This is a genomic window from Streptomyces sp. NPDC048462, from assembly GCF_043200175.1.
Classification (GTDB): Bacteria; Actinomycetota; Actinomycetes; order Streptomycetales; family Streptomycetaceae; genus Streptomyces.
In genome coordinates, this window is sequence record NZ_JBICXG010000008.1 from 1 (window position 1) to 54,368 (window position 54,368).

Consider the following 54,368-nt stretch of genomic DNA (forward strand, 5'->3'; position numbering starts at 1 on the left):
GCGTGCTGCGCCTCGGTCGCCCGGTCACTCGGCCCACGCCGCGCCTGCTCACGCAGCGCCAGCAGTTCGGCCACACGGCCACGGGTATCGCTCGGCCGGCCCGGGGTTTCGTCCACAACGGTCATGTACCGACCCTACGAAGTCCGGCAAGAAAATCGTGCCGTCGACTCCGTACAGTCTCCCGCCCGGTTTCCTGGTGGAGCCTGACAGAAGCCGTGGACCATGCAGGCGAAGTGCCAGCCCACCCCCCTCGCCGCTTGTGGGAACTCCACAAAGGTATCCGTGAACGTTCACTGTGCCCTGCCACACACTCCGGTCAGCCGGGGGGTGGCGGACGGCTGGGCGTCCTGGACCTTCTGGATGTCCTCCAGCCGGGGCCGTACCGGTTCCTCCGGATGGGCGACGGTCAGCAGGACCGCCTCGTAGAACGCGTCCCGCACGGCGGCCGGCATGACGTCGGAGGCGTCCAGGCAGAGCGGGACCCGCTGATCGGTGAAGCGGGTGCTGATCTCCTTGTCGACCTTGCCCTTCTTGGCCGGGACCGCCGCGTTCGGTGAGAACACCCCGCCCTTGCGCCCCCAGTCCTCCTGCGCTTCCCGGGAGGCGAGCCGCCTGATCATGTCACGGGCCGGGCCGCCCCGGCCGAACAGCGCGGCGAAGTCGGCCGCCACCTCGTGGGCCTTGACCGTGTACGGGCCGCCGGGAAGCAGTGCCGCCGAGTCCGTGAAGCGGGCCTCCTCCTTGCGGTCCCCGTAGAAGGCGCGGGCGAAGGAGCCCTGGTGCTCCAGGTCGCAGCCGCCCCCGAAGAGCAGCCCGTGACCGCCGACCGGGCCCCGGTGGTCACCGAGCAGCGCGCTGCGGGCGGCGTCCCGGTCCTGGGCGAGCAGCCCGGCCCAGGTGGTCCAGGCGCTGCTCACGCGCTCGTCGGTCCACTTCAGGTCGCCGGTCGCCCAGGCCTCGTAGATGGTCGGGCCCGCCCGCTGGAGGATCAGGTCCTCGATCCAGTCGCTGCCGGGCCAGCCGGACGCGCCGTCGTCGCCCATGCCGATGCACCAGGAGCCCAGGGGCGCGGGGACCGGGTCCGGGCGCTCCTCCCCCCGGTACCAGACGATCGACTTGAGGTCCGCCTTGAGCGGCACCCACAGATCGTCGGCGATGCCGCGCGCCCCGGGCCGCCACGGGTCCCCGTACTCCTCGGGCTCGTACAGCCCGCTCAGCGGCTGCAGCCGCTCCTCCTCGGCGTACTCGACGAGTTCACCGACGCCCGGCAGGATCGCGATGTCGGGCGGATCGCCGGCCTGCACTGCGGCGAGCAGCACCTCGCGTGTCGCGGCGGTCCCCTGGTAGGTGTACGGGATGCCGAAGCCGTCCAGCACCTCCTTGAACTGCCTTTCCTGCTCGTCGGTCCACGGGCCGAGGATCGTCACCTTCGGCTCCTCGTCGCTGCCGCCGGGCGCCGAGAGCCCGCAGCCCCCGGCGGTCAGCAACAGCGTCAGGACGAGCAGCAGGGCGCGGGTCCGCCGGGTCATCCGGCCCTCCAGTAGTCGGCGTTGAGCCGCCGGCAGATGCCGACGGCGGGCAGCAGGACGATCAGCGCGCCGCCGCCGAGTACCCCGTAGTAGGTCCAGCTCTGCCAGCTCCGTGCGGCCAGCCCGCCGCGCAGGAGCGTGGACTCGTCGATGACGTCCCGCTGGGACTCGGCCAGGTGGTCCCGGTGGTCGTGGGCGCGCTCCTCGATGGCGACGAGCCGGTGGCGGGCGGTGTCCAGACGCTCCTGGGTGGCGGTGGTCGCCCACAGCGGGACGACGGCCAGGGCGACGGCCGCCAGCAGCGTCAGCAGCAGCCAGGGATCGTGGCTGCGCCCGCAGCGCACCCGAAGCACCCACAGCGCCGAGAGTGCGGTCAGGGCCAGTACCAGCAGGCCCAGTTCGGCCACCGCCCAGCCGGTGCGCTGGAGGGCGCCCATGGAGCTGACCCGGTCGACGCGCTGCATCTGGTGCCGCTGCAGGACGTCCAGGCGCGGCACCACTCCGGTGCCCGGCCGGCTGAGGATGCCCTTGGCCTCCGCGAACTTCTCCCGCTGCATCCAGTAGTCGTCCACGTACTTGACCGAGCCGGGCGTCATCGAGCTGCTGTACGAGGTCAGCAGGCCGCCGTTGACCGTATCGAGCACTCCGCGGCCGCGTTCGCCGTCGATCTGTACGTCCGAGAGCCGGGACAGCCCCTGGCTGGCGGCGGAGAGCTGGTTCTCGTAGCGCGCGCCGGCGCCGACCACGTTGTCGATGTGCTTGTCGACGGAGATCTGCGCCTCCTCGTGGGCGCGGAGCAGCGCGAGCTGGGTGGCGGCGACTCCCTGGACGGCGGGTGCGCCGCGGGTGCGCATCTCACCGGCGGAGTTCTGCACCTCGCGGTAGGAGGTGAGCAGGACGGTCATCGAGACGAGTGCGGTCACCACCAGCACCACCAGGTGCAGTTCGAGCAGCCGCCTGGTACGGGAGCCGCCGGTCCGGGTCCGTAAGGCGCGTGTCCAACGGGTCAGCCAGGGCATCCCAGCCCCCTTCCGCAGGCGATGCAGTACTGGGCGTGGGGCCCGGCGGGGTGGTCGCAGTCCGGGCATTTCACCGGCTTCCCGGCTGGCTGCTCGGGCAGGTCCAGCAGATGGCCGGCGGCGATGTTCAGCCGTCCGCGGCGCACGCTGCCAGGGTCCACGTCCGGGCCGATGCGGACCACGCCCCGGGAACCGTCCAGGATCTCGGCCACCTCGCGCACCCGGGCCACGACCCAGCTGGCGCCGATCTCGTTGGCCAGCCTGACCGCGAGGCCCAGCTGCTGCCCGGCCTCGTCCCGGCTCAGCGGGTCCAGGGCGAGGAATCCCCGGTCCAGGGCGGCCCGCATCCGGGTGGCGACGTCCATCGTCTGGAGGGTGCTGCCCCCGTCGCCGGCCGTCCCGGCCCCCACCGCGTCTCCGGGCGGCAGCCAGCGGACCAGGAGCGGGGCGGTGGAGTCACCGACGGAGACGGTGGCCAGTTGCAGCAGCACGCCCAGCGGGTCGGTGCTCGCGTCGACGCCCAGGGTGAGGAGGTAGTCGCGGGTGCCCGGCTCCCACTGGTGGGTGGGGAAGTCGAACCGGCGCGGCTCGCCGGCCGGGCGCACCGCCTGGAGCGCCTGCCGACGGGGGGCGGTCTCGGTCAGGGTCACCCCGTGCACCGCCGGGCGCACGGCCACCGAGACGGGCAGTTCGGGGCTGCGGACCCGGCGCAGCCGCCGCACGGCCTCGGCGACCGAGGGGTCGAACCTCTCCGGCGCGTCGACCGGGCTGCCGTGCAGCCGCTCGGCGACGGCGAGCAGCGGCGCGGGGTCCCAGTCGCCGCCGAGCGCGAGCACGTCCGCGGTGAACCACCCGGCGCAGCGGCTCAGTTCGGTGTTCAGCTCGCCGCCGTCCCGGCCGGGTTCGTCGAGGTCGGGGGCGGCCGCCCCGTCGTGGCTGCTCCCGTCGGTGATCAGCAGCAGGTGGCGTACGGGCAGCGGGCGCTGGGCGAACAGTTCGCGGGCTGCGGCGAGCCAGGCCCGGTACCCGACGGGCGGCCGGTCGCCGGCGGCCGGGAGGATCCGGCCCGCGCTGAACGCAGCCCGGCGCTTCTCCCCCGTGCCGGACAGCGCCCACCGGCCGCGCAGCGGGTAACAGGCGCTCAGAGCCCCGGTCTCGTCGGCACCGCCCAGGACGGTGAACGAGAGGCCGTCGGGCAGGGCGCGCAGGGCGGCGGCCAGCGCGCCGGCCGCGGCCTCCCGCCGCTCCGCCGCGACGTCCAGCGCGATGACGACGGCGAGTTCGACGGCGGGCAGCTCGTCGCTGGGTCCGATGCCGACCGCCTTGACCCGCACGTGGGCGTCGATCCGCGCGTCGCGGTGCGGCTGCTGATCGCGCCGGACGTCGACGGACACCTTGAGGCCGACGGGCAGCCGCGGGGCGGGCGACGGATCGGTAGCGCCCAAGGGGCTGCCTCCAGTTGAGTCGTTGCGGGCGGACACCGGGAACGGGTCTGCGGGCGGACACCAGGGCCGTTTCGGCGGGCGGGCGTCAGGAGCGGGTCTGCGGGCGGACCGCGTGCGAGAGGTCGATCAGCCGCTCGTACTCGGCCGGCGCCTGCCGCTGCCGGGCCAGCCAGCGGTAGCACTGCTCCAGCTCCATCCGCACGTCCCGTTCCCGGGGCACGGCCGGGGGCGGCAGGCCCGTCCGCGCCCAGCGCCCGCGTGGCTTCGGGCCGCCGGCCGCCGCCAGTACCGCGTCGAGCTTCCACTCGTACAGCTCGGTCCGCAGCAGCCAGGCGGGTTCGTCGCCCGCGACCACCGGGGGATGCGCACCCGGTGCGGGGGCGAGCAGGGCGAGGCAGGCGTCGATGTCCGCCTCGTCGGGCAGCGGCCGCTCCCCCGCCGCGAGCCGCGCCGCCCGGATGCGGAAGGCGGCAATCCGCGCGACGGTGTGGTCGCGCGACTCGTCGGGCACCTGGTCGAGGACCTCGATCGCGGCGGCCCGGTCACCGCGTGCCAGGGCGAGCCGGGCCAGCCCCAGGGCGGCGCCGACGTGCGAGGGGTTGCGGGCGTGCACGGCGCGGAACAGCTCGTACGCGGAGCGCCCGGCCGAGACCGCCCCCTCCTCACCGAGGTGTTCGACGCCGAGCTGTTCCGCGCCGTAGGCGAGCGCGAGCTTGGCCGCGTACTCGCCGGGCAGCGCCCGGTGCACGGCGGAGAACTGCTTCAGGGCCTTTTCGAGCATCGCCCGCCGGTCGTCCAGCACATCGGCGCCCCGCAGCGCGACGAGCCCCCGGTGCCAGCTGAGCCGCCATTCCCTGACCGGTCCGGGGCCCGGTATGCCGGCCGCCTCCTCGACCTGTTCCCGGGCGGCGGCGAGTGCCTCGTCGCCCTCCTGGCCGAGCAGCAGCCGGGCGTTGTGCAGGCAGATCTCCACGGACCGCTCACCGCGGGAGGGCTGGGCCAGCGGCTGCCCGGGGTCGTAGCTGCTGACGCCGAAGCGGGCCGCCTGCGGGTCGCCGGGGTAGGGCCTCGGCACCGGCAGCCGGCGGGCGATCTCGGTCGGGGTGGGCAGCCCGGAGTCGAGCGCGGGCGAGGGGGGTGTCTCCCGGCGGCCGTGCAGCGGGCGGCGCAGCCAGTGCGCGTAGTCGGGCACCGAACCCAGCCGGACGCCCAGGAGTTCGGTGGACGGGGTGAAGTAGTCGGAGGGTTCGGGCTGGTCGCGTTTGCCCCGCAGGGCCCGGATCTCGCGCAGTACTCCGCGCAGTTGGCCCGCCATGTCGTCGGCGGAGCCGAAGCGGCGCTCCGGGGCGTGTGCCGTGGCCCGCTCCACCACCAGCCGGAAGGAGCTGATGCCGAGCCCCGGCACGTCGTCCCCGACCGCCCAGCCGGCCAGTTCGCCCAGGGTGACGCCGACGGTGTGCAGGTCGTGCGCGACGGTCAGCGGTTTGCCGCCGTCCATCTCGGGTGCGGCGAACCAGGGGGTGATCACCGGGGGCGGGTCGGTGGCACCCGCCTTGCGGACCCCGCCGAGGTCGATGACCTTGATGCCGTCGCCGTGGTGGATGACGTTGGACGGCTTCATGTCGCCGTACAGGAAGCCCATGCCGTGCAGATGGGCGAGGGCCTCCAGGATCTGGCAGCCGTAGGTGATGACGTGCTCGATGTCGAGGACGAAGTCGCCCCGCCGGGTCAGTTCGACGACGGCCGACAGCGTGCGGTCGCCGACGTCCTCCATCACGATGTAACCGCCGGACACGGTGCCGTCGGCGTTGTGGGTGCTGACGAAGTCGCGGATCTGGACGATGCGTTCGTGCCGGATCGCGACCAGGCTGCGGCGCTCCTCACCGGCCTGGGCGGCGCCGCGCTCCGCGTAGCGGTTGAGGAGCCCCTTGACCGCGACGAGGTCCTCCAGGTGGGTGTCCTGCGCCAGGTAGACCCAGCCCTGGCCGCCGTGGGCGATGGGGCCCCGGATCCGGTACTGGTCCTGGAGCGGCGGCCCGCCCTTCGTCAGCTCGGGGCGGTAGGAGTACGGGGCGCCGCAGCGGGGGCAGTGGCCCTCCTGCGGCGGTGACGCCGCGGTGTACGGGGGGACGAACGCCACCCCGCAGGCCTTGGCCGAGCACGTCATCACGATGCGCACCGGCCGCTCGGCCGCGCTGAGCCGCTCGGCCGGGGTGCCCGGCTCCAGCAGCGGGAGTTCGAGGAGTCCGGCGGGTCCGTGCTCCTCGGGGGCCGCGGGCAGCGGCGGGAGTCCGGGGTCCGACTCGTCGCGGCCGCAGGTGTCGCAGTAGCCGGTGGGCTGGACGGCCCCCTCGCAGGGGCCTCCGGTGAAGCGGCGGTGCGGGCACCGGATCCTCATGCGCGCCCCGCCGGACCCTGGCCGGTGCGCTGCCCCGGCAGCTCCGGGGGCCTTTGCCGGGACCGCTCGTCGAGGTCGCCGCGCAGCTCGCGTAACAGCTGTTTCAGCGCGGCCAGTCGCTCCCCCGGGTCCTCGACCGACCGCAGGGCGTGCAGCTGGCGGCGGCGGGTGGCCGAGTCGACGGCGGGGCCGGGGACCAGGGACGCCGAGTCGAGCAGGCCGCTGAGCCTGACCCACTCGCGCTCCAAGCGCTCGGTCCTGCGCACCAGTACCTCGGCCCGTTCCTCCAGGGCCGGCACCAGCAGGTCCCGGCCCACCTCCTCCAGTGCCGCTCCCTCGCCGCTGCGGAAGATGACCAGCAGCCGGAAACCGAGTGCCCGCACGCGCGTCAGCAGGGAGACCAGTGCGCCCGGGTCCGGGTCCTCGTCCAGGCCGATCACGGCGAGCACCGGACCAGAGCCCACCGGCGAGCCGGCGAGCGAGCGTTCCGGCTCGTCGCCGCCCTCCAGGAGCCAGTCGCGGTAGGCGTTGCGCTGGTGGCGGGGCGGCCGCAGCTGCCTCACCAGTGTCTCGACCAGCTCCTCGGGGCGGGTGCGCCCGCCCCGGTGGACGAGGTGGGCCCGGTGGAGCTGGTGCTGCAGCGTGCGGTCCCGGCCGCCGCCGTACGGGACGACCCCGACCCGCACGGCGGGCTGGTCGACGCCCGCGAACCAGGCGCGCAGCCGCTCGGACAGCCCGTTGTCCCAGCCGTCGGGCCCGCTCAGTTCGGCCACCAGCGGCACGAGTTCGGCGATGCGGTCGACGGGGATCATGTACGAGAACGCCAGGTCGTTCTCGTCGGGCAGTTCCAGTTCCAGATCGCCGCGCCAGCTCACCACCAGACCGACGACCAGGTCGGTGCCGGCTCCCTCGCCCCGGGTCTGGACGGCCGCGCCGCTGAAGCCGGGGCGCACCACCTCGACGTTGCGGCCGGCGTCGAGCTGCACCCACGCGCCGTGCAGCCCGCTGATCCGGCCGGTCAGCCACATGCCCTCGTCGAAGGCCTGGGAGTAGCCGCCGATCCACACTTCCTGGCCGCGCTCCATCCGCCGGGCCAGCCGGGCGGGGGCCGCCTGCGGGCGTGGGCTGTCCAGCGCGAGTACGGCGATGTCCTCATGGGCGTGCCCGTCCCGGCCGGGCAGCCAGCCGTCCGGCGCGACCCGGGCGGCGACCGGCGGGATCGCGGGGTTCTCGGCGAACTCCACCCACATCCGGGCGTCGGCCTCACCGACGACGTGCGCGCAGGTCAGCATCCGGTCCTGGGTCAGCAGCACGCCTGCCCCGCACACCTCGCCGCCGGGACCGCCGCGGCGTAACCGCAGCCGCCAGTCCGCTCTCAACTCCCCCATGGCTCCTGAGCGTACGCGTGCGACGGTGGTCCTTCCCAGACTCCCGGCAGACTCCACCCGCCGGATCGCACCCGAGGGGCTACCGGAGGTCACACCTGAGGGTGGCCCCCGCCTTCCCCGGGTCGACGCCCAGCACCAGCCGCCGGCCGGTGGCGCGGACCTCGATGCCCGGGCCGGCCGGGACGGCCTCGCGCACCGGATGGTCCCAGACCACCTCGAAGGGGCTGCCGCTCCGGTCGGGGCCGCTGATCCGGATCGTGGCCGTGCCCCGGCGCTCGCGCAGGAGGACACTGGCCGGTCCGGTCGAGGAGAGCCGCCCCGCCCGGCCGGGCTGCCAGAAGTTGGCGGCGGTCAGCCCGAGCGAGCGCACGGCGACCGCCTGCACGGCCGAGGTGTTGGCGAGCACCCGCAGCCAGTGCCGGTCGGCGGCGCGGGCGGCGACGGTGCGCCGGGAGGCGCCCGGCATCAGGAGGTAGAGGTAGCCGGCGTCGGCCGGGTCGGTGCCGTGGTCGAGCCAGAGGGTCTGCCAGTGGCGGGTGCGCTGTTCGGCGGAGCTGGTGGTGTTGATGTCGGACCAGGCGCCGGTCCGGGCCTCGCGCAGGGTGCGCAGTTCGGCGCCGCCGGGCAGCACCCAGCCGCCGTGGCCGTCCAGATGGGCCCAGCGGGGTCGGCGGCCCTCCTCGACGGTGAGGGTCTGCCCGTCCTCGTCCGGGCCCAGGTTGCGGTTGTCGACGACGGTCTCGACGGGCACCCCGTCGGCGGCCGTGATGCCGGCGCCGAGGCAGATGACCGTGTCGGCGGCGCAGAACCAGGACTTGCGGGCCTCCAGGGTGGAGTCCAGGCCCTTCACGTGCTGGCCGATCGCGGCGAACTCGCCGTCGTGCGCGCCGCCGACCCAGCGCACGTCGGGCCGGGGCGCGCCCCACTCGCCGCCCGCCCGGTCGGCCAGCCGTTTGGTGGAGACGGTGGTGCCGGGCAGCCGGTACCAGTCGACGGTGGGCCAGAACCAGTCGGTGTACTGGTCGCCGCCGTCCCGGCCCTGCCACCAGTAGAGCATTCCGGCGCCGGTGTGCCAGCCGCGCGGGTTCTCGCCGTTGCCGCACTCGTAGGAGCTGATCCGCTCCGACGACATGGAGAGGTTCGCGACCCAGCCGGGACGCCGGTGCACCGCCCGGTCCATCGCGGCGAACAGGGTGTGGCCGACGGGTTCGGGCGCGGCGGGCACCGGGGCGCCGGCCGCCGCGTGCAGCCGGGCGAGGTCGGCGACCCCGAACTGCGGGGCGGTGAGGATCGGGCTGACGGTGTCGCGTTCGATCCAGCCCTTGATCATGCCGTTCCACCGGTCGCGCTCGGCGGCGGAGGCGCCGTTCGCCAGGAGCGCGACGGCGGCGATCAGCCCCTGTCCGTGGAAGTGGTCGCTGCGCATCACCTGGAGTTCGTCGCTCTTGAGGACTCCGCGGCTGATGGCCCGGCCGTTGACGCTGTCCATCATCAGACCGTCGTGGATGAGCGGCGCGTAGGCGTGCTCGACGCTGTCCAGGATGACCTGGCGGCCCGGGTCGGTGACCTCCCAGGTGGATCCGGCCAGCAGCGCGAAGAGGCGGCCCAGGCCGTCGAGCATGACCTGGCCGTACGTGCCGGAGTAGGCGATCCAGGTGTGCTGGATGAACGAGCCGTCGGCGTAGAGGCCGTCGCCCTCGTTCACGTACGGGAAGACGGGCGAGAGGGCGTCGCGGGCGAGCGCGGCCTTGGCGTCGTCGCGCCCCAGGATGCCGCGCAGGGCGACCGAGCGGCAGAGGTCGACCCGGTTGGCGCCGGTGGAGGTGCCGCTGTAGTCGGTGAGCGCGGTGTCGGGGATGAAGTGGTCGACGGCGGCGCAGGCGGCCTGTACGCGCTCCTCGCCCAGGTCGGGGCGGAGCACGGCGACGATGTCCATGAGCAGGCGCGGGCTGCCGATCTGCCATTCCCACCAGTTGCCGTACGGGGTGGTGGACGGGTTGTAGACGGTCGTGGAGAGGTGGTCGAGTCCGCGGACGATGTCGGCGAGCAGCCCGGCGTCCCCGGTGTGGCCCGTGCCCTGCTGGGCGTAGGCCTGGGTCATCGTCCACAGCCGGGTGTAGCTCCAGGTGATGCCGGACGGCGGGTCGAAGGTGTGCCCGGCCCAGAGCGAGTCGGCTGCGGGGGCCATGGTCGAGCGGAACCCGGCGGCGAGTTCGCCGGTCCCGGCGAGCCGGGAGGCGTAGGGCTCGGCGGCGGGGTCGTAGCCCGTGCCGAGCGAGAGCTCGTTCCAGCGCAGCCGCAGCGTCTCGAACTCGTCGTCGGCACCGGCCGCGCGGGCGGCGGGGGCGAGTGCGAGGCCCAGTGCGGTGGCGCTTGTGGTGGCGAGAAAGGCGCGGCGTGACCAGGCGGGCAGAAGTGACACGGGGCTACCTCCGGTGTGCAAGTGGTTTAGACCGGACGGGGGTTGGTCTAGCACGCGCTTACTACGACGGGGAAGGGGCGGGCCGAAGACGGCCCGCCCCTTCCCCTCCTGGAGCCGTTCAGCCTCCGCAGTGGAAGCGGGCGCTGCCCCAGTCGGCGTGGTCGTTGCCGTTGCTGTCGCCGCCGTCGCCGACGACGAGTTCGGCGTACTTGGCGCCGGTGACGTCCGCCGTCAGTGACCAGGCGCTGTCGGCGGCCTTGAGGACCGGCGACTTCACCTTCTCGGTGCCGTCGGCCGTCACGGAGAACTGCACGCTGCCGGCGCTCTTCTGCACGTCGTCCACGCCCACCTCGGCGGTGAACGAGGTGCACTTCCCGCCCAGGTAGTAGCGGACCTTCGCGGGTGCGTGGCTGCCGAGGCCCTTCTCGTAGACCGTTCCGCCGATGGTCAGCGGGGTGCCGTCACCGGTGCCGGTCTCGCCGTTGGAGAGGTCGCGCTCGACCGGTCCCCAGCCGTTCTCGGAGGCCGTCCAGTCCAGGTCACTGGCCCAGCTGTCGGTGGTGGGCGGCGGCGGCAGGGTCCGTACGGAGGTCCGTGCGCCGAGGGTGCGCCGGTCGCCGCCGACCGTGTACGCCGCCTTGGAACTCAGTTCGTACGTCTGGTACTTGGCATCCACCGGCGGGGTGACCTGCCAGCTCCCGGTGACCTTCGCACCGGCCGCGACCGAGTCGAAGGTGACCGGGCCCGCGGGCTCGGCCTGCCAGCCCTCGGGGACGGTCAGACCCACCGTGACGCCGGTGACGCCGGTGGCCTCGTAGTTGGTGAAGCTCGCCTTCACGGTGTTGGCCGTGCCCGGCTCCAGGGTCTGTGCGGCCGGTGCGACGGTGAGCGTGCCGCAGGCGGCCTGCTCACCCGCGGGGGCCTTGCCGAGGTCGGTCACGGTGAAGCCGTCGAGGGCGAAATCTGCGCCCTCGGGGGCGTCGTCGCGCTTGCGCAGACCGGTCCAGGTGTCGCCGCAGCCCGCCGTGACGGTCTCGGTGAAGTGGCCGGTGGTGTGCTGGGCGCCGATGGCCGTGGTCCGGGTCTCGACAGAGCCGGGCTTGCCGTCGGCGGTGATCCGGTCATAGCCGTCGACCCACTCGTAGGCGCCGGCGTGGCTGGACTGGTAGTCGTACTCGACCTTGTAGCGGTGGCCGTCGGCCATCGGCACGGTCCAGGGGGCGGTCCGGTAGACGAGTCCGGCGTTCTCCTCGTGGGCCTTGAGGGACTCGCTTCCGCCGAGCACGTCGTCGATGAGCTTCCCGTTCCAGCCTGCCTGGGTGTACGGGGCGTGCAGCTGGGAGATGCTGGTGCGGGGGTCGGTGGAGCCGCCCGCGTCGCCCTTGAGGAAGGGGCCCCAGCCCTGGTCGACGTCCTCGAAGTCCTCGTACACGACGGTGTTCTTCTTCGTGGCCGGGGCGTTGGCGACGACGCGTACGTCATCGGCGCGGACGGTCGCCGCGCTGCCGGCGGCCGCCTCGACGCGCAGGGTGGTGCGCCCGTCGGCGGGGGCGGTGAAGTTCACCTTCGCCCGCTGGAAGTAGGTGCCGTGCCAGTCGGACGCGGCGACCTGGTCCTTGGCGGTGGAGCGGTCCACGGCCACGGACTTCCCGCCGGCCGACAGGGTGGTGTGCCGGGTCTTTCCGGGCTCGACCTCGATCAGCGCGGAGGCGGTGTAGCGCGCGCCGGGCTTCAGTCCGCCGAGGCGCTGGGAGAGCGCGGCCGTGCCGGTGCCGGAGAGCTTCGCGCTGTTGCGGCCCTGGCTGTCGGTGTCGCGTACGGCCGTGCCGGTCCTCGACCAGTCACTGAGCTCGCTGTCGTTGAAGCCGGGGTCCTCGACGGGGGTGCCCTCGCCCCACTTGGCGTCGGCGGCCTTCGGCGCCTTGTCCGGGTAGAGGACGTAGGGCTGTCCGGCCTCGGCCGTCAGCGTGACCTTCCCGTCCACGGGACGCACCGTGCCGGTCTTCACCCGGCCGTTGTCGGTGAGCTTGTAGACGGTGTACGTGCCCTTGGAGGGCACCGCCCAGCTGCTCGTACCGCCGGACCGGCTGTAGTGGTACAGCTTCTTGCCGCCGTCCCAGGGCAGCAGGTAGTCGGTGCCGCTGAGCACCTTGCGGCCGTGGTCGTAGAAGGTCCGCTTCCCGTCCTGGACGGTGCCGCTGACGCCGCCGGTGAAGGTGATGTCGTTGCCGTCCCAGCGGGTGATCTTCTGCTGCTGGAGGTACTTGGCGGGCAGGTTGCGCTGCCAGATGTTGTCGTAGAAGGCGTTCCAGTCGGTCTCGCCGGTCCAGCCCTCGAACTCGTCGATGGCGCTCTGGCCGAGGACCGGGTCGTTGTTCCAGACGTCCTTCTCGTCGTTGCGGATGAAGCGGATGATCTGCGAGTTGAGGCCCTTGTTGGTGGCGCCGCCGTAGTCGAGGTCATTGGCCCAGTGCGACCAGAGCGAGCCGCGCTCGAACTTGTCGGCCCACTCGCTGGAGACGTTCCAGCCCTGCTTCTGGATCGACTGGAGCGTCTTGTCCGCGATCCAGCCGTGCGAGTAGTAGACGTCGATGTACAGCATGCTGAGGTTGCTGTTCGTCTCGTCCCGCAGCTGCTGGAAGCGCCGGGCCAGGTCGCCGCTGTTGATGTCGCGGCGCTGGTCGATGTAGTAGCTCTGGTTCAGCCAGTTCCAGCCGGGCGCGGTCTTGTCGACGAGCTTCTCGTCGAACGCCTTCGCCTCCGGGTAGGCCTCGGTGGCGTTGACGTGGACGCCGAAGGTGGCGCCCCACTTCTTGCCGTCCTTCAGCAGTTCGTTGAGGTCCTTCAGCCCGCCGGCGCGCTTGTTGTAGTTGCCGCCGTAGTCGGGGTGGGCGGAGTCGTGGCCCTCGGAGGCGTACCCCTTGAGCAGCGCGAGCTGCCCGAGGCCGTCGGTGGAGAGGGAGATCCGCTTGACGTCGTCGAGGGTGCGCAGGAAGGGGTGGGTGGCCTGGCTGGCGAAGTTGAACGGGATGTGGGTGACGACCCGGTCCGCGGTGTCCTCGCTGCCCGGTGCGACCACGCCGATGGAGCGGAAGGCGACGGCGCCGTCCTGCCAGTCGACGGTCTTGTCGCCGTTGGCGTCGGGCGTGACGACGACCTTCGCCCAGGGCAGGTTGTCCCCGCTCTCGGGCTTGGGTGCGCCCTCGCCCCGGTAGGTCCACTGGCCGGACCAGACGCCGACCCGGGTCGATCCGTCGTCGGCCTTGCGGGCCTGGTGCCAGAAGCGGGCGTCGTCGCCGCCGGTGGCGCCGGCGGGCTTGTCGTACGAGGAGTTGGACTCGACGGCGGCCGCGAGCGATCCGGTGTTGACAATCGCGTACGTGGCGCCGAGCGGCGCCGCGTCGGCCTTGGTGGCGTCGGTGACCTTCGCGAAGACGTCGGCGGTCCTCGTCGAGTCCGGGTCGAGCTTGGTGAAGGCGGTGGCGGCCCCGGCGTCGGTGCTCGCGACGGAGACGAGGTCGTGGCCGGGGATGTCGATCGTGCCGACCCGGAAGGCGGCGGTGTCGCGGACGGCGGTCACCTTGAAGGTGGTGGCGCGCCCCGAGACCGAGAGCGAGGCGTCGATCTCGACGCCGGGCAGATCGGTGAAGGTCAGCGTGTAGCGGGCGGCCGACTTGGTGATCCTGGGCGCGCCCTTGAGCTTCACGTCGTGCGCGGTGCCGTTGAGGGTGACGGCGGTGACCGGCCGGGTGGAGCCGGACAGCTGGTGCCCGGAGGCGCGGTCGGTGTACGTCAGGACGCGCGGGAAGTCGTCCGCGACGGCGACGGCGAGCTGTGCGGAGGCGATGACGGCGCCCGCCGGGACGGCCGATGCGGCCGGGGCGGGCGCGGGGGCGGCGGCTGAGGCGGGGAGGGCGGTCCCCACCAGAGCCAGGACGGCGGCTGAGGCGGCGGCAGCAGCGCCCGCCGTAGTGAATCTTGGCGACATGTGCTCTGCGTAGTCGCCGTGTCCGGACACCGTCAACGACGTACGGCCCCGAGGGCCCCTCCAGTCCAACAACCGCTCTGCGTAAGTCCAAGTAAGCCCACGTGGGGAGCACGGGGCGCGGCACCGGCCGCGTGTTCAGTTGTTGATCACGATGGCCGGATGTGTGCGGAGCGGACACGCCAAGTAGCCGCTTAGGGCGTCGAGTTGTGAAGACCTTCGGTTTTTGAGAGCGCTCTCAGTCACAAGTCTTGACGGTCGCCGCAGCCCTCGCGAGAGTGGTGCGCACCGCGGACGCGCTCGTTCCACCTCCCCGCACCATCCCGCCGCCCGCGGCCTCCTGTCCCCCACCGATCGCCACCCCCCACATCTCCACCCCCACCCCTTCATCGCCCCCATCACCACCTGCTTCACCTCCCCTCATCACCCCCCCCACGCCTCAGGAGTCCCCTCGTGATTTCGCGCAGACTGTTCCTGACGGGCGGCGCCGCCGCCTCCGCGACCGCACTCACCTACCCGCTCTGGGGAAGCGCGCTGAGCCCGAGTGCGTCGGCGGCCGCCGCGACCTGCGAACTGGCCCTGGAGAACAAGTCCCTGTCCGGCAAGGTAAACGCGTACGTGACCGGTCATGAGCAGGGCACCGACCAGTGGGTGCTGCTGCGGGCCGACGGCAGCGTCTACCACCCCGAGTCCCCGTCGGCCCCGCAGACTCCACTGCCGGTCGACTGCGCCATCCCGCTCAACGCGGCCGGCGGCGCGCCCGTCGTCGTGACGCTGCCCCAGATGTACGGGGCGCGCGTCTACTTCGTGCACGACGACACCCTGGAGTTCTTCCTGAACCCGGGCCCCGCCCTGGTCGAGCCGGCCTTCGCCACGCCCACGGACGCGAACTACGGGCGCACCTGGTCGTTCTGCGAGTTCACCTTCAACCCGCAGCAGCTGTACGCGAACATCAGCTATGTCGACCTGGTGACCGCGCTGCCGATCGGCCTGACCCTGGAGGGCGACAGCACGCACACCGTGGCCCCGCTCCCGGACGGCGCGGTGCAGAAGATCGCCGACGACCTCACCGCCCAGGCCGCCGCCGACGGGCAGCCCTGGGACCAGCTGGTGAAGCGCGGTCCGGACGGCAACGTACTCCGGGTCATCTCGCCGCAGAACCTGATGGCGTCGTCCGGCGGCGACATGCCGTTCGGGAACCTGTTCACCGCACAGGTCGACGAGGTCTGGGAGAAGTACCGCTCCACGGACCTGCGGATCGACCTCCAGGGCGGACGCGGCGTCCTCGCCGGACGGGTCAGCGGCGACACCCTGACCTTCGACGGCGGGCACACCTTCTCCAAGCCCAACTCGCAGGACATCTTCACCTGCAACGGCGGTCCGTTCGCCAACAACCCGGCCGACAACGACGACAAGAAGGCCCTCCTGGCCCGGATAGCGGCCGGCTTCAACCGGTCGATCATGCTCAGCCACCCGGACCAGCCGAACGGCACCACGGTGGCGGACTACTACCAGGGCGACGTGACCAACCACTGGTCCCGGATCGTCCACGCCAACAGCCCGATCGGCTACGCCTTCCCGTACGACGACGTACGCCCCGACGGCGAACCGGACGTCTCGGGCGCCGCGAACGACGGCAACCCGCGCCGCTTCACGGTGAGCGTCGGTTCCTGACCTCTCCACGCAGACCGGCAGGGCCCCCGTCCGGGCGGGACGGGGGCCCTGCCCTGTCGGGGCGTCGGTACGGGTACGGACACCCGGCTTCGTGACGGCCGGCCGCGTCAAGACTTGCGACAACGGGAAACAAAAGGGAATTGCTCCATTGGTCGAACCGATGACGGCGCGCATTCCCCTGTTTTTGTTTCCACGCAATTCCCCTTCGCGCTCGACTCCCTCACCTGGGACGACAGCGGATTCACCACAGCCTACCAACTCCCTTTCAGGATATGGACCTTGACGCCATATTCGGGTCCACGACACCGTGCCGTCATGCGACAGAAGAGAATGGCTCAGCGCATCGCCGCACTCGCGGCCGCCGCCGGTATTCTGCTTTCCGTTCCGGCGGCCGCCCAGGCGGCACCCACCCCCCACCACGGCCTGCGCTCCTTCCAGGCCGCTCACGGCCTCCGGCCCACCGGTACGGTCGACGCCGCCACCGCCCGGTCGCTCCGGGCGGTGCCGGACAGCGAACTGCGGACGGTCTTCACGGTCGCCGCCGATCTCGGGCCCGCCGAGCTCGCCAACGCCCGTACCGTCATCGGCGTCGGAAAGGGCGCCCAGATTCCGGATCAGGGGCAGGTCATCGCTCTGATGACGGCCATGCAGGAATCCAAGTTCGTCAACTACACGACCCCGGTCGACCACGATTCGCTCGGCATCTTCCAGCAGCGGCCCAGTACCGGCTGGGGAACCCCGGAACAGATCACAGACGTCCCCACCTCGTCGAAGTCCTTCTACGGGGTGGCCCCGTTCGGCAGCAATCCGGGCCTGATCCAGATCGCGAACTGGCAGACCAGGCCGCCGGGCGAGGTGTGCCAGGCGGTGCAGGTGTCGGCCTTCCCCGACGCGTACGCGCAGTGGGAGCAGTTCGCCCGTGACCTGCTCGCCCAGGAGGGCCCCACCGTCGACCCGGTCTACTGAGACGCACACCCCCCACGCATACAGGCGCCCCCAGGCCGTGTCCGAACAGGGGGCGCCTCACACGCGCGGCCGCGGTTCCTCAGACCCGGGAACCCACCGCGAGTTCCCGCCTGGCCCGTGCCGCGGCGCCGACCGGTACGGCGTCGGCGCCCAGGCCGGACCGGACCAGCCGGACGGGGTGACCGCTGACCGGCGGTTCCTCGGCCAGCGACGCGCGGACGACCGGGCCCAGCAGCGGCCAGGCGTGGCTGACCCCGCCGCCCACGACCACCGTCGTGATGTCGACGACGCCCGCCGTCATCACGATGGCCCGCGCGATGCCGGAACCGGCGGCCCGGTACACCGCGAGGGCGTCCTCGTCGCCGCGCTCCGCCGCCCCCGCGACCTCGCGGGCGGTCAGCCGCCGGCCGGTGCGCTCCGCGTAGCGGGCACCGATGGAGCGGCCGGCGGCCAGGGTCTCCAGGTGTCCTCGCCCGCCGCACGAACAGAGCAGGTCGCCGAAGCCGGGGATGTGCCCGATCTCGCCGGCCGCGCCGTGCGGGCCGGTGAACAGCCTGCCACCGCTCCACAACGCGCCGCCGACGCCCGTGCCGAGGGTGATCCCGAGTACGTCCGGCTCGTCCCGGACCGCGCCGGACGACGTCTCCCCGTACAGGAAGGCGTTGACGTCGTTGTCCAGGAAGGCCTGGACCCCCAGGGCGTCCTGGACGGCGTCCGTCACTCCGAAGCCGGCCCAGCCGGTGAAGGAGTCGCTGGCCACCAGGATGTGACCGGTGGCGGAGTCCACGACGCCGGCGGCGCCGACCCCGCAGCCGGCGAGCCGGCCGGGGGTGCGCTCCAGCAGCGGGGTCAGCGCGTCCAGCGCCGCGCGCATCATGGCCGGGCCGCCGTGAGCGGCCGGGGTGGCCGTCTCGGCCCGGTCCAGGACGCTCAGGTCGTCGTCGCACAGGACCACCTGTGTGGTGGTGCCGCCGATGTCCACACCGGCGAAGAGCCTGCGGTCGTACGTGTTCATGCCCGGTCCTCCGTTCGGACGGCCGAGAGTGCGGCCAGTCGCTCTGCCCTGCGGCCGCGCTGGATCACCGGGTCCGGCACCGGTACGGCGGCCAGCAGGCCGCGCGTGTAGTCGGTCTCCGGGTGCAGGAGGGTCGCCCCGGTGGGGCCCTGCTCCTGGATCCGGCCGTTCCGCAGCACCACGACGCGCTGCGCGAAGTGCTGGACGACGGCCAGGTCGTGGGAGACGAAGAGGCAGGCGAAGCCCAGCTCGTCCTGGAGCTCGGAGATCACTTCCAGTACGGCCTGCTGCACGCTCACGTCGAGCGCGCTGGTGGGTTCGTCGGCGACCAGCAGCCGGGGCTCCAGGACCAGCGCACGGGCCAGGCTCACCCGTTGGCGCTGACCGCCGGACAGCTCCCGGGGTGCCCGGTCCGCGACGTCGCGCGGCAGCCGGACGCGGTCGAGGATGGCGGCCACCTTGCTCCGGCGGTCCGCGGCGGAGATGCCCCGGTGGTGGACCCTGAGCGGCTCGGCGACGCACTCGCCGACCGTCATCCGGGCGTCCAGCGACGCGACCGGGTCCTGCAGGACCACGCCGACGCCTGCCCGCAGGGCCCGGCGGGCCCGGGACCGGACGCGGCCGAGGTCGGTGCCGAACAGGGAGACCGTGCCGGAACTCGGCGCGATCAGACCGAGCGCGACCCGGGAGGCGGTGGACTTGCCGGAACCCGACTCGCCCACCAGCCCCAGGGTCTGGCCGGCGTGCACGGCGAACGAGACACCGTCCAGGGCCCGCACGGCGCTCTTGCCCCGGCCGAAGTCCACGCAGACGTCGCGCAGTTCGGCCACCGGCACGGCGTCCGGGTCCGGGGCGGAGCCGGCCGGGGCCGCCTGGCCCGCCTCGGCAACCGACAGCCGGGGCACGGCGGCCAGCAGGCGGCGGGTGTAGTCGTGGGACGGCCGCAGCAGCACGTCCTCGACCGGTCCGGTCTCCACGATCTCGCCCCGGTACATCACGGCGACCCGGTCGGCGAAGTCGGCGACGACGCCCATGTTGTGGGTGACCAGCAGGACGCCGGTACCGGTGTCGGCGGCGAGCCGGCGCAGCAGGTCGAGGATCTCGGCCTGCACGGTGACGTCCAGCGCGGTGGTCGGCTCGTCGGCGATCAGCAGGGCGGGGTCGTTGGCGATGGCCATCGCGATGACCACGCGCTGGCGCTGCCCGCCGGAGAGCTGGAAGGGGTAGGCCCTGGCCCGCTTCTCCGGTTCGGGTATGCCGACCTTGCGCAGCAGCACGACGGCCTCGGCCGAGGCGTCCTTGGCGGACATCTCGCGGTGGTTGCGGATCACCTCGGCGATCTGCCTGCCGACCCGGGTCAGCGGGTCAAGGGCGGTGGCCGGCTCCTGGAACACCATGGAGGCGGTGCGGCCGCGCAGCGACGCGAGATCGTTCTCCCGGGCGCCGACCACCTGGGTGCCCGCGATGACGGCGCTGCCGGTGGCACGGGCGTTGCCGGTCAGCAGGCCCATCGCGGCCAGCGCGATGGTGGACTTGCCGGAGCCCGACTCGCCGACGAGGGCGAGCGTCTCGCCGGGTTCGACGTGCAGGGAGACCCCTCGCACGGCCGGTACCTCGCCGGTCTCCGTGGTGAAGACGACGCCGAGGTCGTCGAGTTCGAGAATCGGTCCGGCCTGCGGTGCGGCGGGACCCTTGGTGACGGTCATCCGCGTCCCCTCACGTCGAATGCGTCGCGGAGCCCGTCCCCGATCGCGTTGAACGCCCACACCACCAGGATGATGGCCAGGCCGGGCGGCACGATGAGCCACCAGTAGCCGGAGTACGCGGCGGTGAGACCGGCCGACAGCATGCCGCCCCAGTCGGTGGCCGGGGGCTGGACGCCCAGGCCCAGGTAGGAGACGTAGGCGATGAGCAGGATGGCGTCGGCGATCTGGAAGGTGGCCGCGACGATGATGGTCGAGACGGAGTTCGGCAGGATGTGCCGGATGATCGCCCGGCCGTGCGTCCCGCCGATCGCCCGGAGCGTCAGCACGTAGTCGCGGTTCTTCAGGCTCAGCGTCTCCGCCCTGATCAGGCGCGAGGGCACCAGCCAGGAGACGAAGCCCAGGATGACGATCATTCCCGTCAGGTCCGGGGTGGTGATCGCCGAGACCACCAGCAGGATGAAGAGCGCCGGGATGGCGATCCCCGCGTCCACGACCCGCATCATGACCGCGTCGACCCAGCCGCCCGCGTAGCCGGCGACGGCGCCCCACAGGGTGCCGATGACGGTGGCCAGCACGCCTGCGGCGAGACCGACGATGAGCGACACCTTGCCGCCGTACATGAGCCGGCCCAGTACGTCGTGGCCGACGGCGTCGGTGCCCAGCCAGTGCGATCCGCTGGGCGCGAGGTTGACCTGCTGGAGCATCGTGTGGGTCTGGTCGGTGGAGTACACCAGCGGACCGACGAAGCAGAACAGGAAGAAGAAGGCCACGACGCCGAGCCCGACCACGGCGAGCCTGTTGCGGCGGAAGCGGCGCAGGGCGAGGCGGGAGCCGGACGCCGCGGGGGCGGTGGCCGTGGCGGGCACCTGGCCCGGCTGGATGACGGCGCTCATGCCCGGCCTGCCTTCACTCGGGGGTCGATGACACGCTGGACGATGTCGGCGAGGAGCGTGCCGGTCACCGTGGCGACCGCGATGACGAGCACGCAGCCCAGGAGCACCGGGTAGTCGGAGGACTGGGCGGCGGTCCAGAAGAGCAGGCCCATGCCGGGGTAGTTGAAGAGCTGCTCGACCACCAGCGCGCCGCCGAACAGCACCGGCACGTAGTACCCGAGCATGGCGACCACCGGCGTCAGCGAGTTGCGGAACACGTGCCGCCGCAGGAGGGCGCGGGAGCGGGTACCGCCGGCCCGCGCCGTCCTGACGTAGTCCTCGGAGAGGTTCTCCAGGGTGGCCGCCCGCATGTAGCGGCTGAACACCGCGATCATCGAGGCGGCGCCCGCGACCACCGGCAGGACCAGTGCCTGCGGATCGGAGATCACCTGGGCGAGCGTGTCGCCCTGCGGCGCCTGGGAGGGGAACCACGGCAGCGTCTGGCTGAACACCAGCACCAGGACCAGCCCGAGGAAGTACACGGGCGTGGAGTAGGCGATGAAACTCAGCGTGGTGATGACGTAGTCCGCCGGCTTGTTGCGCCGCATGGCCTGCCACATACCCAGCGGGATCGCCAGCAGCAGGCCGGCCACCGCCGACAGGACGGTGAGCAGCAGGGTCTTCGGCAGCCGCTCGGTGATGAGCTGGGACACCGGCTCGTTGAGGGTGTACGAGGTCCCGAAGTCGCCGTGCAACAGCTGGTTCAGGTAGTAGAAGTACTGCACGGGCAACGGCTTGTCGAGGCCCTGGTCGTGGTTGAAGGACGTGATCTGCTGCGGCGTGGCCTGCGGGCCGAGGATCCCGCGTGCGGGACCCCCGGGCAGGGCGTGCAGCAGACCGAAGACCACGATCGTCACGATGACGATCACCACGACGGCCTGGAGGACCCGCCTGATCAGGTAAGAGGAAGTACTCATGTGTTTTCCGGTCGCTTCGGCTCAGTGATGCGCATGGTCGGCGACCGGGCCTACTTGTTGGTCCACTTCCACATGGCGGGGTGGAAGTTGGCCAGCGAGTCCTGGGCGAACCCGCCGAGGCCGCTCTTGACCACGGAGACCTGGTAGTCGGGTTCCGGCAGCCAGACCACCGGAAGGTCCTCGGCCAGCGCGGCGCTGTACTTCTGCATGGCGACGGCGGAGGAGTCGGTGGTGGTCTCGCCGATCAGCTTGTCCACGGCGGGGTTGGTGTAGCTGCCGAAGTTGGAAGCGCCGCCGGTGGCGAAGAGGGAGTCACCGCTCGGGTAGGCCGGGAAGTACCAGCTGCCCGCGCTGCCGAAGAAGGAGAGCTGCCACTTGCAGCCGGAGTCGCCGGCCTTGCACTGACCTGCCTGCGCGAGAACGGAGTTGACCGGGGCGGTCTTGATGCCGAAGCCGATGCCGGACTTGGCGAAGGAGGACTGGAGGGCGCTCATCAGGTTGTCGGTGACGGTCGAGCCGGACTGCGACAGCACCTGCATCTGGAACTTCGTGCCCTTGTCCACGCCCGCGCCGCACTGGTCGTCGCCGCTGCCCGGGTGGGTGCAGACCATGGTGCCGCCCTGCTCGGCCCAGCCGTGGCCGGTGAGCAGCTTCTTCGCCTTGTCGGTGGAGAAGGGGTACGGGTTGTCCTTCTGCTTCGCGGAGACGAAGGCTGAGGTCTGGCCCTGCGGAACGGGGCCGTAGGTCGAGACCGCGGTGCCGTTGAAGATCACCTTGGAGAGGGTCGCCTGGTCGACCGACATCTGGATCGCCTGGCGTGCGTAGAGCTGCTTGAAGACCGGGCCCATGGTGGGGTTGTTGAAGTTGTAGGGCATGTACGTGATCGCCCAGCCGGCCCACGGCTTGAGGGTGTAGCCCTTGGCGGTGAAGGACGCTTCCTGGCTGAGGTTGGTGGCGTTGATGTAGCCGTAGTCGACCGTGCCCGCCCGCAGTGCGTTCTCCTCGGCGTCCGCGGTGGTGAACGGCAGCAGGTTCACCGTCTTGATGTTGGCCTTGCCGCCGCCGTCGTACTTGGCGTTGGCCAGCAGCTGCACCTTGCCCGCCGTCGAGAACGACTTGATGGTGTACGGGCCGCTGACCGTCTTCCAGAGCGGGTCGGTGGCGTAGGCCGAGATCTTCTTGGCGGCGCTGTTGAGGTACGCCCAGACCTTCTTGGCGCCCGCGGGGGTGAGGTCGAGGTCCGACACCTTGCCCGCGTCGCCGGTCTTGTCCCAGACGTGCTGCGGCATCGGGCGGATCATGCTCAGCTCGTTGGCGAGCATCCACTGCGTGTTGTACGCCTTGTCGAACGTGATCGTGAAGTGCGTGTCGTCCGCGATCTTCAGCGAGGTCCAGTTGTCCGGCGCCTTGCCCGGGCTGTAGCTGGCCCAGTCCTCCCTGTTGGCCTTGACCAGGTTGAACCAGAACTGCACGTCGCGCGAGGTGATCTTCTCGCCGTCGCTCCAGTGCCGGTCGCCGAGGGTGATCGTGACGCTCTTGCTGTCCTTCGCGAAGTCGGCGCCGGTGGCCAGCGAGTTGTTCTTGTTCCAGCCGACCTTGCCGGTGGAGCCGTCGTACGCGATCAGGGGCTCCCAGAGGGACTGGGATATCGAGGCGTTGTTGGTGTTCAGGTGGGAGGCGGTGCCGACCGGGAGGATCCAGTTCGGCGTGAAGTTCGCCGGCAGCGCGTAGTTGATGCTGTCTTTCGAGCCGGCGCCGGACGAGGTCGTGCCCCCGCCGGAACAGCCGGACAGCAGAACGGCCGCCGTGGTGGCGACGCCCGCGGTGAGGGCCCAGCGGCGGCTGTTCGCCGTGCGGGTAAGGATCATGACTCTCCTCGGAGTGAAAGGGCCCGCAGCCGCTCGGGAGGGTCGGCGCTGCGTTCACGACAGCTAACGCCGCCATTGCCGAAGAAACAAACAAGAATTAATAACAAGTAAGTTACTGCACTTTCGACGAAAGCCCTCTCGCCCCATTCCTCCCGACAACTTGGGTCCCTTTGGGGTGATAAAGGGGATTTTACGGGTGACGCACTTCCTTCATGAGGCTGTTCCCCTGTGCGAAGTGCGGGCGTATCGTCTCCGCCACATACCCCGTTGCGGAAGTAACTTTGTACATGACTGGAATAAGTACGTGGGACCGCAAGGCCACGAAAGGGACCCCGTCCCTGGCCGTGCGTGTTCTGGAACTGATCGCATCGGGCGAGGCGACGTCACGTACCGAACTCGCCGCACGCCTCGGGGCCGCCGCCTCCACCATCTCCCTCGCCGTGGGACACCTGGTGGAACGCGGCCTGGTCGCCGAGGAGGGCACCCAGTCCTCCACCGGCGGGCGCCCCCGCAAAGCGCTGCGGATCGGGAGCCAGGACGAGTTCGCCGTCGCCGCCGACCTCGGTGGCCGGCACGCCAGGATCGGCGTGGTCCTTCCGGGCGGCGGCCTGAGCGACGTCTCGACCGTCCCCTTCCTGATCGCCGACGGGCCCGAGGCCGCCCTGCCCCGGCTGGCCGAGGCGCTGGAAGCGCTGGCCGCACAGCGCGGCCCCGGCCGCCTGCGCGGGGTCGGGCTCTCGCTGCCCGGACCCGTGGACATCGCCTCCGGGTCGGTCGTCCGGCCCTCGCGGATGCCCGGCTGGCACCGCTTCCCGGTCACCGCCTGGCTGGAGGAGCGCTTCGGGGTCCCGGCGGCCGTGGACAACGACGCCAACTGCATGGCGGTCGGCGAACACACCGTCCGGCTCGACGGGAACGCTCCGACGATCATGGTGAAGATCGGGTCCGCTATCGGTGCGGGCGTGATGGCCGAGGGGCGCCTCTACCGGGGCGCGACCGGCGCCGCCGGGGACATCACCCACATCCGGATCGACGCCGGTGCCGGTATCCCCTGTTCCTGCGGCAACACCGGCTGCCTGGAAACCGTGGCGTCCGGCGCCGCGCTGGTCCGTATCCTGCGCGAGCGCGGGGCCGATGTGAGCAGCACGGAGGACGTGGCACGACTGGCCCTGGACGGCGATCCGCTGGCCACCCGCACGGTCCGCAGGGCCGGCGACTACCTGGGCCAGGTGCTGGCCGCCAACGTCAACTTCTTCAACCCGGACGCCGTCTACCTCGGCGGCATCCTCTCCACCCTGGAGCAGTTCGTCGCCGCCGTGCGCAGCCGGCTCTACGAGAGCTGCCACCCGCTCGTCACCGAGCACCTCACCATCGAGCGGACCAGGCTCGGCGCCGACGCCGGACTGGTCGGCGCCGGGCAGTTCGCCCTGCAACGCGCCCTGGCCCACGCCCTGCACGAGGTGGGCGGAGCCGAACGGTCCGGCGCTCCCGCCCCCCGTCACGTCTGACACCCGACCCCCTACGAGGAGCCATGTCGCAATCCCGCACCGCAGCATCCCGCCCGGTCATCGCCATCGCAGGGCTCGGCATCGAGTCCTCCACCTTCTCCCCCGCCCGGACCCGGGCCGCCGCCTTCCGCCCGTCGCGCGGCGCCGAGGTGCTGGACCGTTACCCCTTCCTGGCCGCCGGTGAGGAACTGCGCGAGGCGGCCGACTGGCACGGCGCCCTGGTCGGCAAGTCGCTGCCGGGCGGCACCGTCACCGCCGCCGCCTGGACCGAGCTGACCGACGAGCTCATCGAACGGCTCGCCGCGCTGCCCCGCCCGGACGGCCTCTGGTACGACATACACGGCGCGATGACCGTGGAGGGCATCGACGACGCCGAGGTGGTCCTGCTGGACCGCATCCGCGCCACCGTCGGGCCCGACGTCATCATCTCCACCTCGATGGACCTGCACGGCAACGTCTCCCGCGAACTCGTCCACGGCAGCGACCTGATCACCTGCTACCGGATGGCCCCGCACGAGGACCACATGGAGACCAAGGAGCGGGCCGTCCGCAACCTGGTGGAACTGCTGACCTCCGGGGCGCCCCGTCCGGTCAAGGCCTGGGTGCCGGTACCGGTGCTGCTGGCCGGCGAGCAGACCTCCACCCGGATCGAGCCGGCCAGGAGCGTGTACGCGGCGGTGGACGAGGTCGAGGCCATGGACGGCGTGACCGACGCCGCGATCTGGGTCGGCTACGCCTGGGCCGACGAACCCCGCAACCGCGCCGCGGTGGTGGTCACGGGCACCGACCGGGCCGCCGTGTCCGCCGGCGCGGAGCGTCTGGCCGAGGGCTTCTGGAAGGCCCGCGACGACTTCGACTTCGTCGCCCCGACCGGCACCTTCGACGCCATCCTGGACGAGGCCCTGGGATCCGACCGGCGCCCGTACTTCATCAGCGACACCGGGGACAACCCGACCGCCGGGGGTTCCGGTGACATGACCTGGGGGCTGACCCGGCTGCTGGCCCGCCCGGAGTTCCGGGAGGACGACGGCCCGACCGTCATCTACGCCTCGGTGCCGGGCCCGGACGCCGTCGCGACGGCCGTCGCCGCCGGTGTCGGCGCCACCGTGACCGTCACCGCCGGGGCGGAGGTGGACGACCGGCACGCGGGCCCGGTCACCCTGACCGGCACGGTGCACTCCGTCCGGCACGGCGACCGCGACGCCCGGACCGAGGTCGTGATCCGGGTGGGCAGTGTGTACGCGATCCTCACGGAGCTCCGTAAGCCGTACCACCACGAAGCGGACTTCACCGGCCTCGGGCTCGACCCGCGGGGCGCCGACGTCGTGATCGTGAAGATCGGCTACCTGGAGCCCGAGCTCTTCGACATGTCGGCCGGCTGGAAGATGGCGCTCACCCCCGGCGGCGTGGACCAGGACCTGGTGCGCCTGGGTCACCACCGCATCCGCCGCCCGATGTTCCCGTTCGACCGGGAGATGGCCGACCCGGACCTGTCGGCCCGCGTCATCCCCGCCTCCGACCAGCCGCTGACCGGGGACGACGAGTGACCGCCCGTCCCGCCCTGGAGATCGCCGTCACCTCACCGGCGGGCGCCCGCGCCGCCAGGGAGAACGGCGCCGACCGGGTCGAGCTGTGCTCCGCCCTGGAGCTGGGCGGCCTGACTCCGTCGGCCGCGCTGGTCGAGGCGGTCGCGGCTCAGGGGCTGCCGGTGCAGGTGCTGGTCAGGTGCCGGCCCGGCGACTTCGTCCATGACGCGCAGGAGATCGCGCTCATGGCCGCCGAGGTACGGTCCGTCATCGCCTCCGGCGCCGCCGGAGTGGTCATCGGCGCGCTCACCGCCGACGGCGCCCTGGACACGGTCGCGGTCGCACGGCTCGCCGAGGCGGCGCGCGGCGCGGGCCGTCCGGTGGACGTCACCCTGCACCGCGCCGTCGACCAGTCCGCCGACCCGGTGGCCACCGCCGCGCTGCTGGCCCCCCTCGGCCTGACCCGGGTCCTCACCTCGGGCGGTGCGCCCGCCGCGGCCGACGGGCTGGAGACGATCGCCGCGATGGTCGCCGCCGCCCCCGGCGTGCAGGTGATGGCCGGCGGCGGCGTGCGTCTCGCCGACATCCCGGCACTGCTCTCGGCCGGTGTCGCCTCCGTCCACCTCTCCGCCAAGACCCGCGCACCGCGCCGGCCCGGCGGTACCTGGGTCCCCCTCGGCGCGGGCGGAGCGTCCGCCGAGCAGGACACCCACTTCGTCACCGACCCCGAGGTCGTCGCCGGGGCGCGACGGGCCCTGGAGTCGGCGGGCTGACCACCGCCGGCCCCGCGTATGACTGCGCCCCCGCCCGGGTTCCGGGCGGGGGCGCAGTCATACGCGGGGCCGGCCGGAGGGCGTCAGCAGCCGCCGCAGTTGTAGTACGTCACGTCCCAGTGGCTGCCCTCGTCCGCGTAGATGTTGCCGGAGCCGGACTGGTACTGGGGCGCGCCGTCACCACGCAGACCGATGTAGCTGAACACGCCGTGGATGTAGTTGGTGAGACAGGTGGTCTTGCCCAGGTCGAGCTTGTAGCCGTTCCAGTGCGAGTACGTGCCACTGGCGTGCCCGGTCTCGGTGCCGCCGGTGATGTTGAGCGCGCACCCCGTGGCGCTCTTCAGCGTCTGGGCGCCCTGGGCGCTCGGGAGGTTGAGCTGGTCGAACGAGGTGCAGGTGGCGACGTTGCGGTTGGAGCAGCCGCCGGAGGACGACCAGGTGACACCGGACGAGCTGAATCTGGCGGTCGCCTGGCTGTGGGTGAGCTTGCTGACGGCGAAGGCGTCCGTCGCACCGGAGACGACACCGATTCCGGGGGCGAAGAGGACTCCCAGGACGAGGGCGAGAGCGGTCAGGACGGGGCGCAGCGTCATTCGGGACACCATGGGGGACTCCTCCTGTGCATGACAACGTGGGGGCAGGGAGATAGTGCCCGAGTTCTACGCGCGTCCGCCAGAGGGCGTGGAGTGATGGTCACGTGAATGCGTGACGGCGCGGCGAACAACCTGGACCCCAGATGTTGAACTTTGAAGCAGATGGGGTTACGGTAAATCTCGTTGAAGCTTAAACAACTACGTCGAGCCCGCTCGATCACGTCCCCGAGGAGGAGCCATGGCTCTGTTCAACCGCAGGAACAACGACACCGCGACCGCCGCGACCACCACCGCCACCGTCGACCCGGCCCTGGCCGCCCTCACCGGCGACTACACGATCGACCCGTCCCACAGCAGCATCGGGTTCACCGTGCGCCACGCGATGGTCACCAATGTGCGCGGCTCCTTCGGTGAGCACGAGGGCAGCCTGAAGCTGGACGGCGGCAACCCGGCCGGCTCCGCCGTCTCGATCGACGTGAAGATCGCCAGCGTGGACACCGGTATCGCGGACCGCGACGGCCACCTGGTCAGCGGCGACTTCTTCGACGCCGAGAAGTTCCCCCTCATGACGTTCCGCTCGACCTCCACCGAGCAGCTCGGCGGCGACAAGTACCGCGTCACCGGCGACCTCACCATCAAGGACGTCACCCGTCCGCTCGCCATCGACCTGGAGTTCAACGGCTCCGCCACCGATGTGTACGGCAACGAGCGCGTCGGCTTCGAGGGCGGCACGGAGATCCTGCGCTCCGACTGGGGCCTGACCTGGAACGCGGCGCTGGAGACCGGCGGCGTGATGGTCAGCGACAAGGTGAAGCTGAACTTCGACATCTCCGCGATCAAGGCCGCCGCACCGCAGGCCTGACGCCCGCGGCGGCGGCCGGGGCGGGCGGAGCAGGGGCTCGATCCCGCCGGTGCGGTCAGGCACCGCCACCGGTCATCAGAGCGGCTCGTGGTTGGCCCAGACGACCTTGTACGGGTGCCGGCCCTGCCAGCGCCGGATGAGCTCCTCGGATCCGGGGGCCGTGAACGAGGCGTTGAGCGCGTCGAGGTCGGCGACGCCGAACCGCACGATCGCGGTGGCGGCGAACACGGGACTGTGGTCGTCGGCGGGCACCCGGATGTGGCGCTTCGCCGAGAACATCCGGACCTCTCCGGAGTCGCACATGAGGTGTTCGATGTCCTTGAGGAACTGATCCAGCTCGGAGTCCGGGACGGGATTGTCGAAGGAAACGATCATCGTGTGGTGAATCATGGGCCAATCGAACCCCGGCGTAGGACATGAAGTCCAAGACCGATCGAGCCTGGATCGATAACCTGTGGGCATGAGTGATCTGGAGACGCGTGAGATCGAGTACTTCGTGGCGGTCGCCGAAGAGCTGCATTTCGGCCGGGCCGCCACGCGCCTGTCCATCGCTCAGCCGGCCCTGTCGAAAGCGGTTCAGCGCGTCGAATCGCGGCTCGGGGTACAGCTCCTCGTGCGCTCCAGCCGTCGCGTCTCGCTGACCCCGGCCGGGGAGGCGCTGCTGCACCACGGCCGCCACGCCCTCAACGCGGTGAGCGCCACGGCTCAGGCGGCGCGCCGGGCCGGTGTGGCCGAGGCGCATCTACGCCTGGTGATCAAGCCCGGCGGCGATGCCAACCTGCTGTCCGGGATCCTCGCCGCGTATGCCCGTCTGCCCGACGCCCGCCGGGTGGACGTCCTGTTCGGCGGTGCCACCGACCGCGCCGACCACGTACGCGACGGCAGGGCCGATCTGGCGCTGCTGTACGCACCGTTCGACGACCTCACGGGGCTCGATCACCGGACCCTGTTCGTCGAAGGACGCGTCGCGATCCTGCCGCGGGAGCACCGGCTGGCCGCGCGCGACGAGCTGCGGATGGCCGACCTGGAGGGCGAGACGCTGCCGCGCTGGAAGGGGGTGCCCGACGGCGGGAGCGGGCCGGAGATCGTGGACGTGGCGCAGATGACTCAGATGATCATGCTCGGCCGGACGATCGCGGTCCTGCCGCGCTCGTCCGTCGAACCCGCCCATCCGGGGCTGGTCCACAGGCCGGTGACCGATGCGCCGCCCAGCCGGATGGTCGTCGCCTGGTCGCGGCTCGATCACCGGCCGCTCGTCGCCTCGTTCGCCGACGCGGCGGTGGCCGCGAGCCGGACGCGGACGGACCCGGCGACGCACCAGGGTCCGAGCCCTGTCGGGTGACGTCGCCGGGTCCGGCGTGCGGGTCCTGCTACGGCTGCCGGTTCAGCACTCGCGAAGGCCGGGGGCCGGGTCCACGCCGGTCTTCAGGGAGACGGCGGGGACGTTGCCCCACTGGCCGTTGTCGAGCTGGGTCCAGTACCAGATGTCGTTCTGGCCCTGGTGCGGGTCGCCGTGACCCCAGCAGGCGAACCAGTTGAACCCGGTGGTGAGCGTGCCGCGGGTCGCCGAACGGTAGGAGCGGTCCGCGTACCCCTTCGCGCCCACGGCGTTGCCGCAGTACAGCCGGCCGTCGGAGCGGACCCCGCACTCGGCGGCGTGGGCGGTCGTGGCGGGCACCATCAGTGCCAGCAGGGCGGTGGCGGCGAGGGTGCCCACCGCGGTGGTCAGGCGTCGGGTATTCATGATCGACCCAACGGCTGAGCCGGAGCGGGGTAACGGCCACCACCCCGGCGTCACTGGACCGGGCCCGGGTCAGCCCATGCTCTTGGCACCGTCGAGCGACTCGCGGATGATGTCGGCGTGCCCGGCGTGCTGAGCGGTCTCCGCGACGACGTGCATCAGCACCCGGCGCACCGACCAGCCCGCATCTCCCTCGAACCAGGGAGCCTTCGGCAGTGCGTGGCTGACGCCCAGGTCGGGCAGGGTGGAGACCAGCTCGTCGGTCCGGTCCGCCGCCTCCGCGTAGTCGGCCAGCACGCCCTCCAGCGTCTCCCCGGGCAGCATGCCGAATTCGTCGGCCCGGCGGGCCCAGTCCTCCTCGGTCAAGGCGGTGAAGTCCGGCATCACCGAGGCTCCGTGCACCATGAACCCCGCCCAGGACCGTTCGACCCCGGCGACGTGCTTGATGAGACCGCCCAGGCACAGCTCGCTCGCGGTGGGCCGCAGCCCGGCCTGCTCGTCGGTGAGGTCACGGGTGGTGAAGCGCAGGAAGTGCCGCTGCTTGGCCAGCGCCTCCAGCAGATCCGCGCGCTCGCCGTCGGGGGCCGGTGCGGCCGTCTCGTGAGTGGCCGTCTCGTTGACGTTCATGGTCTCCGCCTTCGGTCGTTCCTGTTCCGCCGTCAGGAACGACCGTAGAAGCCGTATAGGTCAGATCCCGCCCTGTATGCCGGAGGGGTGGCGGCGGACCTTCAGCGCGTTGTCGGTACGGGTGGTGGGGTTCCCGTCCGGGTCGTTCTGCACGCGCTCGTGCTCCGCGCTGACCAGTACCTCCCACTCCCCCGCCGGGAGCTGAAGGGATGCCAGCACCTCTTCGGTGGTGGGCAGTTCCATGTCCGCGTGGCTGTGCTCCCAGGACGGGAAGCCCGCGTGCCCGACGATCAGGAGCACGCCGCCGGGCGCGACGGCCGAGGCGGCCCGCCGCAGGATCTCCTCGCGCGGCAGGTCCCCCATCGAGTGCAGGAACGAGGCGGTGACGAGGTCGTACTCCCCCTCGGGGAAGGAGACCCCGAGGTCGTGGAACTGCCAGTCGACCCGGTCGGTGACCCCCGCGTCGGCGGCGTGCTCGGCCGCCCGGTCGAGGGCGACGCACGAGATGTCCGTGGCGGTGACCTGCCAGCCCCACCGTGCGAGCCAGACCGCGTCGGCCCCTTCCCCGCACCCGAGGTCGAGCGCGCGCCCCGGCGTCAGCCCTTCCACTTCACGGACGAGCGCGGTGTTGGGATTCCCGCTCCAGATCCGGTTGCTCTCGCGGTAGCGCTCGTCCCAGAGTTCCGCGCCGGAGGGGGAGGACGTGCTGTCGGTTGTCATCGTGTCTCCTGCAGTCCGTGACGTCGGTTTCCGAGGGTCTTCTCGCAGACCTGGCGCTCGGCCTCCGCCGAGAAGGGGGCGCGGCGGGCCTCGACCGCGCGGCGGGTGTCCTCGCCCACCAGGTCGGCGTTGACGGCGGAGGCCGCCTTCAGCCCGGCGGCGGCGGCCCCGATGACCTGTTCCATCAGGTTGGCGACGTTACCGGCGACCCACACACCGGGCACGTCGGTCGCACCGGCCGGATCGGCCGCGATGTACGTACCGACGGTGTGACCGCCCACCTCCATCGCGGTGGCGCGCAGCCCGAGCCCCTCCAGGACCCCGGACCTCGCGGTGAAGCGCGGCTGGACCACCACCGCCCCGCGCGGCACGACCCGGCCGCCGGCCAGCCGCACCCCGGTGATCCGGTCCCCGTTCACCTCGATGCCGGTCACCTCCCCGTCCACCACGGCGATGCCCCGCGCGGCGAGCTGCTCGTACTCCTCGTCGGTGGGCTCGGGCGCGTCGTGCAGGAAGAGGGTGACGTCCTCGCTCCACTGCCGCCAGAGCAGAGCCTGGTGCACGGCCATCGGGCTCAGGGCCAGAACGCCGATCGGCGCGTCCCGTACCTCCCAGCCGTGGCAGTACGGGCAGTGCAGTACGTCCTGGCCCCACCGCTCGGCCAGACCCGGGATCGCCGGCAGCTCGTCGACGAGCCCGGTGGTGACGAGCAGACGGCGCGCGGTGACGGCGCTCCCGTCCTCCCGCTCGACCCGGAATCCGGCTCCGCCCGGCAGCCTCCGCGCCGACACGGCCTCGCCCTCGACGATCTCGGCCCCGTACCCGGACGCCTCGTCCCGGCCGATGGCCAGCAGCTCCGTGGGCGGGACGCCCTCGCGCCCCAGGTAGTTGTGCGCGTGGGACGCCGGTGCGTTGCGCGGGCTGCCCGCGTCGATCACCAGCACCGAACGCCTGGCCCGGGACAGCGCCAGGGCCCCGCTCAGCCCGGCGGCACCGCCACCGATCACCACCACGTCGTACGACCGCGTCGTCCGCGTCGTCTTCTCGCTCATGCGAAACACCTCCATCTACGGAAGATGGTGCGCGCTCTCCTCGCATACGGCAAAGATCCTTGCCGAAGCGGCAAACTCGCACCAGACGACCTTCCCCGGGTTCCGCTCCCCCACCCCCCACGAGGCGGCGAGCGCCGAGACCAGCAGCAGCCCGCGCCCGCCTTCCGCGTCGGGCGCGGGGCACCTGGCGGCCGGCACCTCACCGCCGCCGCTGTCATGCATCTCGATACGGAGCCTGCCCTCGGCCCGCTCCCAGTACAGGTGGATACGGAACCCACGCCCCGGCGGCACGCCATGGACGAGCGCGTTGGTCGCCAGCTCACTCACACACAGCAACACGTCACCCATCGGCACCTCGCACGCCCAGTCGACCAGCGCCTCCCGCACGAACGTCCGCACGAGCGGAATCGACCTTCGTTCGCGACGGTAGAACGCCTCGCGAAAGCCGGGGAGTTGAGTCGTCTCGTTCATGAGACGACTGTCACAGGCAGTCACTATCTTTGATCAGTGAGTCAGGCCGTACGGCGCGGCTGTACGACCCCTGACGGGTCGTCCGGCATGCGTTACGGGGAGAGGCACCTCATGCAGTCACCCAAGAAGAACAAGCGCGTCACGTCCTGGCACCTGATCGGCGCCCAGCTCGCCACCTTCCGCAGAGCGGCCGGACTGACGCAGGCGGCGCTCGCGGACCGGTGCTGCGTGGGCGAGGACACGATCGCCTCGATCGAGCAGGGGCGGCGGCCCCTGCAGCTGGATTTCGCCATCCAGCTCGACGAACTCCTGGACACGAAGAAGGCGTTGCAGGTCGCGGTGGAGAAGGTGCCGCAGAAGGAGCGGTTCCCGGCGTTCGTCCAGGACTTCGTGGAGTACGAGCAGGAGGCGGTGACGCTGCTGTCGTACCAGAACCAGGTGGTGCCCGGGCTCCTCCAGACTGAGGAATACGCGCGGGCCGTGTTCAGCTCCCTCTACCCGCCGCTCGAACCGGAAGAGTTGGACGAACGCGTGGCCGCACGCCTGGCCCGGCGGAGCCTCCTGGAGCGCAGGCCCCGGCCGATGATGAACTTCCTTCTGGAGGAGGTGATCCTGCATCGACCGCTCGGAGGGCGTGAGGTGTTACACAATCAGATCCGGTCCCTGCTCGCGTACGCCGAGCTGCCCTTTCTCGGCCTCCAGATCATGCCGACGAGGCGCGAGACGCATGCCGCGCTCGATGGTCCACTGGTGTTGCTGGAGACGCCCGATCACGATCAACTGGCTTATATCGAAGGGCAACGCGTCAGCTTTCTGGTCGATGACCTGGACGAGGTCAGCGTGCTCCAACAGAAATATGGGATGCTCCGATCGCAGGCGCTCTCACCCGAGGAGAGCACGCGCCTACTGATCGCACTGCTTGGAGAGACATGACCCGCGCAGCACACGGCACCAGCCTTAGCTGGTTCAAGTCCAGCTACAGCGGCAGCGAGGGCGGCGACTGCCTCGAAGTCGCCTACAACTGGCGCAAGTCCAGTCACAGCGCCAGCGAGGGCGGCAACTGCGTAGAGGTCGCCGCCCACCCCGCCGCCGTGCACATCCGGGACTCCAAGGTCATCGACGGCCCCGTCCTCACCGTCCCGCCGCACGCCTGGTCCGCGTTCCTCGGCGCGGACTTCTAGGACCAGGAGCCCCTGCGGCGCGGGCGGAGAACAAGGGCCGCCCGCCGGGATCAGTGGTGCCAGGCGTCGCCGCGCACGTTGTGGATCATGCGCTGGAGGACCTTGAGGGCGCGGGCGTACTCCTCGTCCGCGATGCCCTCGTGCACCTGGCGGCGCAGCTCCGACTGCCTTGCCGACGCACGGGAGTACAGCTCCGCACCCGACGCGGTGCGCAGCAGGTGCCCGTCCGCGTCCTGGGTGACCAGGCCCCGGGCGACGAGGCTGTCGATGTCGCCCTCCAGGTCGTCGCCGGAGCTCGGGTAGTACCGGAGGAACCGGGTCAGTTCCGCGCGGTCCCAGCCCTTCGGGCGCTCGCTGAGGTGGTGCAGGACCCACCAGGCGGGCTGGGTCAGGCCGAGGGCGCCGAGGGCGGTCCGGATGTTCTGGACGACCGCCTGACCGGCCGCGTTGGCCCAGTATCCGATGGGCTGGGCGATGAGGCCGGCGTCGTCGTGGGACGGGGCGAAGGGGGCCGGGGTGCTGCTCGAAGTGGTCATGGGAAGAAGGTAGAAACTCAAGTCCACTTGAGGTCAAGCGCCTCGCGCTCCCCCGCATCCTCCGGCGCCGTATCGGTCCCCTGTCGGCGCGGCCGGTGCGGTGTCGGCGCGATGTCGGCGGCCTGTCGCCGGAGGCCAGGACGCTTGCTGGAGAGCCCGCCGGAACCCGTCCGGCGGGCATGCGACCGGCAGGGATTCACGCATGACCACTCATGTCACGATCATCGGCGCCGGGCTCGGCGGCCTCACGCTCGCCCGCGTCCTGCACGTCCACGGCATCCCCTCGACCGTCTACGAGGCCGAGGCGTCCCCCACGGCCCGTACGCAGGGCGGGATGCTCGACATCCACGACTACAACGGCCAGTTGGCGGTGCGGGCGGCCGGCCTGATGGACGAGTTCCGCTCCATCGTCCTGGAGGGCCGCCAGGCGATGCGGGCGCTCGACCGGGAGGGGAACGTGCTGATGGACCAGCCCGACGACGGCACCGGTGGACGCCCCGAGGTGCAGCGCGGCGAGCTGCGGCAGATGCTGCTCGACGCGCTCCCGGAGGGCACCGTCCGATGGGGCCACAAGGTCGGCGGCGTCCGGAGCCTCGGCGGGGGACGCCACGAGGTGACCTTCGCCGACGGCTCCACCGCCGTGACGGACCTGCTGGTCGGTGCGGACGGGGCCTGGTCGCGGGTCAGGCCGGTGCTCTCCGACGACGTACCCACGTACACGGGCATGTCGTTCGTCGAGACGTACCTGTTCGACGCCGACGAGCGGCACGCCGCCGCCGCGAAGGCGGTCGGCGGCGGGTCGATGTTCGCGATCGAGCCGGGCAGGATCCAGCTGGCCGCCCACCGGGAGAGCGGGGCGACGCTCCACACGTACGCGATGCTGACCGAGCCGCAGGCCTGGTTCGCCGAGATCGACTTCACCGATGTCCCCGCGGCCACCCAGCGGATCGCGCGGGAATTCGAGGGCTGGGCCCCAGAGCTCACCGCGCTGATCACCGACAGCGACACCGCGCCGGTCGTGCGCCCCCACCACACGCTGCCGGTCGGGCACCGGTGGGACCGGGTGCCGGGCGTCACCCTGGTCGGTGACGCAGCCCACCTCATCCCCCCGAACGGCGAGGGCGCCAACCTGGCCATGCTGGACGGCGCGGAGCTGGGTGAGGCCCTCGCCGCGCACCCCGGCGACGTCGAGGCCGCCCTCGAAGCGTACGAGCGGGTGATGTTCCCCCGCAGCGCCGAGGTCGGGGCGGCCGAGGCCGAGTCACCGGACAACCCCACGCTGGAGGACGTCATCAGCTTCTTCGCGGCCGCCGACGAGACCGCCTGAGCCCGGCCGGTCTCAGACCCGGCCGACCGCTTCCCCGGCGCCGGCGGGTGCCGGCCCGGGGGGACTCTCGCGGCGGGGCAGCAGCAGCGGGGTGGCCAGGAGGAGGATTCCGGCGACGGCGATCGCGGTCCGGGGGCCGGTGACGGCGGCCAGCACACCCCACAGGGCGGTCATGGCCGCGATCGCGGCGCTGCTGCTGACCGACCAGGCGGACAGCGTGCGGGCGACCCGGTCGGGCCCGGTGCGGTCGAGCCGGTAGGTGGCCAGCAGCGGGTTGAACAGGCCGCAGCAGGTCACCAGGCCGAGCTGGACGACGATGATCAGCACCATCCCCGGTACGCCGGGCCGCACGAAGGCCAGCCCGATCGGCCAGACCGCACGCAGCACCCCGCTCGTCAGCAGCATCCGGTCCCGCCCGAACCGCCGCGCGAGCGGGTGCGCGAGGCGTGAGCCGACGAGGCCGCCGATACAGGGGGCCGCGAACACGAGGCCGTACTGCCAGGAGGCGAAGCCGAGCGGGCCCAGCAGGAGCACGGCGAGCAGCGGGCCGGACGCCATGATCAGGCCGTTGACGACAACGGAGTTGATGAGCAGCGGGCGCAGCGTGCGGTGGCCGAGGAGGTAGCGCCAGCCGTCGAGCAGGTCACCGGCCCGCAGCCGGGGTGCGCCCTTTCGCGTGGGGCCGGGTTCGCTGCCGCCGATGGCGCGGATGCCCAGCGCCGAGAGCAGGTAGCTGACCGCGTCGGCGATCACGGTGGCCATCGGGCCGAACAGCCCGATGGCGGCTCCGCCGAGCGGCGGTCCGACCATGGTCGAGGTCCAGTTGGTGGACTCGAACCGGCCGTTGGCGACGAGCAGGTCCCGCGACGGTACGAGCGCCTTCAGGTACGCGCCACTGGCCGCCTTGAAAGCGATGTCGGCCGCCGCGACGACGACGGAGACCAGGAGGAGCTGGGTGAAGCCGAGGCCGCCGAGCGCGAAGGCGGCGGGAACGCTCATCAGCGCGGCGAACCGGATCAGGTCCATCGACACCATGACGGGCCGCTTGGGCCGGAACTCGACCCAGGGGCCGAGCGGCACCGCGAGCAGTGCCCCCACCGCCCGCCCGGTCGCGGCCAGCGCCGCGACCTGGGTGGGCCCGCTGTGCAGCACGAGCACCGCGATCAGCGGGAACGCGCCGAACCCGAGCCCGGTCCCGTAGGAGCTGACCGCGTACGCCGCCCACAGCCATCCGAACTTCCGCCCCAGCGACCGCCTGCCGGCCATGCCCCGCACCCGTACGCCTCCCGCCGGTCCCGGCCGGCGCCCGCCGGTCCTCCGGCATCAAAGCGAGTCCGGGCGCCGGGAGCAAACAACGGACCGCCGCCCGGCACAACCACGGGTTGTGCAGCCAGGTGCTACGGGGTCCGGGGCCGCACGAGGCGGGCCCGGGACTCCAGGTAGCGCTGCTCCGCGAGGCTCGCGGTCGACTTCGCGGCGAGCCGGTAGTGCTCGTACGCGCCGGCCGTGTCGCCGGCCCGCTCCAGCAGGTGCGCGCGTACCGACATCAGCCGGTGGTGGCCGGCCATCCGGTCGTCGGCGTCCAGGGTGGACAGCAGGGCGAGCCCGGCCGCCGGGCCCTCGGTCTCGGTGAGCGCGACGGCCCGGTTGAGGGTGACCATCGGGTTGGGCGCGATCCGTTCCAGGATCAGGTAGAGGGCGTGCACCTGCGCCCAGTCGGTCTCCTGGGCGGCGTCCGCCGCGGCATGCGTGGCGGCGATGGCCGCCTGGAGCGCGTAGGGCCCCAGGGTCTGCCGTGCCAGCGAGGCCTTCGCCAGCTCCAGGCCCTCGTCGATCATCGCGCGGTCCCACGCCGTACGGTCCTGCTCGTCCAGCGGCACCAGGTCACCGTCGGCCGTCGTACGCGCCTCGCGGCGGGAGTGGGTGAGCAGCATCAGCGCGAGCAGGCCGCTCACCTCGCCGTCCTGCGGCAGTTGCGCGTGCACCGCCCGGACCAGCCGGATCGCCTCGCGCGCGAGGTCGGCGCGGTACAGCTCGCTGCCGGACGAGGCGCTGTAGCCCTCGTTGAAGATCAGGTAGAGCACGTGCAGGACGACCCGCAGCCGCTCCTCGCGCTCCGCACCGTCCGGCAGCCCGAACGTGCTCCCGGCAGCCCTGATCCGCTGCTTGGCCCGGCTGATCCTGGCCGCCATCGTGGCTTCCGGCACCAGGAACGCGCGGGCGATCTCGGCCGTGGTCAGGCCGCCGACCGCCCGGAGCGTCAGGGCCGTGCTGGAGGCCGCCGTCAGCGTCGGGTGGCAGCACAGGAACAGCAGGAGGAGCGTGTCGTCGCTGTCCGGTACGCCGTCGGGCGGCAGCTCGGCGGCCGTGGCCGCCTCCCGCTCGCGGCGCGCGTGCTCACTGCGCACCTGGTCGATGAAGCGCCGGGACGCGACGGTCACCAGCCAGCCGCGCGGGTTGTCCGGCACGCCCTCGGCCGGCCACTGCACGGCCGCGGGGAGGACGGCCTCCTGCACGGCGTCCTCGCACCCCTCGAAGCCCCCGTCGAACCGTCCGTTGCGGCGTACCAGCGTGCCGAGGACCTGCGGCGTGAGGTCACGCAGCAGGTCCTCCACGGTCGGCTGTGTCATGCCTCCAATTGTCCGTCGGCGAACATCACCTGGCGCACCTCGACGCCCAGTCCCTCGATCGCGCTGTCCGGGATCTGTGCCGCCAGCTCGATGGCCCGGCCCTTGTCCTCGCAGTCGATCAGGTAGAAGCCGCCCAGGAACTCCTTGGCCTCCAGGAAGGGCCCGTCGGTCACCACCGGCTGCCCGTTGCGCACGGACACCACGACGGCCTGGGACGGGTCGACCAGCGCCTGGGTGCTGATCAGCTCGCCGGACCTCTTCAGCGCTTCGAGGAACGCGCCGTGGCCGGCGCCGAGCGCTTCCTTCTCCTCGTCCGTCAGGGCGTCCAGGACGGCGGGGTTGATGTGCAGGCCGATCAGGAACTTCATCGTGTACTCCTCGTGGTTGACGGGCCCCGGCGGGCCCTCGCACCCTCTGGTCGGAGCCGTCACTGCCGTCTTGACATCCCCGCCGCAGGAAATTGCGGCCCGCCCGGAGGAACGCGGCCCGCCGCTACGCCTTCGGCGCGGGCCGGTAGGTGCACACCTGGACGCCCGCGGGACTGGTGACGGCCGAGACCAGTTCGAGCGTGCGCAGTCCGCCGTCCGCCGGGAAGATCGACTTGCCGCCGCCCAGCAGCACCGGCATGACCACGAGCCGGAGCTCGTCGACCAGGCCCTCGCCGAGCAGTCCGCGCACGAGCGTGGGACTCCCCATGACGAGCAGGTCGCCCTCGCCCTTCTCCCGCAGCTCCTGGATGCGGGCGGCGGCCCCCTCGCCGGGGACGCGCTCGGTGTTGTGCCACGTCAGGTCGTCGTCGCCCAGGGTGTCGCTCACGACGTACTTCCGGAGGGCGTTCATCCGGTCGGCGAAGGGGTCGCCCGCCCGCTCGGGCCAGGCCGCTGCCATCGTCTGCCAGGTGCGGCGGCCGAAGAGCAGGGCAGCCGCACCGGCCAGCGATTCGCTGAAGGAGGCACCGACCACTTCCGCGTCGAAGAACGGGTGCGACCAGCCGCCGTGCGCGAAGCTGCCGTCGCGGTCCTCCTCGGCGCCGCCCGGTGCCTGCACGACGCCGTCCAGGCTGATGAACTCGCTGATGACCACGCGCATGCCACTCACTCCTCGGTACTTCGGATCAGGGTTACGGCAACAGAGACTGACGCGCCGTCCGAAACTCATCGCGGGACGGGCCCTGGCCCTAGAACCCGCCGCCCCCGAAGTCCCCGCCGCCGCCGAATCCGCCGCCGTCACCGAACCCGCCGCCTCCGCCGTCACCGAACCCGCCGCCGCCGAAGCCCGAGGAGTCGAAGTCGGAGCCGGAGAAGTCGCCGCCGCCGAAGTCACCGCCCGAGCCGAAGTCGCCGCCGCCGTACTCCGCCGCGTACGCCGGGGTGGAGAGCATCGAGCCGAGCATCGTGCCGACCAGCAGGCCGGGCAGCAGGCCGCCGCCGAAGTAGCCGCCCACCCAGGGGCCGTAGGCCGGGCCCGCCTCCCAGTAGGGGCGGCGGCTGCCGTCGCCCATGTCCACGGTGCGGCTCATCGGGTCCTCGCCCTCGCGCAGCCGGACCTCGTCGGCGCCGCAGACCGGGACCTCGCGGGCCGCACCGCCCGACGGGGACCAGCGGACGTCGGCCACCGACGGGCCGTGGCGGGGGTCGAAGAAGCAGGGCGGGCGGCGCGCGGGCAGTTCGGCCCCGGTGCGCCGGGCGTCCAGGACGGCGAGCGAGAAGCGCCCGTCCTCCAGTGCCTGGGTCACCGCGCGCACGTCGGAGGGGTGCCGGGCGTGCTCCATGCGCGATTTGGCGCTCTCGTAGGAGTCGAGGGCGCGTTCGTAGTCCGCGCGCATCGCGTCGTCGGCGCCCGCCTCGGCCGGGTGGAAGTCGAGCCGGTCCAGCGTCTCGCCGTACTCCGTGATGTCCTCGTCCACGACGACCCGGAGCTTGTCGAGCGCCGCCTGCTCCTCGGCCTCCTTGCGCCTGCGGTTGCGGCGCACGATCGTGTAGGCCCCCGCGCCGCCGACGACGACCACGGCGCCCACCGCGATCAGCCCGGCGGTGGACGAGCTCCCGCCGGACGAGGCGCCGCCCCAGGAGTCGGGGGCGTGGCCCCCGGCCTGCTCGACGGCGCGGTCGACGAAGCCGTTCAGCTGGGTCGCGGCATCGGGGGCCGCGCCCGGTGCCTTGACGGCAGCGGTGAGGTTGCGCACCGCCTGCTCGGACATCACCTGCGGGTCGGCGCCCGCGTTGAAACCGTCGCCGAGCCGGATGGCGTACACGCCGGTGATCCCGGTGTCGGTGCGCAGCGTCCTGAGCACGCTCGACGCGGGGAAGGCCGAGGTCTGCGGGAGCACGGCCACGAACACCGGCTTGTCGGCGTCCTTGATCTTCTTCGTCAGGGCGGCCGCCTGGCCGCGGGAGAGCTGGGCGGACGCGGCCGGGTCGACGTAGACCGGGCTCTTGCGCAGCGCCTGCGCCACCTCGTCGACGGTGGAGGCGCGTACGGCCGAAGCAGCGGCGGGAGTGGTGCGCGGGGCGGGCGTGGCAGCCGGGGCGAGCGCCAGGACCAGGGCGGCCGCCGACAGGATCAGCAGCAGTCCGGCCAGGAGCGCCGGGAGCAGGTGGGCCGGGAACGGTCTGTTCCGCATACCTCGAACGTAACCCACATGGCCGAGCGGTGCGCGGGCCGGGCGGGGCCGGATCCGGTGCCGGGACCGTTTGGGGCGGGCCTGGATCGCCCCTGTCCGTATGTGATGTGCTGACGCCCGGGTCCGGTTGCCGCGCATGCGAGAGGTCGTGCAGTGAACTCAGGAAGTCATGCCGGGAACTCGGGGGATCACGCCGGGAGCCGACGACGGCGCCTCGGCCGCCGGGCCGTGCTCGGGGCCGGCCTCGTGGGAGGCGTCGTGGCGGGCGGGGCCGTGGCCGCGTGGAAGGCGCTCGGCGACTCGGACAGCGGCCCGTCCATACCGGCCCCGCCGCGACGGCGGGCCCTCTGGACGTACGCGATGGACGGGGGCGGCGGCTGGCTGACCGGGCTGAGCCTCTCGGGTGACTCCCTCTACGTCACGGACGACGGCCCGGTGGCCGTGCACGCGGTGAGCGCCCGCAGCGGACGGCGGAGGTGGGTGACCGAGGTGACCGGCGGCACGCCGGGGGAAGCGACGCTCGGGCGCGTCACGGTGACCGGCTCGACCGTCTGCGTGGCCGTCCGGGGCGGGCATGTGCACGCCCTCGCGGACGCGGACGGCGCCCGGCGCTGGACGACCGGACCACTGGGCGGCGACGAGCCGGCGGCCCCGGTGGTCATCGGCCCGACCCTCTGCGTGCTGCTGAGGACGCGGACGGAGGGGGACGAGGCCGGTGGTACCCGGACCGTGGTGGAGGGCGTGCTGTGCGGCCTCGACGTACGCAGCGGACGCGTGAAGTGGCGGACCGGGGGGCACCGGCTGCTGCTGGCGGACCGCCCGCGCGGACAGCTGATCGCGCAGACCGCCGACGGCGACGGGCTGTCGGCGCTCGACGCGGACAGCGGTGAGCGGCGCTGGTCGCTGCCGAAGCAGGACACGTTGGCGCTGGGGTCCGATCTGCTTTACGCGACCGGGACCAGGACGGCGGACGAAGTGAGCGCGTACGAGCTGTCCACCGGCCGGCTGCGGTGGAAGGCCCCCGCACCGCCGAAGGGCTACGCGCAGGCCCTCGGCGCGTATCTCACCGTCTCCGCCGACGGGCGCACGCTCCACGCGTGCGACGGCGGGACCGGAGCGGTGTACGCGTACGACGCGATGACTGGCGACCGGCGCTGGCGCGTCACGGTCGACTCACCGGTGGTGCCCGCGGCGGCGGCCGCCGGGTCCGCGGTCTTCCTCGCCTCGACCTCCGGCTTCCCGGCCTTCCACGCTCCCGACGGCTATCTCACCGCGCGGGCCGCGTCCGACGGCAGGCAGCTGTGGCGTACGGACTCCGGCGTCTGCACCTCCGTGGCGGTGGCGGCGCGGGGCACGGTGCTGGTGGCCCACGACGCACAGACGTGGGCCTACGACGCCCGTACCGGAGCGGCGCGCTGGCGGGTGAGCGGCGGGCCCGGCGTGGGCGACGCCCCGCTGACCGCCGGCGGCAGGCTGTACGTGGTCACGGACGCGGGGATCGGCGCGGTGACCCTCTGACGCCCCGCCCGGCGGGCCCACCGGGCGGAGCGTCGTATCACCGTGAGTACCGGGGGAACCGACCCGGTGGGCGCTACTTCTTCTGCTCGACCTTCACCCAGTCGATCTCGGCCTTGATGCCGCCCTGGGCGACCCGGTCGACGCTGGACTGCGGCAGGCCCCAGTAGGGCTCGGTGACCTTGTTCCAGCCGGCCGGGTAGGCGCCGCCGAGTGCCAGGTTGAGGATCACGTACTGGTTGTGGTCGAAGACCCACTGGCCCCGGGTGGACTCCAGCTTCTGGCGGGAGGTCCGCTGGACGACCTGGTCGTCGACGGTGAACGTCATGCCCTCGGCCGTCCACTCGACGCCGTAGGTGTGCCACTGGTCGGCGCGGCCGCCGTCGGGATAGGTCTGCTGCTTGCCGATGTTGCCGTCGGCGGAGTAGCCGGGGCCGTGCAGTGCGGAGCTGGTCCAGTCCCCGTAGCCGATGTTCTCCATGATGTCCGTCTCGCCCGAGCCGGGCCAGGAGACCGTCGGGTCGTCTACGTTGCTGCCGAGCATCCAGAAGGCGGGCCAGTAGCCGTCCCCGACCGGCAGCTTCATACGGGCGCTTACCTTGCCGTAGGTGAAGTCGAACTTGGTGTTGGTGTCGACCCGGCCGGAGGTGAAGTCGAAGGTGCCGTTGGGTGTGGAGGTGCAGCCCTTGCAGTACTTCGACTGGAGGACGAGTGCGCCGTTCTCGGTGCGGATGTTGTCGGTCGAGTCCACGTAGGCCTGCGACTCGCCGTTGACCGGGCCCATCTCGGTGCCCGTGCGCACCACCCGCCACTTGGAGCGGTCCAGGCCGGATCCGGTGAAGTCGTCGAAGAACGTGGTGCTGTAGGCGCCGCCGGGGTCCTTGGGCAGGGCCGGGTAGGCGGCGGACGCGCTGCCTCCGGTGCCCCAGACCTGGAACTCGTAGAGCGAGTAGCCGAACTGGGCGGTGGCGGGCGCCGGGTTGTAGAAGGAGCGGCGCTCCACGCCGAGCATCCGGACGTAGCGGCCGGTGGCGGGGGTGGCCAGACTGACGGTGTCGTGGCGTCCGGCGGCGTCGCCGGGCGACTTGACGTCGGCGCGGCGGGCGGCGACCTCGGCGGCGGAGGGCTGGTGGACGGTGCGCCAGGTGCGGTTGTCGTCGGAGACCTGGATGCGGTAGTCGACGGCGTAGGCCGCCTCCCAGTACAGGTCGACGGCGTTGATGGTGGAGGTGGCGCCGAGGTCGACGCTCACCCAGCGGTCGGCGTTCCAGTCGCTGGACCAGCGGGACTGACCGCCCTTGAGGTCGGCCGGCCAGCCGCCGTCGGTGACGAAACCGGGTGAACTGCCCGCGTCCTGGTAGAGGTTGCCGTACGCGGGGTGGTTCAGGGCCAGGTTGGTGCGGGTGGTGGAGGCGGGGGCGGGCTCTCCCCCGTACACCTTGAAGGAGTAGAGGGAGTAGCCCCAGGCGGTGGCGCGCTGGATGCCGCGCATCCGGACGTAGCGGCCGGTCACCTCCTGCGGGTAGGTGTGGGCGGTGACGCTGCCGCCGGTGCCGTCGTCCTCGGTGTAGAAGGTGGTCCAGTCGGTGCCGTTCTTCGACACCTCCAGGACGTACTTCTTGCCGTAGGCGGCCTCCCAGTCCAGGGTGACCTGGCTGATCCGGAGGGTGGCTCCGAGGTCGACCCTGATCCAGGCGTCGTCGGCGAAGTCGCTGGACCAGCGGGTGGTGCCGTTGCCGTCGGTGGCGGCACCGGGTCCGGCCGCGCCGTTCTCGGAGCCGGACGCCGTGACGGCGCCGGGGTTCGCGGTGTAGGCGGCGGCCGCCCGGTCGGTGTCCCAGGCCGCGGCCTGCGCGGCGGCCCGGGGTGCGGGCGCCGCGAAGGCCACGGGTGCGGCGAGGGCGAGCAGGGCTGCGGTGGTGGCTGCCAGAGTCGTACGAGAGGGCACGGTGGGGCTCCCGTTCGTTTCCAGGGGATGCGCGGACGCGGCTACGCGTTGCGGGTGTGGTGGATGGTGTCGCGGTACCACTTGGCGCTGTCCTTGAGCGTCCGCACCTGCGTGTCGTAGTCGACGCGGACGATGCCGAATCGCTTGTCGTAGCCGTAGGACCACTCGAAGTTGTCCATCAGCGACCAGGCGAAGTACCCCCGGACGTCGGCCCCCCGTGCGCGGGCGGCGGCGACGGCGGCGATGTGGTCGGCGAGATAGGTGGTGCGGTCGGCGTCGTGGATCTCGCCGTCCGCGGAGACGGTGTCGTCGAAGGCAGCGCCGTTCTCGGTGATGACCGTCGGGAGACCGTAGTCCTTCTCCAGGCGGACGAGCAGGTCGGTGAGGGCGGTGGGAGTGATCTCCCAGTCCATGGCGGTACGGGGCAGGTCGCGTTCGACGACGCGGGTGACGGGCAGGCCGTCGGCGTCGAGCACGGCGCCCTGTTCGGTCACGCCGGAGAACAGCGTGCCCCGGTAGAAGTTGACGCCCAGGACGTCCAGCGGGGTGGCGATGACCGCGAGGTCGCCGTCCTGGACCGGGAGTTCGATGCCCTGGACGGCGAGGTCGGTGACGATGTCCTCGGGGTAGGCGCCCTTGACGACCGGGTCCAGGTAGAGGCGGGCGCCGAGTCCGTCGGCGCGGCGGCAGGCCTCGGCGTCCTCGTGGCTGTCCGTCTCGGGGGTGGCGGTGCCCAGGTTCAGGGTGAGGCCTAGTTCGAGGTCGTTGCCCCGGGCGGCGGCCTGCTCGCGCAGGTACCGCGAGGCGAGGCCGTGGCCCAGCAGCAGGTGGTGGACGGCGTGGATCGCCTCGCCGAAGTTCTGCCGGCCCGGGGCCTGGCTGCCGTAGGCGTAGCCGAGCATCGCCGAGCACCAGGGCTCGTTCAGGGTGGTCCAGTGCTTCACCCGGTCGCCGAAGGCGTCGTAGGCGAGGGCGGCGTACTCCGCGAAGCGGTAGGCGGTGTCGCGGGCCGGCCAGCCGCCCGCGTCCTCCAGCTCCTGCGGCAGGTCCCAGTGGTAGAGGGTGACCCACGGGGTGATGCCCTTGGACTCCAGCTCGTCGAGCAGCCGCTGGTAGAAGTCGAGGCCCTTGGCGTTGGCGGGGCCCCGGCCGCCGGGCTGGATGCGCGGCCAGGCCAGCGAGAAGCGGTAGGTGTCGACGCCGAGGCCGGCGATGAGCGAGACGTCCTCGGGCATCCGGTGGTAGTGGTCGCAGGCCACGTCGCCGTTCTCGCCGCGGACGACCATGCCCGGCACCCCGCAGTACGTGTCCCAGATCGACGGCGTCCGGCCGTCCTCGGCCGCCGCCCCCTCGATCTGGTAGGCGGCTGTGGCGACGCCCCAGCGGAAGTCCGTGGGCAGACCGGGAACGGCCTGGGCGGCGATCTCGCGGGCGTAGGCCTGAGGGGTGACGAGGTTCATGGTTCTCCTGTGGTGTGCGGGGCGGGGGGCCAGGGCGTGTCGTCAAACTGCCGTCATCGCCCGGAGGGCGGCCGGGCGGCAGTTCGGCGACACGCCCTACGACCGGGCGGCCGGTACGTGGCCGGCGGTGGCCGGGACCTCCCGGTGGAGCCAGCAGGCCACCGAGCGGGAGCTGTCCCCGTCCGGTACGGCGAGCACCGGGACGTGGGTGTCGCAGCCCTCGACCTTCTTGGCGCAGCGGGGGTGGAAGGCGCAGCCGGCGGGCATCGCGGACAGGTGCGGGGGCGAGCCCGGGATGCCGCTGAGTTCGCGCCGGGGGCCGTGCAGCGCGGGGAAGGAGTGCAGCAGTCCGTCGCTGTAGGGGTGGCGGGGGTCGCGGTAGATGTCGGCCGACGCGGCCTCCTCGACGATCCGGCCGCCGTACATGATCGCGATCCGGTCGGAGAACTCGATCAGGAGCGAGATGTCGTGGGTGATGAAGACGACCGAGAAGCCGAGCTCCTCGCGGAGCCTGACCAGCTGGCGCAGGATCTGCCGCTGCATGACGACGTCCAGGGCCGTCGTGGGCTCGTCCATGATGACGATCTCGGGTTCCAGCGCGAGGGCCATCGCGATCATCACGCGCTGGCGCATTCCGCCGGAGAGCTGGTGCGGGTAGGCGCCGAGCCGGTCGGCGGAGATCCCGACGAGCTTGAGGAGCTCCCGGGCGCGTGCGGTGCGCTCCGCCCGCTTCATCTCCGGGCGGTGGGCCTGGAGTACGTCGGTGAGCTGGCTGTGGACCGTGTGCACCGGGTTGAGGGAGTTCATCGCGCCCTGGAAGACGATCGACAGCTCCTGCCAGCGGAAGGCCCGCAGTTCGGGGGCCGACAGGGTCAGCAGGTCGAGCGCCTGGCCGTCGCGCTGGTGGTAGCGGACCTCGCCGCCGGTGATGACGCCGGGCGGGGAGAGCAGCCGGGTGACGGCGTACGCCAGGGTGGACTTGCCGGAGCCTGACTCGCCCGCGAGGCCGAGCACCTCGCCGCGGTGCAGGGTGAGGTCGATGTCGCGCAGCGCGTGCACGGCGTCGTCCCCGGTCCCGTAGTCGACGTTGAGGCCGCTGATGCTGAGGACGGGCTCGCTCATGAGCGGGTCTCCTTGTGGTGCCTGCCGCGCGCCGCGGCGTTGTCCGTGGCGCGGGCCACGGGGGTGAAACCGACCCGCATCCGGACCTTGCGGGAGCCGCCGGTCTCGGTGCGCAGGCGCGGGTTGACGAATTCGTCGATGCCGAAGTTGATGAGGGCGAGGGACATGCCGAGCAGGGCGATGCAGAGCCCGGCCGGTACGAACCACCACCACGCGCCCTGGGCCAGGGCCTGGTTGGACTGGGCCCAGAACAGGACGGTCCCCCAGTTCCAGTTGGAGATGTCGGCGACGCCGATGAAGGCGAGGGTGATCTCGGAGAGGATCGCGAAGATGACCGTGCCGACGAAGCCGGAGGCGATGACGGCGGTCAGGTTGGGCATCACCTCGAAGAGGATGATGCGCCAGGTCGACTCGCCGGTGGCGCGGGCCGCCTCGACGTAGTCCCGGCGGCGCAGTGAGAGCGTCTGGGCGCGCAGCACCCGTGCTCCCCAGGCCCAGGAGGTCAGCGCGATGACGATCGCGATGAGCAGGTCGCCCGCGTCGGAGACGAAGCTGGCGATGATGATGATCAGCGGCAGTCCGGGGATGACGAGGAAGACGTTGGAGAGCAGCGAGAGCACCTCGTCGGCGGTGCCGCCGAGGAAGCCGGCGCTGACGCCGATCAGCACGGACAGGATGGTGGCGAGGATGCCGGCGATGAAGCCGACGACGAGGACGCCGCGGGTGCCGACGAGGATCTGCGAGAGCACGTCCTGACCGGTCTGGGTGGTGCCGAACCAGTGCGCCCCGGAGGGCGGCTGGAGCAGTTCCTTGCCCATGGTGTCCGGGTCGTAGGGGGCGATCCAGGGGCCGATGATCGCGATCAGCACGAAGAAGAGCAGGATGCAGAGTCCGACGACGGTCTTGCGGCCTCGCAGGAACCGGAACTTGCGCTTGCTCGCGGCCGGGGTCTCGGTCGCGTCGAGTACGGCGACTTCGGTGGCGGTGACGGCCATGGGTCCTAGGCCTCCCTTCGGGTACGGGGGTCGAGGATCATGTAGAGCACGTCGGCGAGGAGGTTCGCGGCCAGGACGGAGAGCGTGATGATGAGGAAGACGCCCTGCATCAGGGGGTAGTCCTTGGCGCCCACGCCCTGGAAGAGCTGGTAGCCGATGCCCGGGTAGGAGAAGACCATCTCCACCAGCAGGGTGCCGCCGACGATGAAGCCGAGCGAGAGCGCGAAGCCGGAGATGTTGGGCAGGATCGCGTTGCGGGCGGCGTACCCGAACATCACCCGGCGCTCGGAGAGTCCCTTGGCCTGGGCGACCATGACGTAGTCCTCGGAGGAGACCGTCACCATCATGTTGCGCATGCCGAGGATCCAGCCGGCCACGGCGCTGAGCACGATGGTGAGGCCGGGCAGCACCCCGTGGTAGAGCGCGCTGGAGATGAACGGCCAGTCGAAGGCGGGGACCAGCGAGTTGTCGTAGCCGCCGGCGGCCGGGAAGAGCGGCCACTTCACGGCGAACAGCGAGATGGCGATCAGGCCGAGCCAGAAGTACGGGATCGCCGAGATGAAGGTGGTGACGGGCAGCAGGCTGTCCATCCAGGAGCCGCGCCGCCAGCCGGTGAAGACTCCGATCCCGGTGCCGAGCACGAAGCTGATCAGCGTCGTGATGCCGACGAGGGCCAGCGTCCACGGCAGCGACTGGGCGATCACCTCGCTGACCGGCGTCGGGAAGAAGGTGAACGACAGGCCGAGGTCGCCGTCGAGCAGGTGACCCCAGTAGTCGGTGTACTGCTCCCAGATCGACTGGTGCTTGTCCAGGCCGAACAGCGCCTTGAGGGAGGCGATGGCGCTGGTGTCCAGCTGTCCCTGGAAGCGGGCGATGAGCGCCTGCACCGGGTCGCCGGGCATCAGGCGCGGGATGAGGAAGTTGATGGTGATCGCGGCCCACGCGGTGACCAGGTAGAAGGCAAGCCTCTGCAGCAGGTACTTCACTTCGCGGCCTCCTTCTCGTGGTCGGCGGCGCGGCCGGCGCCGTCCGCGTACAGCCAGCAGGCCGCCCACTGGCCGTCGGCCAGGTCGAAGCGGGGCGGCAGCTCGGTGCGGCAGCGCTCCATCGCCTTGGGGCAGCGCGGGTGGAAGCGGCAGCCGGCCGGTGGCTCGATGAGCGAGGGGGGCTCGCCGCTGCCGGTCTCCTCCTGCTCCTCCTCGGCGACGGCCCGGTCCGGGTCGGGTGCCGAGGCGATCAGCAGCTGGGTGTAGGGGTGTGCGGGGCGCTGGGTGACGGTCTCGCTGTCACCGCCCTCCACGATCCGGCCCGCGTACATCACCAGCGTGGAGTCCGCGAAGTAGCGGGCGGAGGCGATGTCGTGGGTGATGTAGAGGATCGCGAGGTGCATGCGGTCCTTGAGGTCCTTGAGCAGGTTGAGCACCCCGAGCCGGATGGAGACGTCCAGCATCGAGACGGGCTCGTCCGCGAGGAGGACCTGGGGGTCGGCGCCGAGCGCGCGGGCGATGGCCACGCGCTGGCGCTGACCTCCCGACAGCTCGTGCGGGAACTTGTCCAGGTACTGATGAGGAGGAGTCAGCTGGACGCGGTTCAGCAGAGCGGTCAGGTTCTGTTCCAGTTCCGCCTCGCCGTTCCCCGCCCGGCCGTGGATCTTCAGCGACCGGGTGAGGTGGTAGCGCACGGTGTGCACCGGGTTCAGCGAGGCGAACGGGTCCTGGAAGATGAGCTGGACCCGGCGTACGTAACTGCGGAAGGACCGGCCACGTCCGGCCTTCGCCGGCTGCCCGTCCAGGTGGATCTCGCCCTCGGTGAGCGGATACAGCTGGGCGAGCACTCTGGCGACGGTGGACTTCCCGGAGCCCGACTCCCCCACCAGTGCCGTGACGGTGCCGCGCCGCAGTTTCAGCGAGACGTCGTCGACGGCGTGGACGGTACGGCGCTTGCCCGCGAGGAGATCGCGGCCGGTGCGCCGTACGGCGAAGTGCTTGGTGACTCCGCGTGCTTCGAGCACGACGTGGTTCTTTTCGAACTGTTCAGACATGGCCGGTACCTGGATCCCTGGGAGGCCGTCGGGCAAATGGGGGGTGGAAGAAGGAGCGGGGCTGGGTGCGTGCAGCTGCAAGGCGGAGGAGAGAGGCAACGCGAAGGGGGTCCCCCCATGCCTTGAGGGCTATGGGGGAGTTGTTGACCGAGGACAACGCCGCAGATGTGCGCACCCAGCCCCACGACGCCGCCCCCCATTTGCCCGACGGCCTTTACTTGGCGGGCTTGAGCTTCAGCACGATCTCCAGCGCCGAGCGCTGGGTGTGCTGCGGGTCGGCGTACGGGTTGTCCTCGGTGGGCCAGCCCACCCAGTTCTTGGTGGAGTACTCCGCCCCGATGGGCGCCGCCGCCGTCGGGATCATCGGCGCCTGCTCGACCATGATCTTCTGCAGGGTGTTCATCGCGGTGATGCGGGTGGTGTCGCTCGTGGCGTTGGCGAAGTCCTTGAGCGACTCGGTGGCCTCGGTGCTCTTGAAGCGGCCGAAGTTGCCCTGCTGGGAGGGCTTGCCGATGGGCTGCAGCAGCGCGCCGTCCATGATGTTCTGGTACATGTCGTACGGGGTCGCGCCGCTGTTGGTCCAGTGCAGGGTCGCGTCGAAGTTGCCGTTGGCCACGTCGGCGGTCCAGGCGTCGGCCGTCTGCGTCTTGACCTTGGCGTCGATGCCGAGCTGCTTGATGTTGTCCTTGATGATCGCGAGGCCGGTGATGTAGTCGTTCCAGCCGGCCGGGTCGGTGAAGGTCAGCTTCACCGCCTTGCCGCTCGAGTCCTTCAGCACGCCGCCGCTGAGCGTGAAGCCGGCCTTCTCCAGGACCTTCTTGGCGCCCTCGACGTCGGGCTTGGTGGTGGCGTTCTTGTACTCGGGAGAGATGAAGGACTTGCCGGCGGGGAGCGGGATGCCGGTCGGGTTGGTGATCTCCGGGTAGAGGGTCGCCTCTGCCTGGGTGTAGATGGCGTTGCGGTCGACGACCATCGCCATGGCCTTGCGCAGCGCCGGGTTGTCGAACGGCTTGCGGGCGGTGTTGAACCAGAGGCCGTGGATGCCGAGCCCGGACGGGAACCACAGCTTGTGGTTCTTGGGGTCCTTGGATATGAACAGCTGCTTGTAGTTCGGCATGAAGACGAACGACCACTCCAGCTTGCCGCTGGCCAGCGCGGTGGTGGCGGCGCTGTTGTCGTTGTAGGTGCTGTAGCGCAGCTCCTTGACCTTCGTCGAGCCCTTCCAGTAGGTGGGCGTGGCGGTCAGCGTCGTGGTCTGCGGGGTGAACGTCTTCAGCTTGTACGGGCCAGAGCCGACCGGCGTGCGGTTGGGCCAGGTCTCCGGGTCCTTGACGCCTTCCCAGATGTGCTTGGGCACGATGAACTGCTGGATGATCTTGTTCTGGTTGACGTACTGCGAGTCGTCGAAGGTCAGCACGACCTTCTTGCCCTCGACCTTCACCCCGCCCCACGCGATGCCGTCCTGGTTCAGCGCCGGGTGCTTCTTCAGCATGTTGAAGGTGAACGCGACGTCGTCGGCGGTCAGCGGCTTGCCGTCGGCCCACTTGGCCCTGTCGTCGAGGGTGAAGGTGACCTTGGTGAAGTTGAGGTCCCACTTCCACTCGGTCGCCAGCCACGGGTCGGCCTTTTCGGCGGGCCGGATCTGCCTGACCATCGCGAGCGGCTCGTAGATCATGTACCGGTAGCCGAGGGTGGCGCCCGCCGAGGTGTTCAGGAACGGGTTGCTGTTGTTCGTCTGCGGCCCGTCCGGCTTGCCGATGTTCAGGACGCCCGACGCGGCGCCGCCGCCCTTGTTGGCGTTCGAGTTGGCTGACGAGCATCCGGCGGCGAGCGCGACCACCGCGGTGGCGAGCGCGGCCGCTCTGAGCGTGTGACGGCGTGCGGACATAACGACTCCAGGAGGGACTGGCGGGTCTGGGAGATCCGGAAACGGACAGCGCTCGGCGCGCCGGGTACGGGCGGGTGCTGATGCGGTGCGGGTACGCGCGGCCGGCTGCCGCGCGGAGTACGGGAGAGCGGTGGGGCCGGGTCCGGCCCCGTCCGCTAGGGCGCCGAGTGGCGCACGACCAGTTCGGTGGGCAGCACGAGGGGTGCGTCGGGTACGGCGGTGCCGCCGAGGTGGGAGAGCAGCAGCCGTGCCGCCGTCTCACCCATCTGCCGGGTGGGCTGGCGCACGGTGGTCAGTGGCGGTTCGGTGTGCTCGGCCATCGGGATGTCGTCGAATCCGACCACCGCGATGTCGCCGGGAACGGAGCGTCCGGCGGCGCGCAGCGCCCGCAGCACTCCTGCCGCGGTGATGTCGTTGTGTGCGAAGACCGAGTCGAACTCCACCCCGGAGGCGAGGAGTTCCTCCACGGCCAGCCGGCCGCAGATCTCGGTGAAGTCCCCGCGGACGACGAGATCGGTGGGCAGCACGGAGACGAATCCCGCGAGCCGGTCGCGTACGCAGCCGAAGTCGTGGGGTCCCGTGACGACCAGGGGTTTGGTGCGTCCGCCGGCCCGCAGATGACGGGCGGCCGACGCGCCTCCTTCGTGGTTGGTGGTCACGACGGAGGGGAACTCGGGGTGGTGGCCGCGATCGTCGATCAGCACGATCGGCAGGCCTGCGTGGTGCAGTGCGGTGAGGTGGTCGAGGGTGTTCTCGGGTTCGACCACCACCAGTCCGTCGAAGGCCCGCGCGGACACCTGGCTGGTGAAGCGCTTCACGGACTCGGCACCCCGGTTGCAGGTGAACAGCAGCAGCCCGTAGTCGGCGGCCTCGACGGTGTCGACGACGCCCTGAAGCACCTCGCCCATCCACGGCCAGGTGAGCGAGGGCACCAGCATGCCGACCGTGCGGCTGTTGCCGCGGGCCAGACCGACGGCGCCCGAGCTGGGCACATAACCGAGCTGTGCGATCACTTCACGAACACGGGCGGCCGTTGAGCCGTCCACTTCGCCCTTGGTGTTGATGACCCGGGACACGGTCGTCTTGCTGACGCCGGCCTCGCGGGCGACATCAGCGATGGTGACACGCATCGGGGGCCTCCAGGACACAACAGGACAGAGAGAGCGACCGGTGGTGGAACCGGTTCCGGAACCGGTACCGGCGTTGGTGGCGTGAGTTAACCCCGCCGACACAGAGCCGTCAATACTTCACGCCGAGATTGGTCCGTACCCATCCTTCGAGCTGCGAGGAACGTCAATGCGTTCAAGTCTTGAAGACGTACACCCTTGACGTGAGCCCGTAATAGCAGTTCACTCACGCCTCGTTCACCGACACGGCCGCGTACCTGATGAAGAGCAGCGGGGGGCTGAGCCAGGCGACCCGGGACGCCACGACGAAGAACCTGTTCTCCCCCACGGACGGCATCGGCCTCTCGTTCGTCCGCAACCCGATGGGCGGCTCGGACCTGGCCCGCACCGGCTACACGTACGACGACATCCCCGCCGGACAGACCGACCCGTCGCTCGGGCAGTTCTCGATCGCACACGATCTGCCGGACGCCCTCCCGCTCACCGAGCAGGCCGGGGAACCGAACCCGGCACTGACGACGGTGGCGTCCCCCTGGACGGCCCGGCGTGGACGAAGGGCAACGGGCAGCTCAACGGCGGCCGGCTGAAGGCGGAGAGCCACGGCACCTACGCCGACTGCTTCGTCAAGTACCGGAAGGCCTACGGGGATCAGGGAGTTCCGGTCGACTACGTCAGCCCGCCGGAGCGGAGCCGCGGATGTACATCCGCAAAGGCCGCCGTGGGGGGGGGGGGGCGGGGGGGGGGGGCGGGCCCGGGGGGGGGGGGGGGCGCGCGGGGGGGGGGGGGGCGCCGGCCCGGCGCGCGGGAGGGGAAGGGGGGGGGAGCGGGCCGCGGGGAC

Annotated in this window: 44 protein-coding genes and 1 pseudogene; 12 read left to right on the top strand and 33 right to left on the bottom strand. The window is 71.6% G+C overall.

From position 1 onward, the window contains the following. Positions 1-290 precede the first annotated feature (290 nt). From ACGFU6_RS15790 to ACGFU6_RS15820, 7 genes are all read right to left on the bottom strand, one after another. Positions 291-1,529, bottom strand: coding sequence for a carbohydrate ABC transporter substrate-binding protein (locus ACGFU6_RS15790; protein ID WP_393611227.1), 1,239 nt, complete (start codon positions 1,527-1,529; stop codon positions 291-293). Beyond that, entirely contained in the window at positions 1,526-2,548 is a 1,023-nt protein-coding gene (locus tag ACGFU6_RS15795; protein ID WP_393611228.1) for a hypothetical protein, read from the bottom strand. The genes ACGFU6_RS15790 and ACGFU6_RS15795 overlap by 4 nt, the downstream gene beginning before the upstream one ends. Continuing rightward, positions 2,536-3,993 carry a hypothetical protein gene (locus ACGFU6_RS15800; protein WP_393611229.1) on the bottom strand — a complete coding sequence of 486 codons (1,458 nt, stop codon included), beginning with the start codon at positions 3,991-3,993 and terminating at the stop codon, positions 2,536-2,538. The genes ACGFU6_RS15795 and ACGFU6_RS15800 overlap by 13 nt, the downstream gene beginning before the upstream one ends. An 85-nt stretch (positions 3,994-4,078) precedes the next feature. After that, the gene (locus ACGFU6_RS15805) at positions 4,079-6,391 is read right to left on the bottom strand and encodes a tetratricopeptide repeat protein (RefSeq protein WP_393611231.1); all 2,313 of its coding nucleotides are present in this window, start codon (positions 6,389-6,391) and stop codon (positions 4,079-4,081) included. Then, positions 6,388-7,779 (bottom strand): trypsin-like peptidase domain-containing protein, encoded by a 1,392-nt coding sequence (locus ACGFU6_RS15810; protein WP_393611233.1) that lies wholly within the window; start codon positions 7,777-7,779, stop codon positions 6,388-6,390. Before ACGFU6_RS15810 ends, ACGFU6_RS15805 begins: the two co-directional genes overlap by 4 nt. A gap of 79 nt (positions 7,780-7,858) precedes the next feature. After that, positions 7,859-10,201 carry a polysaccharide lyase 8 family protein gene (locus tag ACGFU6_RS15815; protein WP_393611235.1) on the bottom strand — a complete coding sequence of 781 codons (2,343 nt, stop codon included), beginning with the start codon at positions 10,199-10,201 and terminating at the stop codon, positions 7,859-7,861. Between the two features lie 118 nt (positions 10,202-10,319). Then, positions 10,320-14,189 (bottom strand): endo-alpha-N-acetylgalactosaminidase family protein, encoded by a 3,870-nt coding sequence (locus tag ACGFU6_RS15820; RefSeq protein ID WP_393611237.1) that lies wholly within the window; start codon positions 14,187-14,189, stop codon positions 10,320-10,322. 450 nt (positions 14,190-14,639) lie between these two features. Here ACGFU6_RS15820 and ACGFU6_RS15825 point away from each other — a divergent pair, with 450 nt between their 5' ends. Then, a complete protein-coding gene (locus ACGFU6_RS15825; protein ID WP_393611238.1) occupies positions 14,640-15,860 on the top strand; it encodes a glycoside hydrolase family 64 protein in 1,221 nt (406 codons plus the stop codon). Positions 15,861-16,175: 315 nt separating this feature from the next. Continuing rightward, positions 16,176-16,826: a peptidoglycan-binding protein gene (locus ACGFU6_RS15830; protein ID WP_393611240.1), complete on the top strand. Its 651-nt coding sequence runs from the start codon at positions 16,176-16,178 to the stop codon at positions 16,824-16,826. 79 nt (positions 16,827-16,905) lie between these two features. Here ACGFU6_RS15830 and ACGFU6_RS15835 read toward each other — a convergent pair whose 3' ends face one another. The 5 genes from ACGFU6_RS15835 to ACGFU6_RS15855 are packed head-to-tail and all read right to left on the bottom strand — an operon-like array spanning position 16,906 to position 23,264. Further along, positions 16,906-17,841: an ROK family protein gene (locus ACGFU6_RS15835; protein WP_393611241.1), complete on the bottom strand. Its 936-nt coding sequence runs from the start codon at positions 17,839-17,841 to the stop codon at positions 16,906-16,908. Beyond that, positions 17,838-19,547, bottom strand: coding sequence for a dipeptide ABC transporter ATP-binding protein (locus tag ACGFU6_RS15840; protein WP_393611242.1), 1,710 nt, complete (start codon positions 19,545-19,547; stop codon positions 17,838-17,840). The genes ACGFU6_RS15835 and ACGFU6_RS15840 overlap by 4 nt, the downstream gene beginning before the upstream one ends. Next, positions 19,544-20,440 (bottom strand): ABC transporter permease, encoded by an 897-nt coding sequence (locus tag ACGFU6_RS15845; protein WP_393611244.1) that lies wholly within the window; start codon positions 20,438-20,440, stop codon positions 19,544-19,546. The genes ACGFU6_RS15840 and ACGFU6_RS15845 overlap by 4 nt, the downstream gene beginning before the upstream one ends. Beyond that, the gene (locus ACGFU6_RS15850) at positions 20,437-21,396 is read right to left on the bottom strand and encodes an ABC transporter permease (RefSeq protein ID WP_393611246.1); all 960 of its coding nucleotides are present in this window, start codon (positions 21,394-21,396) and stop codon (positions 20,437-20,439) included. Before ACGFU6_RS15850 ends, ACGFU6_RS15845 begins: the two co-directional genes overlap by 4 nt. Before the next feature lie 50 nt (positions 21,397-21,446). After that, positions 21,447-23,264: a peptide ABC transporter substrate-binding protein gene (locus ACGFU6_RS15855; protein ID WP_393611247.1), complete on the bottom strand. Its 1,818-nt coding sequence runs from the start codon at positions 23,262-23,264 to the stop codon at positions 21,447-21,449. Positions 23,265-23,551: 287 nt separating this feature from the next. Here ACGFU6_RS15855 and ACGFU6_RS15860 point away from each other — a divergent pair, with 287 nt between their 5' ends. Genes ACGFU6_RS15860 through ACGFU6_RS15870 form a run of 3 tightly spaced genes read left to right on the top strand, consistent with a single transcriptional unit; the run spans position 23,552 to position 27,071 of the window. Continuing rightward, positions 23,552-24,772 carry an ROK family protein gene (locus ACGFU6_RS15860; RefSeq protein WP_393611249.1) on the top strand — a complete coding sequence of 407 codons (1,221 nt, stop codon included), beginning with the start codon at positions 23,552-23,554 and terminating at the stop codon, positions 24,770-24,772. A gap of 23 nt (positions 24,773-24,795) precedes the next feature. Beyond that, positions 24,796-26,319, top strand: coding sequence for a M81 family metallopeptidase (locus ACGFU6_RS15865; protein WP_393611250.1), 1,524 nt, complete (start codon positions 24,796-24,798; stop codon positions 26,317-26,319). Beyond that, positions 26,316-27,071, top strand: a complete 756-nt coding sequence (locus ACGFU6_RS15870; protein ID WP_393611252.1) for a copper homeostasis protein CutC — start codon at positions 26,316-26,318, stop codon at positions 27,069-27,071. The genes ACGFU6_RS15865 and ACGFU6_RS15870 overlap by 4 nt, the downstream gene beginning before the upstream one ends. Before the next feature lie 83 nt (positions 27,072-27,154). Here ACGFU6_RS15870 and ACGFU6_RS15875 read toward each other — a convergent pair whose 3' ends face one another. Then, entirely contained in the window at positions 27,155-27,676 is a 522-nt protein-coding gene (locus ACGFU6_RS15875) for a hypothetical protein (RefSeq protein WP_393611253.1), read from the bottom strand. A gap of 226 nt (positions 27,677-27,902) precedes the next feature. Here ACGFU6_RS15875 and ACGFU6_RS15880 point away from each other — a divergent pair, with 226 nt between their 5' ends. Next, positions 27,903-28,526: a YceI family protein gene (locus ACGFU6_RS15880; protein WP_393611255.1), complete on the top strand. Its 624-nt coding sequence runs from the start codon at positions 27,903-27,905 to the stop codon at positions 28,524-28,526. A 75-nt stretch (positions 28,527-28,601) separates the two neighbouring features. On the opposite strand, the gene ACGFU6_RS15885 is transcribed toward ACGFU6_RS15880, so the two are convergent. Further along, the gene (locus ACGFU6_RS15885) at positions 28,602-28,916 is read right to left on the bottom strand and encodes a hypothetical protein (RefSeq protein ID WP_393611257.1); all 315 of its coding nucleotides are present in this window, start codon (positions 28,914-28,916) and stop codon (positions 28,602-28,604) included. A 70-nt stretch (positions 28,917-28,986) separates the two neighbouring features. On the opposite strand from ACGFU6_RS15885, the gene ACGFU6_RS15890 reads away from it, so the two are divergent. Further along, a complete protein-coding gene (locus ACGFU6_RS15890) occupies positions 28,987-29,868 on the top strand; it encodes a LysR family transcriptional regulator (RefSeq protein WP_393611259.1) in 882 nt (293 codons plus the stop codon). A gap of 42 nt (positions 29,869-29,910) precedes the next feature. Here the strand turns inward: ACGFU6_RS15890 and ACGFU6_RS15895 are convergent, their stop codons facing one another. From ACGFU6_RS15895 to ACGFU6_RS15915, 5 genes are all read right to left on the bottom strand, one after another. Then, on the bottom strand, positions 29,911-30,270 hold the full coding sequence (locus tag ACGFU6_RS15895) for a hypothetical protein (RefSeq protein ID WP_123523343.1): 360 nt from the start codon (positions 30,268-30,270) through the stop codon (positions 29,911-29,913). 69 nt (positions 30,271-30,339) lie between these two features. Beyond that, positions 30,340-30,894 carry a DinB family protein gene (locus ACGFU6_RS15900; protein WP_393611261.1) on the bottom strand — a complete coding sequence of 185 codons (555 nt, stop codon included), beginning with the start codon at positions 30,892-30,894 and terminating at the stop codon, positions 30,340-30,342. Positions 30,895-30,954: 60 nt separating this feature from the next. Beyond that, positions 30,955-31,614, bottom strand: a complete 660-nt coding sequence (locus tag ACGFU6_RS15905) for an SAM-dependent methyltransferase (RefSeq protein ID WP_393611263.1) — start codon at positions 31,612-31,614, stop codon at positions 30,955-30,957. Further along, entirely contained in the window at positions 31,611-32,666 is a 1,056-nt protein-coding gene (locus ACGFU6_RS15910) for an NAD(P)/FAD-dependent oxidoreductase (RefSeq protein ID WP_393611265.1), read from the bottom strand. Before ACGFU6_RS15910 ends, ACGFU6_RS15905 begins: the two co-directional genes overlap by 4 nt. Positions 32,667-32,681: 15 nt before the next feature. Further along, positions 32,682-33,137 carry an ATP-binding protein gene (locus ACGFU6_RS15915; protein WP_393611267.1) on the bottom strand — a complete coding sequence of 152 codons (456 nt, stop codon included), beginning with the start codon at positions 33,135-33,137 and terminating at the stop codon, positions 32,682-32,684. 111 nt (positions 33,138-33,248) lie between these two features. On the opposite strand from ACGFU6_RS15915, the gene ACGFU6_RS15920 reads away from it, so the two are divergent. Together ACGFU6_RS15920 and ACGFU6_RS15925 are read left to right on the top strand one after the other, a co-directional pair. Further along, positions 33,249-34,070, top strand: coding sequence for a helix-turn-helix domain-containing protein (locus tag ACGFU6_RS15920; RefSeq protein ID WP_393611268.1), 822 nt, complete (start codon positions 33,249-33,251; stop codon positions 34,068-34,070). Next, entirely contained in the window at positions 34,067-34,318 is a 252-nt protein-coding gene (locus ACGFU6_RS15925) for a DUF397 domain-containing protein (protein WP_393611270.1), read from the top strand. Before ACGFU6_RS15920 ends, ACGFU6_RS15925 begins: the two co-directional genes overlap by 4 nt. 50 nt (positions 34,319-34,368) lie before the next feature. Here the strand turns inward: ACGFU6_RS15925 and ACGFU6_RS15930 are convergent, their stop codons facing one another. Beyond that, the gene (locus tag ACGFU6_RS15930) at positions 34,369-34,854 is read right to left on the bottom strand and encodes a MarR family winged helix-turn-helix transcriptional regulator (protein WP_393611272.1); all 486 of its coding nucleotides are present in this window, start codon (positions 34,852-34,854) and stop codon (positions 34,369-34,371) included. 202 nt (positions 34,855-35,056) lie between these two features. On the opposite strand from ACGFU6_RS15930, the gene ACGFU6_RS15935 reads away from it, so the two are divergent. Next, on the top strand, positions 35,057-36,181 hold the full coding sequence (locus ACGFU6_RS15935; RefSeq protein ID WP_393611274.1) for an FAD-dependent oxidoreductase: 1,125 nt from the start codon (positions 35,057-35,059) through the stop codon (positions 36,179-36,181). A 12-nt stretch (positions 36,182-36,193) separates the two neighbouring features. Here the strand turns inward: ACGFU6_RS15935 and ACGFU6_RS15940 are convergent, their stop codons facing one another. From ACGFU6_RS15940 to ACGFU6_RS15960, 5 genes are all read right to left on the bottom strand, one after another. Then, positions 36,194-37,447, bottom strand: coding sequence for an MFS transporter (locus tag ACGFU6_RS15940; RefSeq protein ID WP_393611276.1), 1,254 nt, complete (start codon positions 37,445-37,447; stop codon positions 36,194-36,196). Between the two features lie 131 nt (positions 37,448-37,578). Next, the gene (locus ACGFU6_RS15945) at positions 37,579-38,811 is read right to left on the bottom strand and encodes an RNA polymerase sigma factor (protein WP_393611277.1); all 1,233 of its coding nucleotides are present in this window, start codon (positions 38,809-38,811) and stop codon (positions 37,579-37,581) included. Then, positions 38,808-39,179, bottom strand: coding sequence for a YciI family protein (locus tag ACGFU6_RS15950; protein ID WP_393611279.1), 372 nt, complete (start codon positions 39,177-39,179; stop codon positions 38,808-38,810). The genes ACGFU6_RS15945 and ACGFU6_RS15950 overlap by 4 nt, the downstream gene beginning before the upstream one ends. Positions 39,180-39,303: 124 nt before the next feature. Further along, positions 39,304-39,900 (bottom strand): dihydrofolate reductase family protein, encoded by a 597-nt coding sequence (locus tag ACGFU6_RS15955; protein ID WP_393611281.1) that lies wholly within the window; start codon positions 39,898-39,900, stop codon positions 39,304-39,306. An 88-nt stretch (positions 39,901-39,988) separates the two neighbouring features. Then, positions 39,989-41,434 carry a hypothetical protein gene (locus ACGFU6_RS15960; RefSeq protein ID WP_393611282.1) on the bottom strand — a complete coding sequence of 482 codons (1,446 nt, stop codon included), beginning with the start codon at positions 41,432-41,434 and terminating at the stop codon, positions 39,989-39,991. A gap of 258 nt (positions 41,435-41,692) precedes the next feature. Here ACGFU6_RS15960 and ACGFU6_RS15965 point away from each other — a divergent pair, with 258 nt between their 5' ends. Beyond that, positions 41,693-42,952 carry a PQQ-binding-like beta-propeller repeat protein gene (locus ACGFU6_RS15965; RefSeq protein WP_393611284.1) on the top strand — a complete coding sequence of 420 codons (1,260 nt, stop codon included), beginning with the start codon at positions 41,693-41,695 and terminating at the stop codon, positions 42,950-42,952. Between the two features lie 73 nt (positions 42,953-43,025). Here ACGFU6_RS15965 and ACGFU6_RS15970 read toward each other — a convergent pair whose 3' ends face one another. The 8 genes from ACGFU6_RS15970 to ACGFU6_RS16005 all read right to left on the bottom strand — a co-directional run bounded on the left by ACGFU6_RS15970 (position 43,026) and on the right by ACGFU6_RS16005 (position 53,533). Beyond that, on the bottom strand, positions 43,026-44,897 hold the full coding sequence (locus ACGFU6_RS15970) for a discoidin domain-containing protein (RefSeq protein ID WP_393611285.1): 1,872 nt from the start codon (positions 44,895-44,897) through the stop codon (positions 43,026-43,028). A gap of 41 nt (positions 44,898-44,938) precedes the next feature. Then, on the bottom strand, positions 44,939-46,357 hold the full coding sequence (locus ACGFU6_RS15975; protein ID WP_393611287.1) for a GH1 family beta-glucosidase: 1,419 nt from the start codon (positions 46,355-46,357) through the stop codon (positions 44,939-44,941). 96 nt (positions 46,358-46,453) lie between these two features. Then, positions 46,454-47,479, bottom strand: a complete 1,026-nt coding sequence (locus tag ACGFU6_RS15980; RefSeq protein WP_393611289.1) for an ABC transporter ATP-binding protein — start codon at positions 47,477-47,479, stop codon at positions 46,454-46,456. Then, positions 47,476-48,474 (bottom strand): ABC transporter permease, encoded by a 999-nt coding sequence (locus ACGFU6_RS15985; RefSeq protein WP_393611291.1) that lies wholly within the window; start codon positions 48,472-48,474, stop codon positions 47,476-47,478. The genes ACGFU6_RS15980 and ACGFU6_RS15985 overlap by 4 nt, the downstream gene beginning before the upstream one ends. A gap of 5 nt (positions 48,475-48,479) precedes the next feature. Then, positions 48,480-49,460, bottom strand: a complete 981-nt coding sequence (locus ACGFU6_RS15990) for an ABC transporter permease (RefSeq protein ID WP_123461838.1) — start codon at positions 49,458-49,460, stop codon at positions 48,480-48,482. Next, positions 49,457-50,515: an ABC transporter ATP-binding protein gene (locus ACGFU6_RS15995; RefSeq protein ID WP_393611293.1), complete on the bottom strand. Its 1,059-nt coding sequence runs from the start codon at positions 50,513-50,515 to the stop codon at positions 49,457-49,459. Before ACGFU6_RS15995 ends, ACGFU6_RS15990 begins: the two co-directional genes overlap by 4 nt. Positions 50,516-50,729: 214 nt before the next feature. Then, complete coding sequence (locus tag ACGFU6_RS16000; RefSeq protein ID WP_393611295.1) at positions 50,730-52,403, bottom strand: ABC transporter substrate-binding protein; 1,674 nt, start codon at positions 52,401-52,403, stop codon at positions 50,730-50,732. A 155-nt stretch (positions 52,404-52,558) separates the two neighbouring features. Continuing rightward, positions 52,559-53,533, bottom strand: coding sequence for a LacI family DNA-binding transcriptional regulator (locus ACGFU6_RS16005; RefSeq protein WP_393611297.1), 975 nt, complete (start codon positions 53,531-53,533; stop codon positions 52,559-52,561). Positions 53,534-53,760: 227 nt separating this feature from the next. Here ACGFU6_RS16005 and ACGFU6_RS16010 point away from each other — a divergent pair. Then, positions 53,761-54,236: pseudogene (locus tag ACGFU6_RS16010) on the top strand (glucosylceramidase); the annotation flags it as partial. Positions 54,237-54,368 lie beyond the last annotated feature (132 nt).

Bases quoted from the DNA above. Each gene is read 5' to 3' on its own strand.
- ACGFU6_RS15935 (WP_393611274.1), top strand. From the start codon at position 35,057: ATGACCACTCATGTCACGATCATCGGCGCCGGGCTCGGCGGCCTCACG.
- ACGFU6_RS15945 (WP_393611277.1), bottom strand. From the start codon at position 38,811: ATGACACAGCCGACCGTGGAGGACCTGCTGCGTGACCTCACGCCGCAG.
- ACGFU6_RS15955 (WP_393611281.1), bottom strand. From the start codon at position 39,900: ATGCGCGTGGTCATCAGCGAGTTCATCAGCCTGGACGGCGTCGTGCAG.
- ACGFU6_RS15820 (WP_393611237.1), bottom strand. From the start codon at position 14,189: ATGTCGCCAAGATTCACTACGGCGGGCGCTGCTGCCGCCGCCTCAGCC.
- ACGFU6_RS15890 (WP_393611259.1), top strand. From the start codon at position 28,987: ATGAGTGATCTGGAGACGCGTGAGATCGAGTACTTCGTGGCGGTCGCC.
- ACGFU6_RS15880 (WP_393611255.1), top strand. From the start codon at position 27,903: ATGGCTCTGTTCAACCGCAGGAACAACGACACCGCGACCGCCGCGACC.
- ACGFU6_RS15840 (WP_393611242.1), bottom strand. From the start codon at position 19,547: ATGACCGTCACCAAGGGTCCCGCCGCACCGCAGGCCGGACCGATTCTC.
- ACGFU6_RS15810 (WP_393611233.1), bottom strand. From the start codon at position 7,779: ATGGGGGAGTTGAGAGCGGACTGGCGGCTGCGGTTACGCCGCGGCGGT.
- ACGFU6_RS15940 (WP_393611276.1), bottom strand. From the start codon at position 37,447: ATGGCCGGCAGGCGGTCGCTGGGGCGGAAGTTCGGATGGCTGTGGGCG.
- ACGFU6_RS15845 (WP_393611244.1), bottom strand. From the start codon at position 20,440: ATGAGCGCCGTCATCCAGCCGGGCCAGGTGCCCGCCACGGCCACCGCC.
- ACGFU6_RS15985 (WP_393611291.1), bottom strand. From the start codon at position 48,474: ATGGCCGTCACCGCCACCGAAGTCGCCGTACTCGACGCGACCGAGACC.
- ACGFU6_RS15805 (WP_393611231.1), bottom strand. From the start codon at position 6,391: ATGAGGATCCGGTGCCCGCACCGCCGCTTCACCGGAGGCCCCTGCGAG.
- ACGFU6_RS15905 (WP_393611263.1), bottom strand. From the start codon at position 31,614: ATGACAACCGACAGCACGTCCTCCCCCTCCGGCGCGGAACTCTGGGAC.
- ACGFU6_RS15920 (WP_393611268.1), top strand. From the start codon at position 33,249: ATGCAGTCACCCAAGAAGAACAAGCGCGTCACGTCCTGGCACCTGATC.
- ACGFU6_RS16005 (WP_393611297.1), bottom strand. From the start codon at position 53,533: ATGCGTGTCACCATCGCTGATGTCGCCCGCGAGGCCGGCGTCAGCAAG.
- ACGFU6_RS15930 (WP_393611272.1), bottom strand. From the start codon at position 34,854: ATGACCACTTCGAGCAGCACCCCGGCCCCCTTCGCCCCGTCCCACGAC.
- ACGFU6_RS15835 (WP_393611241.1), bottom strand. From the start codon at position 17,841: ATGAACACGTACGACCGCAGGCTCTTCGCCGGTGTGGACATCGGCGGC.
- ACGFU6_RS15925 (WP_393611270.1), top strand. From the start codon at position 34,067: ATGACCCGCGCAGCACACGGCACCAGCCTTAGCTGGTTCAAGTCCAGC.
- ACGFU6_RS15950 (WP_393611279.1), bottom strand. From the start codon at position 39,179: ATGAAGTTCCTGATCGGCCTGCACATCAACCCCGCCGTCCTGGACGCC.
- ACGFU6_RS15860 (WP_393611249.1), top strand. From the start codon at position 23,552: ATGACTGGAATAAGTACGTGGGACCGCAAGGCCACGAAAGGGACCCCG.
- ACGFU6_RS15980 (WP_393611289.1), bottom strand. From the start codon at position 47,479: ATGAGCGAGCCCGTCCTCAGCATCAGCGGCCTCAACGTCGACTACGGG.
- ACGFU6_RS15850 (WP_393611246.1), bottom strand. From the start codon at position 21,396: ATGAGTACTTCCTCTTACCTGATCAGGCGGGTCCTCCAGGCCGTCGTG.
- ACGFU6_RS15875 (WP_393611253.1), bottom strand. From the start codon at position 27,676: ATGGTGTCCCGAATGACGCTGCGCCCCGTCCTGACCGCTCTCGCCCTC.
- ACGFU6_RS15995 (WP_393611293.1), bottom strand. From the start codon at position 50,515: ATGTCTGAACAGTTCGAAAAGAACCACGTCGTGCTCGAAGCACGCGGA.
- ACGFU6_RS15790 (WP_393611227.1), bottom strand. From the start codon at position 1,529: ATGACCCGGCGGACCCGCGCCCTGCTGCTCGTCCTGACGCTGTTGCTG.
- ACGFU6_RS15795 (WP_393611228.1), bottom strand. From the start codon at position 2,548: ATGCCCTGGCTGACCCGTTGGACACGCGCCTTACGGACCCGGACCGGC.
- ACGFU6_RS15960 (WP_393611282.1), bottom strand. From the start codon at position 41,434: ATGCGGAACAGACCGTTCCCGGCCCACCTGCTCCCGGCGCTCCTGGCC.
- ACGFU6_RS15910 (WP_393611265.1), bottom strand. From the start codon at position 32,666: ATGAGCGAGAAGACGACGCGGACGACGCGGTCGTACGACGTGGTGGTG.
- ACGFU6_RS15915 (WP_393611267.1), bottom strand. From the start codon at position 33,137: ATGAACGAGACGACTCAACTCCCCGGCTTTCGCGAGGCGTTCTACCGT.
- ACGFU6_RS15975 (WP_393611287.1), bottom strand. From the start codon at position 46,357: ATGAACCTCGTCACCCCTCAGGCCTACGCCCGCGAGATCGCCGCCCAG.
- ACGFU6_RS15885 (WP_393611257.1), bottom strand. From the start codon at position 28,916: ATGATTCACCACACGATGATCGTTTCCTTCGACAATCCCGTCCCGGAC.
- ACGFU6_RS16000 (WP_393611295.1), bottom strand. From the start codon at position 52,403: ATGTCCGCACGCCGTCACACGCTCAGAGCGGCCGCGCTCGCCACCGCG.
- ACGFU6_RS15855 (WP_393611247.1), bottom strand. From the start codon at position 23,264: ATGATCCTTACCCGCACGGCGAACAGCCGCCGCTGGGCCCTCACCGCG.
- ACGFU6_RS15895 (WP_123523343.1), bottom strand. From the start codon at position 30,270: ATGAATACCCGACGCCTGACCACCGCGGTGGGCACCCTCGCCGCCACC.
- ACGFU6_RS15865 (WP_393611250.1), top strand. From the start codon at position 24,796: ATGTCGCAATCCCGCACCGCAGCATCCCGCCCGGTCATCGCCATCGCA.
- ACGFU6_RS15900 (WP_393611261.1), bottom strand. From the start codon at position 30,894: ATGAACGTCAACGAGACGGCCACTCACGAGACGGCCGCACCGGCCCCC.
- ACGFU6_RS15830 (WP_393611240.1), top strand. From the start codon at position 16,176: ATGCGACAGAAGAGAATGGCTCAGCGCATCGCCGCACTCGCGGCCGCC.